The following is a 56,741-nucleotide window of genomic DNA, read 5'->3' on the forward strand; positions in this document are numbered from 1 at the left end:
GCTGCTGGGTCACCGCGCCGCCTCGGCGTGCCTGTCGCGGCTGACGCTGCCGGTGGCGGGGCGAGCGGAGGAGGTGCCGGGAACCATGTCGCGGGCCTGGCGCAGCAGGTCGCCGGCCGGTTCCCAGTAGGCCAGCCCCACCAGGGTGCGGTCCTCGAAGGTCAGGGAGGTCAGAGAGGCCAGGGCGCACTGGCGGCGGCGCGGGTCGTGGGCCAGGGAGCGCCCCTCCAGGAAGAGGCGCAGCGACCAGACGGGCAGCTGGTGGGAGACGAGGAGCGCCTCGTGCCCCTCGGCGACGTCGAGAGCGGAGACGACGGCGCCGCGCATCCGTTCAACGATCTCCTTGTAGGGCTCTCCCCAGGAGGGGCGCAGCGGGTTGACGTAGCTGGGCCAGTAGGTGGGGTGGGCCAGGACCCAGCGGTTGCGGTTGACGGCCACGCCCTCGAAGGAGTTGCCGGCCTCGATGAGTCGGGCGTCCGTCGTCGGCGCCAGACCGAAGGCGGCGGCAGTGGGGGCGCCGGTCTCCCGGGCCCGCTCCAGGGGTGAGGTGATGACCCGGGTGATGTCGTGCCCGGAGGCGGACAGGACGTCGGCGACCTGCTGGGCCATCTGGTGGCCCAGGGTCGACAGGTGGTACCCGGGCAGGCGGCCGTAGAGGATGCCCTCGGGGTTGTGCACCTCGCCGTGCCGCATGAGGTGGATCGTCGTGCGCGCCATGCGGTGATTCTCGCACGCCCGCCGGCAACGGTCAGCCACCGGGGACCGTAAGGTGTTCCCATGACAACTCGCAGCGCATGGGGTCTCGGTCTGGCGACCGTGACTGACGACGGCAACACCCTTGACGTGTGGTATCCCCGCCCGGTTCTCGGTGACGAGCCCGAGGACGGGCACGCCGATCTCCTGGCCTCCCTGAGTGCCATGGAACGCCGCGACGAGGCCCGCGGCGTCCACACCACCATGGTGCGCACCTGGGCCGACCTCGACGACGCCCCCCAGACCGTGGCCGGCGCCTACCTGCGCCTGCACGCACTGTCCCACCGCCTGGCCCGGCCCAACACCGTCAACCTGGACGGAATCTTCTCCCGCCTGCCCAACGTGGTGTGGACCTCCGCGGGCCCCTGCCGCGCTGAGGACTTCGAGACCACCCGCATGCGCCTGCGCGCCGACGTGGGACGCCCCGTCCAGGTGCACTCGGTGGACAAGTTCCCCCGCATGACCGACTACGTGCTGCCCTCGGGCGTGCGGATCGGCAACGGCGCGAACGTGCGCCTGGGCGCCTACCTGTCCGAGGGCACCACGGTCATGCACTCCGGCTTCGTCAACTACAACGCCGGGACGCTGGGCCGTTCCATGGTTGAGGGCCGCATCTCCCAGGGGGTTGTCATCGGTGACGGCTCCGACGTCGGCGGCGGTGCCTCCACGATGGGAATGCTCTCGGGCGGTGGGCGCCAGCGGGTGGCGCTGGGTGAGCGCTGCCTGCTGGGGGCGAACTCGGGGCTCGGAATCCCGCTGGGTGACGACTGCGTCGTCGAGGCCGGCCTGTACCTGACGGCCGGCACGAAGGTCTCCCTCATGCCGCAGGGCGGAGTAGTGCCCGGCAACCTCGGCCTGTTCAAGGAGCCGCGCGTGGTCTCGGCCCGCGAGCTGGCCGGTGCCTCCAACGTCCTGTTCCGCCGCAACTCCCAGTCCGGGGCCGTTGAGGCGCTGGCCCGCGGCGGCAAGAGCATCGAGCTGGGCTCAACACAGCACGCAGGTCAGTAGGGCTCCTCTCCTCCGCCGCGCTTCTCGTACCGGCCGCCTTCCGCCTCAACGGCGGGAGGCGGCCGGTCGCGTTGGACGGCCCGCCGAAGCACAGGGCGCACGCCCTATGCCAGCATCACAGTGTTCGTTATCATAGTTATGGGTTGTTCTGCGCATAGGAGGGTGGGTCAGATGGCTGCGACGTCCACGGTCGCCCGCATCCCTGAGGCTGCTCGGCCCGTTGGTGACGCGCTTCCTCCCCGGCGCAGGCGCCGCACCCCCGTGTGGGCGTCGCAGCGCGTCCTCAAGGCGACGATGGCGGTCACCGGCACGGTCATGGCCCTGTTCGTCGTGGTCCATATGGTCGGCAACCTCAAGGTTCTCGCAGGCCCGGAGGCGTTCAACGGGTACGCCGCATGGCTGCGACAGGTCGCCTACCCGCTCCTGCCGCACGAAGGGCTCCTGTGGGCGATGCGCCTGGCCCTGGGGGTCTGCATCGCGGCGCACGTCGCTGCGGGATTCACGTTGTGGCGACGTGCGAGGAGCGCTCGCGGGGCCTTCCGGCGCCGGGCCCTGCCCGTGCGCACTATCGGCGCTCGGTCCATGCTGCTGACCGGTGTCCTCATCGGGGTCTTCGTCCTCATCCACATTCTCGACCTGACCGTCGGTAGTCTCATCGCCCCTGAGGGCTTCCAGGCGCCGACGACGTCGAACGGTGAGCTGCAGGTCAGCGCCTACCACAACCTCGTGGCGAGCCTGTCGCGCCCCGGCATGGCAGTCTTCTACAGCCTGGTCATGCTGGCGCTCTCCCTCCATCTGGCGCAGGGCCTGTGGAACGTGGTCATCGACCTGGGCGGCACGGGCCCCAGGCTGCGGAAGGTGTGCCGCGCCGTCGCCCTGGCCGTGGCCCTGACCATCGCCGTCGTCAACGGCCTGCTTCCCGTACTCATCTGCACGGGGGTGATCGGATGAGTGCGAACGCGCCGGGGGCCGTCGGCGGCCTGTACGACGTCGGTGAGGATCTTGATGCGCATCTGCCGGACTGTCCGCCCGAGCAGGCCTGGGAGCGCCGACGCGACGAGTACCGCCTGGTCAATCCCGCCAACCGTCGAAAGCTGACTGTCATCGTGGTGGGTGCCGGGCTGGCCGGCGCCGGGGCGGCCGCCACCTTGGGGCGCCTGGGTTACCGGGTGGAGTGCTTCAGCCTGCACGACGCCCCGCGCCGCGCCCACTCGGTGGCCGCGCAGGGCGGGATCAACGCCGCCCGGGCCCGCAAGGTCGACGGCGACTCCCTGGCGCGCTTCGTCAAGGACACCGTCAAGGGCGGGGACTACCGGGGGCGGGAGGCCGACGTCGTGCGCTTGGGGCTGGAGTCCGGCCGGGTCATCGACCATATGGAGGCGATCGGGGCGCCCTTCGCCCGCGAGTACGGCGGCCAGCTCGCCACCCGCTCCTTCGGCGGGGTGCAGGTCTCGCGCACCTACTACACGCGAGGGCAGACCGGTCAGCAGCTGGAGATCGCCTGCGCCCAGGCCCTCCAGGAGCAGGTCGCCGCCGGGAGCGTCCGCATGCACACCCGCACCGAGATGCTCGACCTCATCGTGGCCGACTCCCGCGCGCAGGGCATCGTCACCCGGGACCTGCTCTCCGGTGAGGTGAGCGCCCACACCGCTCACGCCGTCGTGCTGGCCACCGGCGGCTACGGCAGCGTCTACCACTACTCGACCCTGGCCATGGCCTCCAACGCCACCGCCACCTGGCGCGCCCACCGGCGCGGGGCGGCCTTCGCCTCCGCCTGCATGGTGCAGTTCCACCCCACGGCGCTGCCGGTGAGCTCCCACTGGCAGTCCAAGACGACGCTCATGAGCGAGTCCCTGCGCAACGACGGGCGCATCTGGGTGCCCGTGCGCCCCGGGGACGAGCGGCCCCCGAACGAGATCCCCGAGGACGAGCGCGACTACTACCTGGAGCGCAAGTACCCGGCCTTCGGCAACCTCACCCCGCGCGACGTGGCCTCACGCAACGCCCGCGAGCAGATCGAGTCCGGCCGCGGCGTCGGGCCGCTGCGCAACTCGGTCTACCTCGACTTCCGCGACGCGCTGGAGCGGCTGGGCAAGGAGACCATCGCCTCGCGCTACGGCAACCTGTTCGAGATGTACCTCGACGCCACCGGCGAGGACCCCTATGAGGTACCCATGCGCATCGCCCCGGGCGCCCACTTCACGATGGGCGGGCTGTGGGTGGACTTCGACCAGATGTCCACGATCCCGGGGATGTTCGTAGGCGGGGAGGCCTCGAACAACTACCACGGCGCCAACCGCCTGGGGGCGAACTCGCTGCTGAGCGCCAGCGTGGACGGCTGGTTCGTGCTGCCGCTGGCCGTACCGAACTACCTGGCCGGGTTGGTGGGCAGTAGCCCCTTGAGCCCCGACGCGCCGGAGGCGCTTCAGGCCGTGGCCGACACCCGCGAGCGCATTGAGGCGCTCATGGCGGTGCGTGGGACCCACCGCCCCGTGTGGTTCCACCGCCGTCTGGGTGAGGTCCTCTACACCGGCTGCGGGGTCAGCCGCTCCGAGGCGGGGCTGCGGCGTGCCCTGGAGGAGGTGCGCGCCCTGCGCGAGGAGTTCTGGGCCGACGTCACCGTGGTTGGTGACCAGGCGCGGCTCAACCAGGAGCTGGAGAAGGCGCTGCGGGTCGCCGATTTCCTGGAGCTGGCGGAGGTCATGATCCTCGACGCCCTGGACCGGCGCGAGTCCGCCGGCGCCCACTTCCGCGAGGAGTACGCGACGCAGGGCGGCGAGGCCCAGCGCAATGACGAGACCTGGTGCTCCGTCTCGGCCTGGCAGACGGGGCCCGACGGCGGGCACACGCGCCACACGGAGCCACTGAGCTTCTCGCTGGTGCCTATGCAGGTGAGGGACTACCGATGAGGATCGAGCTGGAGATCTGGCGGCAGGACGGGCCGCGGGCGCGGGGCTTCTTCGAGAGCCACGTGGTGGAGGACGCCGAGCCGCAGATGAGTCTGCTCGAGCTGCTCGACCGCCTCAACGACCAGATCATCGAGGCCGGTGGCGAGCCGGTGGTCTTCGAGTCCGACTGCCGGGAGGGGGTGTGCGGGGCCTGCGGCTTCCTCGTCAACGGGGTGCCGCACGGGCCGATGGACACGACCCCGGCCTGCCGTCAACACCTGCGGGCCTTCCCCGGAGTGAGGCGCTTCCGGCTGGAGCCGTGGAGGTCGGCGGCCTTCCCGGTCATCCGGGACCTGGTGGTGGACCGTACGGCGCTCGATGAGCTCATCCGGGCGGGCGGGACCGTGGACGTGGCCGCTGGGACCGCCCCGGACGCCGACGACGTCGCCCAGGGGCATCTGCAGGCGGAGCGGGCTCTGGACTTCGCCGCCTGCATCGGCTGTGGGGCCTGCGTGGCGGCCTGCCCGAACGGGGCGGCGGCGCTCTTCGCGGGGGCAAAGCTGGCTCACCTGTCGCTCATGCCTCAGGGGCGTATCGAACGGGGCCGCCGGGCTCGGGCGATGACGAGGGAGCTCGACGAGCTCTTCGGGCCGTGCTCGGAGTACGGCGAGTGCCTGCCGGCGTGCCCGGCGGGGATCCCGATCGAGGCGATCGCGCTGCTCAACCGGGAGGTGCTGCGCGCCGGCCTGCGCGGGGCGACCCACGACGACTGAGCCGACCTCATCACCGGGGGCCGATGACCGGCCCCGGACCTCGCGGGGCTCATGTAGCGCGTCAATTGGCTTCGGATAGTTTCGTGGCTGGCTGCGGGTTGTAGTAGGGAGCCGTTGCGGATCATGGCGTGCAGGGTCAGGATGCGGCGGTGGGCCAGAGCGACGATGGCCTAGCCCATGCGGCGATGACCTCCAGGACGGCGCCGTACGCCCGACCAGGGCCCCAGGATGTTTTCCGGGGCAGGGTGCGAGCCCTGTGCCGAGTCACTCAGCCTTGGATGCAACCCTCGGCCTGGTTGACCTGGCTGGCCAGATCCAGGTCAAGTCCCGCGAAAATCAGTAATGGAGACTGCGTGCTCATCCAAGGTGCTCACGGAGCAAAGAATGCAGGGCATCATCCTAGCGCCGCCGCCAGTGTACCGATGGCGGTGGGCTGCTCCAACGCCAGCAGCCACCAACAAGACCGGAGCCGGCTTCAATAGAGAAGCACGACCAACACATCTAGCAGTGTGTGGCCAATCGCAAACACAGACAGCGTCACCACGAAACAGCCACACCGCCCCCGACACCTCATCCATCATTCGATACGTATCAACTGGGTGCTCGAATGCGCGGATGACATGAATCAGCCCCTACGACCCTCATGAGCCTCAGCAGCAACAAGATCACCAAACGCCTCAATTTCAACAGCCCTCCCCAGGTAGCGGAGGATCGTCCACGAGAGAGATGCGCGCAGCGACGCTAGAACCTGCTGAGGTAGAAAGACCCGTACATGACTTATCCTGGAACTGGACGACGATATTCTCTCGAGAGGAACCCGACATGTTGACCTGCACGGGAAGTTCATGTCAGCACGCAGTGAGTCCTGGCTGCGAATGTGGTTGCGGCGGCGGGAATCACGGAGCGCTTGCCAGGATCTCATGGGCTACCGCCTTAGCGGTTCCAACCCTACAGCGGACCCCCGAGCAGAAGAAGCAGGCTGAGACAGCCATCAAACAGCAAAAGCGTGCAACCTCGAAGTTGAAACTACAGGTAAAGTCACACCACCATTCCCGACAGAAGCCGCGACGCCTTGACGCTACAGCATTCTTCGAAGCCAATCGTTCGATTGACATCGTCACTTGGCTCATTAACAACCCTAATGAATGCAAGGCGATTGAGTCGATGGCTCAACAGATCGGTAGCACCTGCGAAAGCCTACTCACCGAGAACCCTAAGTTCCGACTTCAGCTTGCCGATCACTTCTGGTGTGACGTCCTCGCAGCCCTGGTACACGTGCTCACCGAAGTGCTCAACGAGATCGACAAGACACCCAGTCGCGCTTCAAAACTCACTGTGGACCTACTGGGGGCACGAACATGGGAGACGGTTCGCGATCAGCGCAGGGACTCTAAAGGAAACGCACCATGCCAACGCAAGACTTCACGAAAAGCGATATCGAGAGCAGGCAAAGACGCTGCGGCAGGACTGCACGACGCGATCTTGGAAAAGACTGTCAAAGACCTCGTCGCATCCCTCATAGCCGGATTTACAGTAGCAGCCCATGGGACACTGGATCCGATCATCTTGCGACTGCGCGTCCTAGCCATCCTCTTTTGCCCCGACCCTTACGCCCACAAGGCCGTGTGGAATTACTGCGTGGTCCCATTGTTGAAGCAAGGGATCGTTATTCAGGCCAAGAACTATCTTCAAAGTTTTTATGACATGTTCAAACAGCAGTGGAACTGGCCCACATGAGAACATCACTCAGACTTGATGGCAGAGAGGGAAGGCTGCTGCAATGGCGACTTTTGCTTGTTGCCCGGAGAGGAGTTGGGTTTCGCACTTGGTTTGGATAGCGGCTTACTCGAGGACTGAGACATGGGCGTCAAGGGCGTCGGCAGCTTCTGCCATGATGGTGATGAGACCGACGTAGTGCAAGACGCCGTGACCAGCGGCGAGCTCGCTTTTTCTTGAGCACATTGTGGTAGTCAGCAATCTGGACGGCACCGACAGGACCTGCGGTGACTAGGCTGCAACTCCAGGCGGCGCCGCAGCGTTCTTGTTCGGCGGGGTCGAGAAGGACGAAGGCGGGGGTAGACGATCTCGCAGACCATGGCAAGGACGTTCTGGTAGAAGTCATGGATCATGCCACTTTGGTGTCAGGTCGGTGATGCGGCGCGTCGACAGTCAGCAGATGATACACAGCGATACCCACACCCTGGGCCACCGCCACCACCAGGGCACCGATGGTGGCAGGCTGGACCACCACCAGCAGGCTCCCGGGAGCAGTCAGTTTGTCGTAATGGGACGCAGGCGCGCCTCGTCGTTGGGAAGAGCCCTGTCAAAGACCTTCCGTCCGTCCCGGCTCAGGGCTGTGGCCCAGTGCTCGCTCTTACCAGCGCCCGGTACCAATGAAGACCTCACTGTCCCCGACGTCCATCCCTGTGCCGTCTCTCGTCCAAGTCAGTACGGGGTCAGCCACTGGACGACCGGCCTCGCACCCAATTCCTTGAATAACTTCATACGTGGTGGGTCGTTACCCTTATGGGCGCTGACTAGCGCCCGGCAGCCACAGGTGCCTCTCACCCACCCCAAATCATCTACAGACAGAGGCAAGGCACCCGGGCCTACAGCAGTTGCCCCAGTCCCCGGCGCCCATCACCAGGAGTTGCTCACAAGGTAACGGGCAATGGAAATCAGGCTGCGGGCTTGTGGGCGACGAGGGCGATGCCGACCATGTCCTTCTCGTAGCGTTTGAAGGTGCCTGCCATCTCCTGGACGCGCCGGCGCAGCGCCTTGTCGGCGGCGACGTTGCGCGCGATCCGCAGGAAGCCTCCTACTCCCTCGTCGCGGATGTTGCGGCCGACCTTGAGCAGGGCCATGGGGGCGGTGTCGACCCAGTCGACGACGAGTCCGGCGTTTTCCATGAGCTGCTTCCAGGCGGCCGCGGTCATGGGGCGGGCGTTGACGTGGATGGAGCGGGCCAGGTCGCGGCGCAGCTGGGTGTAGTACTCCTCGTCGATGTCGTCGGGGGTGACGCCGAGCTCGTGGATGGCGTAGCGCCCGCCGGGGCGCAGGACGCGGGCGGCCTCGGCGACGATGGCGGCCTTGCCCTTGTCCCCCTGCATGGTGAGCATGGCCTCGCCGACGACGACGTCGGCGCTGGCGTCGTCCAGGCCGGTGTCGGCAGCCTCTCCCTGGCGGACGGTGCCGAGGTCCCCGACGACGGCGGCCACGCGCCGGGCGGCGTCAGGGTCGCGGTCGATGGCCGTGTAGGAGGCGGGGTGGTCCTTGATGATCTCGGCGGCGGTGCGCCCCAGGCCCGGGGCGAGCTCGACGACATCGGCGCCCGCCAGACCGGCGTGGCTGAGCATGGCGGCGGACAGGGCGGCGCCGCCGGGCCGCAGGACGCGTTTGCCGGCGCGGGCCAGGACCCAGTGGCCGGGGGCGGAGGCAATGGGGCGGTCGGCGTGGGGCAGCGGCAGGTCGGCCGAGGCGGTGGAGTCGGCGGGCTTCTTGCTCATAAGGCCAGCCTAACCACATCGGAGCGGGGACCGATAGGGTCGTCATCAGGCGACAGCCGCCTGGTGTGGCAGACAGGCTCAGGCACACGCGGTTCAGCCCCAGACTCGCCTTGTCGAGGACAGGAACGGGACCTACCGTTTCAATATGTTGCCCGCTGCCGCCCATCCTCCGCATGATGACGCGGATCGCCCAACCCCCGATGAGGCTGTGGAGCGGCCGGGGCAGGCGACACGACGACGGATGCTCGTGCGGGCTACCGGCCTTGTCATCGGTGGAGGACTCGCTATCGCAGGTGGGTACGCCTGGACGCACGGACCGGGCGGGACACTGTCCTACGAGACCAGAAGACTGAGGGCACTCCGAGACGACCCGATGGGAGCGGAGACCATCCTCGGGGTCTCCGCCGTCTTCACCGAGTCACGGGAGCTGCCCAGGTGGTTTCAGTGGAAATACGGGGGTGTCTCACTGCGCCGATGGTTCTATGACGCGAGCAGAACTTCCGCGGAGCTCACGAGTCTCTTCATCGACTACGCAGAGAGCCACGGCTGGACGAGGGATCCCGGACCATCCACACCCGAGTCATGGATCGGCCGCCACGGCGGGACGGAGCCGACTGATGGCATGATCCTCAATGTCGCCCCCGATATCGGGCCGCACGAGACCGACCCGCTCAGCGGCTCGGTTGTTGTCGGACTCGGTTACGCCTGAACCGGCACCAGAGTTCACCCTCCCCTGTCAGCGAGGGCCACTCAAGCGCCGCGACGCATGAGGGCACAAACCGGTTCTTCGTGTTTGAGGATGTTCTTGCCGGAGTCTGTTGGTCTGTTCGGTGGGGGCGGTGGGTGCGTCGTTGCGCTGGGGGCGAGGGCCGAGGCCCCTCGATAATGGGAGGTGTTACACACCCCGTCATGAAAGACCTCGACGTGAGTGAAACTAGCTTCACCGGTCTCGACCCGGCGGCCTTCCCGGACCTGGATGACCTGGGACTGACCGCGACGTTACGATGACTGGATGGATCAGCTCATCACTCCCGCCATCCGGTGCAACGGCACCGTCGACGAAGCGGCCCGGTTCTACGCCGACGTCTTCCGGGAGGGCTCCGTCGTCGAGCAGGTGCCCGGGCTCGCGGCCACGGTCAGCATCCACGGCTTTCGGCTCTCGCTCATCAACGGCGGCGACCAGTACGCCCCGAACCCGTCGATCAGCTGCATCCTGAACTTCGACCCGCTCCTGTTCGATGGCGAGGAGCAGGCCCGGGCCTACCTCGATGAGCTCTACGAGCGACTCTCCACCGGCGGCGTGCTCATGGAGCTGGGCGAGTACCCCTTCTCTCCGCGCTACGCCTGGGTCCGCGACCGCTTCGGTATGACCTGGCGGCTCATGCTCACCGACCCGGCCGGCGAGCCGCGCCCCTTCATCCTGCCCTCCTTCATGTTCGGCGGGACCAACCACGCCAACGCCGAGGAGGCCACCGAGGCCTGGATCGCCCTGTTCGACGACGCCCACCGCGGGGCCCTGCGTCGCTACGAGGAGGGTGGGCCGATGGAGGCAGGAACCATCATGTTCACCGACTTCACGCTGCGCGGCACCTGGATGGCGGCCATGGACTCGGGGGCCTTCCACGACTTCACCTTCACGCCCGGGGTCTCCATGATCGTCTTCTGTCGGGACCAGGAGGAGATCGACCGCTGCTGGACGGGCCTGTCGGCCGTGCCCGAGGCCGAGCGCTGCGGCTGGTGCGTCGACCGCTGGGGCGTGTCCTGGCAGGTCCTCCCCCACAACATCGCTGAGCTCATGGCCGACGCCGCCATACGCGACAAGATCCTGCACATGGGCAAGATCGACCTGGCCGGCCTATAGGCCGCAGAGCTCATCATGACGGTCTCGACGACGTTCAGGCAGACATTTCGTATTACACTTGTCGTATGGAATCCATTAATGGCGTGCCAGTCACCGACGAGATGATCCAGGAGTGGGCTGACGAAGCGGAACGTGGATACGACGTCGAAGTGCTGAAGAAGCGAGGACGCCGCCCCATCGGGGATGGTGCGGCGCGGGTCGTCCCAGTCCGTATGGACGAGAGTCTGGTGGCCGCGGTCGACCAGCGCGCTGAGAAGGATGGCACCAGCCGCTCCGAGATCATTCGCTCGGCCGTACGAGCCTTCGTCGCGTGAAAGTCCACAACTCAGCGCTCAAGCATGGCATCAGCGCTGCGGACGCCCTCTACGCCGCCAACCACCGGATCTACGAGAGCTGGCCGGACGACGATGTACCAGCCAAGCAGTTCGTCATGGGTTTCGACAGCCAAGGACGGCTTCTGGAACTCGTCATTCTCACCTTCGACAGTGGTCACCAGCTACTCATCCATGCGATGAAGGCGCGTCGCCATCTCCTGGATCTGATCGACTGATGCCCAGCAGACCAGGGGCCCACCTCACCTCTGCAACAGGCATCCTGATTCGATGGAGCGCAAGGCAGCCCCTCGTGATGCGGTCGAGTACTGCCCGGTGGTGGCGTTCGTGTCGACCGGAGATCCCCTGTTCATCCTCGGTGACAGCCGCCCGGTCCACGAGCGACTGGTGGCGCCCCACAAGCGGTTGATCGACGACGTACTTCTGCATCGGGGACGTACTTCTCCCCCAAACCACTGAGGTCCGCCCTTAGTGGTTTGGGGGAGAACGCAGTCCTCGTCGGGAAGGTACGTCCCCGCCCCACACTGCCCGGCCTGAGCAACCGGCGTGGCCCGTGAGCCTCAGACCCTCATGATTCAGACCCTGGTGACGCGGTCGAGGCTGGGGACGCCGGCGCGGGTGGCCGGGTACTGTCCGTCGTCGTGCTTGCGCCGGTGCATGGCCACGTAGTGGCGCTCGGTGGAGCCGTCGTAGACCTGGCGGGGCCGGCCGATGCGCTTGGCGGGGTCGGCGATCATCTCGCGGTACTGGGCGATCCAGCCCGGCAGGCGCCCCAGGGCGAACAGGGGCGTGAACATCTTCGTGGGGAAGCCCATCGCCTGGTAGATGAGGCCGGTGTAGAAGTCGACGTTCGGGTAGAGGCTGCGCGAGACGAAGTACTCGTCGCGCAGCGCCGTCTCCTCGAGCTCCATGGCGATCTCGAGCTTGCGGTCGCCGTCATCGGAGCCCAGGCGGGTCAGGACGTCGTGGGCGGTCTCCTTGACGATGGCGGCGCGCGGGTCGTAGTTCTTGTAGACCCGGTGGCCGAAGCCCATGAGCCGCACGCCGTCCTCCTTGTCCTTGACCTTGCGGACGAACTCGGCCGTGCTCATCCCCGAGCTCTGGATCGTGTCCAGCATCCGCAGGACGGCCTCGTTGGCGCCGCCGTGCAGCGGCCCGGACAGGGCGCCCACACCCGCGGCCACGGAGGCGTACATGTTGGCGTCGGCCGAGCCCACGAGGCGCACCGTGGAGGTCGAGCAGTTCTGCTCGTGGTCGGCGTGCAGGATGAGGAGCATGTCCAGGGCGCGCACCACGGCCGGGTCGATGTCGTAGGACTGGTAGGGCATCCCGAAGGTCAGGCGGATGAAGTCCTCGACGTAGGAGCGCTGCGGGTCGGGGTAGAGCAGCGGCAGGCCGATGGCGCGCCGGGCGATGTAGCTGATCATCGTGGGCATCTTGGCCAGCAGCAGCACGGTGGCGAGCTCGCGCTCGTAGGGGTCGTGCGGGTTGAGGGTGTCCTCGTAGTAGGTGGCCAGGCCCGCGATCCCCGCCTGGAGGATCGCCATCGGGTGGCCCGAGGAGGGGAAGGAGGTGAAGAAGCCGCGGAAGTCCTCGTGCAGGAGCCGGTGGCGCGAGATGCGCCGCTCCATGCGCGCGAAGGACTCGCGGTCGGGCAGCTCGCCGTTGATGAGGAGGTAGGCGACCTCCAGGAAGGTCGAGGACTTGGCCAGCTCCTCGATCGGGTAGCCGCGGTAGCGCAGAATCCCGGCCGCGCCGTCGATGTAGGTGATCTGCGAGGTGCAGGACGCCGTGTTGGTGAAGCCCGGGTCGAGCGTCACCACGCCGGTGGATCCCAGCAGCTTGGACACGCCCAGGCCGTCGGCACCGTCGGTCGCCGGGGTGCGCGGCAGCTCGAGGTTCTTGCCGTCAACGGCCAGCAGGCCAGGACCGCCGACGACGCCGGACCGGCTCTGCTCCGCCTGCTCAGCCGCGGCGGGGGTGGGGGTGGGGGTGCTCGTCATCATGCCTCCTGGGGCTCGGGGCCGCACGCATCGCGACGGCGAGACCTGGGCCCACGGGGTTCCGGCAGGCCCAGCGCCCACTGTACGGGGTGCACTGTCACGGTGTCGTTTCATGGACCCACCGCGGGCGACCGGATCGGCCGATCAGCCCGGATCAGCCCGCCGGGCGCAGCAGCTGGACACCCATCCGCGCCTGATAAATTTATCAAGCCCGGCGGCGGCTGATTCGGTCGGCTGTTCCAGCCTCAGCCGGCGAAGAGGGCGGCGGCCTCGGGCGAGCGCAGGCGCGCGGCGGCGGCGGCCACGCGCTCGTCGGTGTCGGTCAGGCTCATGCGCACCCGCCCGGCCCCGGCCTCGCCGTAGAAGTCACCGGGGGCCACGACGATCCCGAGCTCGGCGAAGGCCCCCACGAGCTCGTAGGCGCTCATCGACTCGGGTCCCCGGAGCCACAGGTACAGGCCGGCCACGGAGGCCGGGTCGTTGACGAGCCCGGCGGCGGCGGTCGCCTCGACGAGCACCTCGCGGCGCTCCCGGTAGACCTCCTTCTGCACGTCCATATGAGCCTCGTCGCCGAGGGCGGCCACGAGGGCCGCTTGCACCGGAGTCGGCATGAGCATCCCGGTGTGCTTGCGCACCTCGGTGACGGCGCCCACCAGCTCCGCGTCACCGGCGAGGAAGGCCGCCCGGTAGCCGGCCAGGTTGGACTGCTTGGACAGGGAGTACAGGGCGAGCAGACCGGTTCGGCCCACTTCCCCTCCGACCCGGGGATCCAGGAGGCTCGGGATCGGCTGAGTGTCCCACGGCGACTCCCACCCGAGCTCGGCGTAGCACTCGTCAGAGATGACGACGGCGCCCCGCGCCCGAGCCCAGGCAACGATCCGAGCCATCTGCTCGACGCTCAGGACGTGACCGTCGGGGTTGCCGGGGCTGTTGAGCCAGACGATGGCCACGGGTGCGTCCTCGGAGATGCCCCAGGTGGCGGGGTCGGCGTCGGTGTCCACGGGGACGGGGGTGGCCCCCACGAGGCGGGCGCCGACGTCGTAGGTGGGGTAGGCGGCTCGCGGGTGCAGGACGAGGTCGCCGGGGCGCACCCCCAGGTGCAGCGGCAGGAGGGCCACGGACTCCTTGGAGCCGATGGTGGGGATGACCTCGTCCTCGCCCAGGCCGGCCACGCCCCGACGTCGCTCCATCCACTCGGTGATGGCGGCACGTACCACGGGGGCGCCGACCGCCGTCGGGTAGCCGGGGGCGTTGGCTGCCGTGGACAGGGCGTTGCGGGCGATCTCGGGGGTGGGGTCGACGGGCGTGCCCACCGCGAGGTCGACAACGCCGTCCGGGTGCTGGGCGGCCCGCGACCGGTAGGGGCTCAGAGAGTCCCAGGGGAAGTCGGGCAGGGCGAGCCGGCGGGGCAGGTGGTGGCTGGGGACGGTCTCAGGTGTCGCACTGGTGGTCACGGACCCTGATTCTTCCTCACACGCCGGGGGCGTCTCCACCCCGGCCCCGCCCGTCGACTCAGTAGCCGTTGGCCTCTCTCCACTCCACGTTCTGCGGGGGCAGGGCGGCGATCATGGGGTCGTCGTAGTCCAGGGCACCGGTCCTCTGGGCACCCCCGGGCGAGCCCAGTCCCTTGAGCTCGAAGAAGTCGATGTTGGCGCGGGTGTAGTCCTCCCACTCCTCGGGAACATCGTCCTCGTAGAAGATCGCCTCGGTGGGGCAGACGGGCTCGCAGGCTCCGCAGTCGACGCACTCGTCGGCGTTGATGTAGAGGCTGCGTTCACCCTCGTAGATGCAGTCGACGGGACACTCGTCGACGCAGGCGCGGTCCTTGACGTCGACGCAGGGCTGGGCAATGACGTACGTCATAGCAGCAGTGTCCTTTCTCCTCTGGGGGGATCCTCCCGCGCGGGTGGGCGGGGTCGGAGCAAGTATGGTCCCCCAGTGCCCGTCGACCCAAGAGGTGAGAGAGTGGCCGTCAGCACGCCGAAAACTCAGGGTTGTCACACCGCGATTACGTCACTACCGCGGCGCGAATGTCATAGGCAACAATCGATGCATCCCGATCTGCATGCCCGCCGTCACAGGAGCCGCAGACTCACGCAGCACTAGTTGCAGATCATATCGACATCGCCGTCATACTTGGTGGTCAGGACGTCGTCGGGCAGGGCCTTGCCGTCGTGCTTGCGGGTGCGGGTGACAGTGATGTCGAATCCCGGCTGCCCCCCGGAGGTGGGTTCACAGTTGGGACCGGACCCGTGCTCGGTCCTCACAGGACGAAAGTTGGAGCGCTCTGAGGAGGTGATCGACACGTCGTAGTACTTCGTGGACCACATCCGCACGTGGATCTGCTCACCGTCCAGCCATGCCTGGACCAGTACCGCGTGGGGCGTGGAGTTCGTGAACTTCATGTCGAGATTGCCGGTCCACAGGGTCGCCTCACGCCCAGCCGGGTAACGCTCGAAGTAGTACTGGTGGGGATGATGCTCGGTGTCATCCATCCCGGCCTCAAAACCGGCGTTGAAGGTGGTGGTGGCCACCTGGCTGAGTCCACCTCCCATCGCGTCAACATGCTCTCCGTTCTGAATGACCCCGGCGGCGGCGAACCCGTGCTCGTAGTCGACCTCGCCGAGGGCCTTCTCCAGGGAGAAGACCTCGCCGGGCTTGACGACCGTGCCGTTGACGAGCTCGGCTCCGCGAGTGAGGTTCTGCGTGCGCGGCGCGTCCCCGGCGTTGTACGGGGTGGCGAACTCGCCGATCGCCTCGCTGATGCCCCACTCGTTCTGCGGTGTCGTCACCGTCGGCTCGGCCACGACCATCGGCAGGGTCACGGTCCGACCGGCGGCATCGGTGGCGGAGGTGCCGGCCTTGAGCAGGCTTGCGGACAGGGCCGCGGTGTCGATGACCTTGCCCTGGGCGGCGGGGACATACTGGGGACGCGCCCCGGGGGCGCCGGTGGCGGAGCCATCGATCTTCCAGGTCGCGTTCTGGACCGGGGTCTCGACCTGGCCGACCCTGGCGACGACGGCGTCGCGCAGCGCGGTCGGGTCGAAGGTGGCGCTCAAGGTGCCGCCCTCGGAGGAGATCTTCAGCATCGCGGCGGTGTCCTGCGGCGAGAAGGCCGCGGCCGCACCGGGATTCTTGCTCTGTGCGCCGGCGCTCGCCGCATTCACGGTCAGCCCGCTGGAGAGCAGCGGCGTGAGGGTGCCGTCGACGAACTTCGTGGCTTCCTCATCGGTGATGGCGGGGATCGCAGTGCCCTCGGCCATGGCGAGGGTCTTCTTCCCCAGGGGCCAGGTGCCGGCGAGCTGCTTGAGAGAGGCATCGACGTCGAGGCCGATGCCGTTGCTCGCAGGGGTGGTGACCGGCTTGGTGCCCTCCAGGGTCACGGTCGCCGAGACCGCACCGTTGGCCATCGTGTCGACCCGGTCCTCCAGGGCGCCGCGCAGGGCGGTGGAATCGACCCGGATGACGGCGTCGGTGCGCTGACCGCCGAGGCGCTGGGTCAGGGTGACGGGATTGAGGGTGAACCCGGTGAGCTTCTTGACCGAGGCGTTGGTGTCGACCGAGACGCCTGATTTGGCGGGCACGAGCTCGGCGCTCCCCTGCCCGACGGTGAGGGTGACGGGCTGGGCGAGCTGGTCACCGACGCCCTTGCTGATGCGGTCGCGGGCCTCCTTGGAACTCAGGCCGGAGACGTCGACACCGGAGACGGTGGTGCCCGAGGCGATGTGCTGGGTGGTCCACCAGGCGATGCCGCCCCAGGCCAGCAGCAGGGCGGCGGCCCCGGCGGCGCAGGCGGCGGGAATGAGGCGCCGACGGCGCGAGGCGCTCGATCCGGCGGCCGCACCGTTGGTCTTCTGCGTGACGTGGGCCTTCACGGGCTCCTGCACCCTCTCAGCCGTGGCCAGAGGCCCGGGGACGGCGGCGGGAACAGCGTTCTCCCCCACCGGATCAGTAGCGCCCCCGATGGGCTCCCGCCCCGGCGAGACCGGGGCCGCGACGGTTCCGGTGGCCGGGGATGCCTCGGTGGTCGCAGCGGCCTCAGCGGTTCCGGCGGCGTCGACGACGGCGGGCGTGGCCTGCACGGGCGTCGAGGGCGACGCCCCGGATGCCGGGCTCTTCGGTGCGATCGATGGCGGCATGCCGCCGGAGTCGGGGCTCCATGCGCTGCCCTGCCGGGGCTCGGCCGCTGCATCGGCACTGATCGACTCGTAGGGTGAGAGGGCCTCGGCAGGGGTGGTGGCCTCGTCGAAGACGCTCGTCGACACCGGCGTCGTCACCGGTTCAGCGACTGCGGTATCGGCGGCGGCCGGCTCGGAATCGGTCGCCTCATCGGACTCGTCAGCAGGGGAGGCGGCCTCGCACACGCCCTGATCCGCGACCTCGCCAGTGTCCTCGGTGACGGGAGTCCTCTCCTCGGGCTGCTCGGCGACGACGGGAGCCTCCTCGACGGACCCGGCCGACTCGACGGGTTCAGCGGACTGGGCCGACTCAGCCGCCTCGACGGGCTTGACGACCTCGGCAATATCGGCAGGCTGCTCCTCCTGGGCCTCGCCGCCGGGCTCCTCAGCCGACTCATCCTGAGACTCGTCATCGAGGTTGAGAGTCGGCGTGTCATCAACGCGCCCGCCCTCGGCGGAGTCAGCCCCAGCACCCCTCCCCTCGGGCTGCTCAACGACGGCCGGGGTCTTCTCGGGCTCCTCGGCCTCCCTCTCGACGGAGTTGGCCGGCTTGACAGGCTCAGCCGGCTCGACGACGTCGGCTGCGACCTCGGAGGCGGCGGACTTCTCCCCGCGGTTGACGGACTGGCTCATGGGCGGCGGTTCCTCTCAGGCCTCGGCACGGCGACGACGGGCGTTCTCGCGGAAACGCTCCTGGGAGTTGAGGATGACCTTGCGGATGCGCACGGCCTCCGGGGTGACCTCGACGCACTCGTCGTCGGCCGCGAACTCGAGGGCCTCCTCCAGGGTGAGGCGGCGCGGAGGCACGAGGGCCTCGAAGGTGTCCGCGGTGGAGGAGCGCATGTTGGTCTGCTGCTTCTCGCGGACCACGTTGACGTCCATGTCCTCGCCGCGGGGGTTCTCCCCCACGACCTGGCCCTCATAGGTCTCCTGGGTGGGCTCGACGAAGAAGCTGCCGCGGTCCTGCAGGCGGATGAGCGCGTAGGCGGTCACGGCCCCGGCGCGGTCGGAGACGAGGGAGCCGGTGGTGCGCGAGACGATCTGCCCGGCCCAGGGGGCGTATCCCTCGGCGATGGAGGAGGCGATGCCGGTTCCGCGGGTCTCGGTGAGGAACTGGGTGCGGAAGCCGATGAGGCCGCGGGCCGGCACGAGGAACTCCATGCGGATCCAGCCGGTTCCATGGTTGGTCATGGTCTCCATCTGGCCCTTGCGGGCGGCCATGAGCTGGGTGACGGCGCCCAGGTACTCCTCGGGGACGTCGATGGTCATGCGCTCGATGGGCTCGTGGCGCTTGCCGTCGATGGTGCGGGTGACCACCTGGGGCTTGCCGACGGTCAGCTCGAATCCCTCGCGGCGCATCTGCTCCACGAGGATCGCCAGTGCCAGCTCGCCGCGTCCCTGCACCTCCCAGGCGTCGGGCCGGGTGGTGGGCAGGACCCGCAGGGACACGTTGCCGATGAGCTCACGGTCCAGGCGGTCCTTGACCTGGCGGGCGGTGACCTTGGCGCCCTTGGTGCGCCCGGCCATCGGGGAGGTGTTGATGCCGATGGTCATGGCGATGGCCGGGTCGTCCACGGTGATGAGCGGCAGGGGGCGCGGGTCCTCGGGGTCGACGAGGGACTCGCCGATGGTGATGTCCTCGATCCCGGCGACGGCGACGATGTCACCGGCGTGCGCCTCCTCGGCGGGCTTGCGGTCCAGGCCCTCGGTGACGAGGAGCTCGGAGACGCGGGCGGAGGTGAGCGAGCCGTCGTGGCGGGCCCAGGCCACCGTCTGCCCCTTGCGCAGGGTGCCGTTGTGGATGCGCAGCAGTGCCAGACGCCCCAGGAAGGGTGAGGCGTCCAGGTTGGTGACGTGGGCCTGCAGGGGCGCGCCGTCCTCGTAGGAGGGGCCGGGGATCCGTTCGATGATGGTGCGGAAGAGCGGCTCGAGGTTCTCACTGGCCGGCAGCTCGCCGTCGGCCGGGGCCTCGGTGTCGGCGCGGCGGGCCTTGGCGGAGGCGTAGATGACGGGAACGTCCAGGACGGCGTCGAGGTCGATGTCGGGGTGCTCGTCGGCCAGGTCGCTGGCCAGGGACAGCAGCAGGTCGGTGGACTCGGCGACGACCTCGTCGAGCCGGGAGTCGGGGCGGTCCACCTTGTTGACCACGAGGATGACCGGCAGGTTCGCGGCCAGGGCCTTGCGCAGCACGAAGCGGGTCTGGGGCAGGGGCCCCTCGGAGGCGTCGACGAGGAGGACGACGCCGTCGACCATGGACAGCCCGCGCTCGACCTCACCGCCGAAGTCGGCGTGACCGGGGGTGTCGATGACGTTGATGATGATGCCCTCGGGGCAGCCGGCGTCCGCGGCCGAGGGGCCCGAGTAGTGGACCGCCGTGTTCTTGGCGAGGATCGTGATGCCCTTCTCGCGCTCCAGCTCACCGGAGTCCATGACGCGCTCGCCGGTGGTCTCCTCGGTGGCCCGGGCCCCGAAGGCGCCCGCCTCCCAGAGCATGGCATCGACAAGAGTGGTCTTGCCGTGGTCGACGTGGGCGACGATGGCGACGTTACGCAGGTCCTGGCGCACGCTCATAGGGGGCACTTCTTCCGGTGGGGGACGCCGCGGGCCAGGCACCTCTCACGGCACCGGCCACAGGGCATGAAACAGGGAAAGACTAGAGGACGCCGGTCGCGACCTGCCATGGCAGGGCCGACACCCGGCCTGTGCCGCCTCTCACCTCGACCATTCAGGAGCCGACGGCATCAACCGCCGGGCGGGACTGCGAGCCACGAGCCGCCGGTCACTCCACAGCCGGCTCGACTTGCTCCACCTCCGGGGAGACGGCGCACGCCCACAGACACCCGAGCAGCACCAATACGCATGCCCCGGCGGTCGTCAGCACACCCGCACCCTGGCCCAGCCACACCGCGAGGGCGGGAACAGCCACGTAGCCGAGCGGCGCAACACCATCCCCGGCGAGGTAGTCCAAGGCGAAGACAGAGGGCAGCGCGTCACGCTCAACTCGAGACTGAAGAAACGTCTCCCACGCCACCGCCGTCGACGCAATCACAGTACTCGACACACATACCAACGCCGCGACAAGCCAAAGAGGCGCACCGAGCACCACGCCGACCGGAACCGGTACGAAGCTGAGGAGCGCAACCAGGCACAACACCGGGCGCGACAAGCGGGATGGCACACGAAGCAAGGACCCAACGATTCCACCGACCGCAAACAAGGACTCACTGACTCCGATGAACCATAACGCCCGATAATCATCGCGCAGCATCACCGGGTATATCGTCATGTAACTCCCCCACACCGTAAAGTGCCACACACCGGAGCCGACCAGCACAACGAGAACACCTCGGGAACGTGCGGCGACCCGCAGGCCCCGCTTCAGCGCGGTGACGCGATCCGCACGACCCGTTCTGCGCCCTTTCGGCAGGCGGATCTGCGACAGCAGGCACGCGAGCATCAGCAGGGAGACCAGCCACCAAGCGTCGGCAACACCTCGCCATGACTGCACCACCGCAATGAGTCCAGGGCCGGCGACCGCGCACAGACCAGCGACAACAGCCCTGGCGGAATTCATCCGATCCAACAGATCCGACCGCACGAGGTCTGCGACATAGGACCCCATCGTTGGGTACATGATCGATGCGACGAACTCCAAGGCGAATGACACAGTGACGTACACGCCGAGCCCAACCGAGCCGGCATGACTCAGCATCGCGATACCGCCGCAGATGACGACCCATGCGGCTGCCGCACCGCCGAACATGGTCTTGGGGCTGACGTGAACCAGCATCTGCGGAGCCAGCAACGCACCCAAGATACCCGGCAGCGCGCCCACGCCGAGGACCAGCCCGACGCCGGAGGCGCTGTAGCCCTCCGACGCCACAGCTATCGCCAGCAATGCGGGAACCGCCGAATTCGCCAGGACATACAGGCCTCGCGACACAAGAAACTCAACGACGTACTCCTCCGCCATCAGCTTCATTCGGCTACCCTTCCCGCCACGCAGCCAGTACGTGTTCGTCCGTCTCGCCGCCGTTCACCAAGTACACCAAGGCGCTGATGGGGCGGGTCATAGGAGCACGGTCACGGCCGCGAGCGCGGCGGCGAGCAGCACTGCGACGATGACGACCGGACGGTTGAGGCTGCTGGTCACGCCGGTGGTCGTGCCCGGCGCCACCTCATTGGCGGCCCGACCAGGACGGCTGCGCACCTGCTCGGCGTAGGCCTCGATGAGGGCTCCGGCGTCGCCGGTGTCGAGGTTGGTGCGGTGAGTCCCCTCCCCTGAGAGGTACTCCGGGCGCACCGCTGGGGCCGGTTCGGAGTCGCGCAGGCCGTCGCGCCGCTCCTGCTGCTCGCGCAGCGCCTGGCGGCGCCGGAAGGACTCGGCCATGCCGCCGCGGCGGGGAGCGGCCGAGGCGCGCACCTCGACGTCGTCGGGCGTGATGACCGCCAGTCCCCAGCGGGTGCGGCACAGCTCGACCTCGTCCCAGCCCAGCACGTGGGTGCGCCAGGCGTTGCGGATGGTGAGGGCCTGCGGGGCCAGGGTGATCTGCGGGGCCCACCACAGCAGCCAGGTGAGGAAGGTGAGTGTTCCCGCCCAGGCCAGGGTGCGCAGCCCGTGGGCGGCGCCGTCGGCGAGGCCGATCGTCAGGGACATCCCCCCTGCGGCCAGGCCGATGAGGACGGTGCCGAGGCGGGCCGGCAGGGACCGGATGACGACGGTCGGCATGACAGGGGGCACAGTTGTGGACACGTCTTCTTGCACGGGCGCATCATGCCGCACCAGCTCTCGTCCGTCGTCATCCGGTCCGGTTGCGGGCACCGGCTCAGCTCTTGACGTAGCCGATGCGCTCGGGCCGGAAGGAGGCCAGTCCCTGGGCGCCGAAGTTGCGCAACGTCTTGGGCACGGCGGTCAGCTGCATGCGCTGGTAGATCGGGATGTTGAAGACGTTCTCCCACAGGACCTTGTCGAGCTCGTTGGCGAGCTTGTTGCGCTCGGCGCCGTCGGGGGTCGAGCCGATCTTGGCGACGTACTGGTCGACCTCGGGGACGGACAGGCCGGTGTAGTTCGACTGGCTGGTCGAGGCGTAGTACTGACCCGCGTTGGCCAGGGGGTACTGGGTCTTCTCGGTGGTGAAGGCCGTCAGCGCGTAGTTCTTCTTGTTGATGTACTCCGGGAAGTACTTGTCGATCTCGACCGTGGAGACACTGAGCTTGATGCCGACCTCGTTCAGCTGCTTCTGGAGGAGGTTGGCCTCGTTGGTGGCCACGGGGGCGTTGGAGGGGATGGTCATCACCAGCTCGAGCTTCTTGCCGTCCTTGGCGCGCACGCCGTCGGATCCGGCCACCCAGCCGGCGCCGTCGAGCAGCTTCTTGGCGGCCTCGACGTCGTGGCCCCAGCTGGTGGAGTTGTCCTGGTAGCCCTCCTGGACGGGCAGGAAGAAGCGGTTGCCCAGGAGAGTCTTCTTGGCGTCCACCGGCAGGCCCGCCAGGTCGGAGGCCGCAATGGCCTCGCGGTTGCAGGCCCGGACAATGGCCTGGCGCACTGCCTTGTCCGCCAAGGGGCCGGAGGAGGCGTTGAACATGATGTGACGCCACTGCAGGCCGGTGTTCTGGCGGACCTCGGCGTCGTCGCGGCCACTGGCCTGCTGGTAGACGTCGGCGGAGAAGATGTAGTCCAGGACGTCGATCTCCTTGTTGGCGAAGGCCTGCCCCAAGGCAGAGTCGTCCAGGACGTGCAGGGTGACGGTCTCGAGCTTGGGGGTGGCGCCCCACCACTTGTCGTTGCGCTCCAGGGTGATGACCTGCTTGGACTCGTCGTAGCTCTTGATCTTGAAGGGGCCGGCGAAGTAGTCGTTGTTGAACTTGGTGGCGCCGGCCATCGACTCGTTGAAGGTCTTGGCATCTGCCATGAGCTCCCTGGGGGTGACGCCGGCCAGGGCATTGGACCAGTCGGGGTAGACCGAGTTGAAGGTGACCTTGGCGGTCTGCTTGTCCACGACCTCGACCTTCTCGACCTTGTCGAGTCCCTCAACAGTGGCCCAGGAGTAGCTGGGGTCCTTGACGTGGTCGAAGAACACCTTGATGTCCTCGGAGTCCCACTTGCGCCCATTGCCCCAGGTGGCCTTCTCGTTGACGGCCACGGTGACCACAGTCTTGCCGCCGACCTCCGCGGCCTCGAGCTTGGTGAGGAAGTCGGGGTTCGGCGTCGCCTTGCCGTCCGCGGCCCAGTCGACGACGAAGGGGGAGACGAACTTCATGACCAGCCACACGTCGACGACGTTGCCGTCCACGGTCGCGGCGTTCCAGTTCGCCGGCGCCGAGCCGATGCCGAAGCGCAGCGTACCCCCGTCCTGGAGCTCCTCGGGGGCGGCGGTGGGCACGCCGGCGGTGGAGCCCGAGGAGCCGGAGCCGTTCTTGGCGCAGGCTGCCAGGGCGGTCAGGACGGCCGCGGAGGTCGTCGTGGCGAGGAACATGCGGCGGTTGAGCTTCATGGGAATCTCCGTTCACTATGGGCGCCGTCGTCGGCGCGCGGTGGTGGGCAGGATCGGTGGACAGTGCGATGGGTGGACTCGGGGGCGGGGGACGTCAGAAGACCGCGGTGCGCTCGGGGTAGTAGCAGGCGACCTCGTGGTCCTCGCCCTGGGAGCGGAACTCCGGCATGGCTCCCAGGCAGGCCGAACGCTCGTCGTCGGTGAGTCCTGTGGCGAACTTCGGGCAGCGGGTGCGGAAGCGGCAACCCGAGGGCGGGTTGGCGGGGCTGGGCAGGTCGCCCTCCAGGACGATGCGGCTGCGACCTCGCTCCTTGGCCGGGTCCGGGATGGGGATCGCCGAGAGCAGGGCCTGGGTGTAGGGGTGGGCCGGGGCCTCGAAGATGGTGTCGACGTCGCCGATCTCCACGATCCGCCCCAGGTACATGACGGCGACACGGTCAGCGATGTGGCGCACCACTGACAGGTCGTGGGCCACGAAGAGGTAACTGAGCCCCATGGTGGCGCGCAGCTCGTCGAGCAGGTTGATGACGCCGGCCTGGATGGACACGTCCAGGGCGGAGACCGGCTCGTCGAGGACCAGGAGGCTGGGCTCGAGGGCCAGGGCGCGGGCGATGCCGATGCGCTGACGCTGCCCGCCGGAGAAGTTGCGCGGGTAGCGGTTGGCGTGACTGGGCTCGAGCCCGACGAGCTCCATGAGCTCCTCGATGCGCGGCCCGATGTCCGTCTTCTTCCAACCGTTGGCCCGCAGCGGCTCGGCGATGATGTCGAAGATCGGCAGGCGCGGGTCCAGGGAGGCCATGGGGTCCTGGAAGACGATCTGCAGGTCGCGGCGCACCTGGCGGCGTTCGGCCCGCCCCAGGTCGGCCGTGTCCTTGCCCAGGACCACGATCCTGCCCTCCTGGGGCGCCTGGAGGGAGAGGACCTCCATGAGGGTGGTGGTCTTGCCGCAGCCGGACTCGCCGACCAGGGCCAGGGTCTCGCCCCGGCGGACGTCGAAGGAGACGCCGTCGACGGCGTGGACGGTGCCCACGCGTCTCTTGAAGACGGCTCCCTTCATGAGGGGGAACTCCTTGACGAGGTCGGTGACGCGCAGGACCTCGGGGCGCTCGGCATGCGGCAGGCTCATGGTCTCGGCGGTCTTGAGAGCCGGGACGGGGTAGATGTGGGAGTAGTCGAGCTGGTCCCGTTCGATCTCGTCGCGGCGGCGGCAGGCCGAGTACTGGGCGCCGGAGCGGGTCTCCTCGCCGTCGGTCCCGTCGCGCTCCACGAGGGTGAGCGCCGGCTCCTCCTGGGCGCACTCGGCCTGGGCCATGGGGCAGCGGGGGATGAAGGGGCATCCTCGGGGCAGCTCCAGCAGCGAGGGCGGGTTGCCCTCGAGGGTGGCCAGGGCCGAGTCCTTGCGCGCGTCCAGACGGGGCAGGGAGCCGAGCAGGCCGATCGTGTAGGGCATGCGCGAGCGGTAGAAGATGTCGTCGACGTCGCCGGTCTCCACGATGCGCCCCGCGTACATGACGGCCACCCGGTCCGCCATGCCGGCCACGACCCCCAGGTCGTGGGTGATCATGATGACGCCGGCACCGGTCTCCTTCTGGGCGGTGCGCAGCACGTCGAGGATCTGGGCCTGGATGGTGACGTCGAGAGCCGTGGTGGGCTCGTCGGCGATGATGAGATCGGGGTCGTTGGCGATCGCGATCGCGATGACGGCCCGCTGGCGCATGCCGCCGGAGAACTCGTGGGGGTAGGCCTTGGCACGCACCTGCGGGTTGGGGATGCCCACCAGGTCGAGCAGCTCGACGGCGCGCTTGTGGGCGTCCGCCTCGCTCATCTCGGGATGGTGGATCCGCAGGGCCTCGACGATCTGGGCGCCCACCGTGTACACGGGGGTCAGGGCGCTGAGCGGGTCCTGGAAGACCATGGCGATCTGGGAGCCGCGAATGCGGGACATGTAGCCGTCGGGCCGCCCCAGCAGCTCGGTGCCGTGGAGGCGCACCGCCCCGGTGACCTCGGCGGACTCGTCGAGCAGTCCCATGACCGCCGTGGAGGTGACGGACTTGCCCGAGCCGGACTCGCCGACCAGGGCCAGCACCTCACCGCGGGCGACTGACAGGTTGACTCCGCGCACGGCGTTGACGCGCCCGTCCTCGGAGGGGAAGGAGACGTGCAGGTCGGCGACCTCCAGCAGCGGGGCGGTGCTGGAGGGGTCCGGGAGCGCGTCGTCGGTGCTTCTGGCGTCGACGGCGGGAACGGCCGCGGTGCTCTTCGTGGCCTCGGTGGACGTGCTGGAGCTACTCGTGGGAGTCATGCCTTGCCTCCGGACTTGGACGAGGGGTCGATGGCATCGCGCAGACCGTCACCCATGACGTTGACGCACAGGAGCATGAGGACGAGCACGGCTGCCGGGGCCAGGAAGATCCAGGGGTAGGTGGTCGCCGAGCGCTGCCCCTCTGCGATGAGGGTGCCCAGGGAGGTGTTGGGCGGCTGTACCCCGAAGCCGAAGTAGGACAGCGTCGTCTCGCTGATGACGGCGTAGGCCACGTTGATGGTGGCGTCGACGATGAGCAGGGAGGCGATGTTGGGCAGGATGTGGCGCGCGATGATGACGGGACTGGGCACGTTCATGAACCGGGCGGCGTTGACGTACTCCAGGTTCTTCACGCTCAGGGTCAGGGAACGCACCACGCGGGCCGTGAGCATCCAGCCGAAGCCGGCCAGGAGGATGATGAACAGTGCGATGGAGCCCTTGGCGGCTCCGGCACGCTGGGAGAGGATCGCGATGATGAGGAAGGAGGGGACCACCAGGAGCAGGTCGGTGGCCCACAGGGCGATCTTCTCCCACCAGCCGCCGAAGTAGGCGGCCGAGGAGCCGATGACGGCGGCGACGCCCGTCTGGAGCAGGGCGACGAAGACGCCGATCATCATGGACTTGCGGGTGCCCTCCACCACCATCGCGTAGACGTCACGGCCGCCCTGGGTGGTGCCGAACCAGTGATCGGCGCTGGGGGCCTGGAGGAAGGCGGAGGAGTCGACGTCGGTGAAGGTCCAGGAAGTCACGGCGTCGCCGAAGAGCGCGAAGAGCACCATGACCAGGAAGCCGACCGCGCCGACGACGGCTCCCTTGTTGCGCCAGAAGCGCCGGGTGATGATCTGCCTGCGGGTCAGACGCCGGGAGTCCCTGGGGGTCTCCTTGGTGATGTCACCCAGGTCCTCGGGGCTCAGCGGGGCCTCCCCGCCCTGCTCGACGGCGGCGTAGCCGCCCACCGTCATCTGCTTGCCGATGGAGGCCATCCCATTGGGTTCAGCGTTGCGCGCCATGGATCAGCTCACCCTCACTCTCGGGTCGACGATCGCCACGAAGACATCGGACAGGAGCGCACCGGTGAGGGTGCACAGCCCGGAGAAGGCGACGACGGCCGTCACCCCGTTGATGTCCATGCCGGAGATCGCACTGATGGAGTACTCGCCCATGCCGTGCCAGCCGTAGACCCGCTCGGTGATGGCGGCGCCGGTGAACAGGGTGGCCAGGGCGAATGCGAAGTAGGTGGCCATGGGGATGAGCGCGGTGCGCAGCGCGTGGCGGGTCAGCGCCTTGCGCTTGACGAGGCCCTTGGCGCGGGCGGTGCGCACGTAGTCGGCGCCCAGGGTGTCGAGCATAAGGTTGCGCTGGAAGCGGGAGTAGGAGGCGATGCCGCCCAGCGACATCGACAAGGTGGGAAGCAGCAGGTGCTGGAGACGGCCGAGGGCCCCCTCCCCCTCACCGGTGAACTCGAAGATCTGGTAACCGGAGGTGCGGTTGATCTGGACGGCCAGGACCTGCAGGAGGATCGCGATGACCATGGCGGGGGTGGAGATGATGATCATGGAGATCAGGGAGATCGCGCGGTCGGAGAAGCGGTACTGGCGCGTGGCGGTCCAGGCCCCCAGGGCCACTCCCCCGACCATGCCGATGGCGGCGCCCAGGAACACCAGCCGCACTGAGACGAAGATCTTGGTGCCGATGAGGGTGTTGATGAGCTCACCCTTGGGGGTGCGGCCCCAGTCCCAGTGGAGGACGACGTTGCGCAGCCAGGTGACGTAGCGGTCCCACACGGGCAGGTCGTGGCTGATGTTGTACTTGACGAGGTTGGCGTGAATGGCGTCCCAGTTGAGAGATGGGTCCTGGCGGTTCCACAGGGCCGAGGGATCCAGGGAGGCCGAGGCCAACAGATAGGCCAACGACGTGGCGATGAATAGCAGGACCGCGTAGTTCGCGATCCGGCGCGCCAGGTACGGGAGCATGCGTTCTCCTCCTTCGGACAACCCACCGGTGCAAGGATCACTGGCCCGCAGCAGGCGCACCTGGCGGCGTTGGAGGTGACACCGTGTACGAACAAATGAATGGGGTCACAATACCTGTCGCATGAAACTCGATGGATACATTTCCAGTATTCAGGAAATACCCAAATGGTTAATAGTGGAGGAGAAATAAAACGCGGCGGTGGCCTTGAGTCCACCGCCGCGTCACCAGGGGTCCGCCCCCGATTGAGGTCTCATTCAGACCTCATCATTTCTCATCTCCGTAGAGGTCGATGCCGGCCCCGGGAACGGCCCGGATCAGCTCACGGGTGTAGTCCTGGCGCGGATCGGCGAAGAGCTCGTCGGCCGCCCCGGCCTCCACGATCCGCCCGTGCTCCATGACGACGACGTCGTCGGCGATCTGGCGCACGACGGCCAGGTCGTGGGTGATGAACAGGTAGGTCAGCTCCAGCTCGGCCTGCAGGTCGGACAGCAGGCGCAGGATCTGGGCCTGGACCAGCACGTCCAGGGCGGAGACCGCCTCGTCGAGCACGACGATCTCCGGCTTGAGGGCCAGGGCCCGGGCGATGGCGACGCGCTGGCGCTGCCCCCCGGAGAGCTCGTGGGGGTAGCGGCGCATGACCGAGCGCGGCAGGGAGACCATGTCGAGCAGCTCGGCGACGCGCGCCTCGCGCTCCTTGGCGGTGCCGATCCCGTGGACCCTCAGCGGTTCCTCGACGACGCGGAAGATCGAGTACATCGGGTCCAGGGACCCGTAGGGGTTCTGGAAGACCGGCTGCATGATGCGCCGCACGGCGAAGAGTTCCTTGGGGCCCAGGGTGGACAGGTCCACCCCGTCGTGGAACACCTTGCCGGAGGTGGGGTCGATGAGGTTGAGGATGATGTTGGCGACCGTGGACTTGCCGGAGCCGGACTCTCCCACGAGCGCCGTCGTCGTGCCCTTGCGGATACCGAAGCTGACGTCGTCGACGGCGGTGAGGGTCTTGTCCTTCCCCTTGGCGCCGCGCACCTCGAAGACCTTGGTGAGGTGCTCCACGCGCAGGATCTCCTCGGTGGAGCTCGATCCCAGGCTGGCGCCCAGGAGCTCGTCGTCGGTGACCTGGATGCCGCGGGCGTGGGCGGACTCGATGCGCCGGGAGGCCAGGGAGGGGGCGGCCTTGACCAGACGCTGGGTGTAGGGGTGGCGGGGGTCCTGGAGCACCTCGAGGCTGGGTCCGGACTCGACGACCCGGCCGCGGTGCATGACGACGATGTGCTCGGCCCTCTCGGCGGCCAGCCCCAGGTCGTGGGTGATGAAGAGCATCGCGGTGCCCAGCTCGCGCACGAGGGTCTGGAGGTGGTCGAGGATGCGTCGCTGGACGGTGACGTCCAGGGCGCTGGTGGGCTCATCGGCGATGAGCAGGTCGGGGCGGGCGGCCAGACCGATGGCGATGAGGGCGCGCTGGCGCATCCCGCCGGAGAACTCGTGGGGGTACTGCCTGGCCCGCCGGGAGGCCTCGGGCAGACCGGCCTGCTCCAGCAGAAGGGCCACCTGCTCGTTGACGTCGATGTGCCCGCCGGCCGAAGGTGCCGGCTTCCGGGCCTCGCCGGTGTGTTCGGTGTGCTCGGCCATGAGGTTGGCGAGGCGGTCGTCGGCGACGCCGGCCAGTCCATTGGCCCGCAGCGCCTCCTTGACCTGGAAGCCGATGGACCACACCGGGTTGAGGTTGGACATGGGGTCCTGGGGCACCAGTCCGATGGAGGAGCCGCGCAGGGCGGTGAGCTCCTGGGTGCCCAGGTGGGTGATGTCGCGGCCCTGGAAGCGGATCGTGCCGCCGGTGACCCGACCGGTTCCGGGCAGCAGCCCGATGACGGCATGGGCCAGGGTGGACTTGCCCGAACCGGACTCCCCGACGATGGCCACGGACTGGCCGGGGTAGAGGGTCAGGTTCGCCTTGCGCACGGCCGGCACGAGCCCGGTCGAGGAGCGGAAGGCGACCTCCAGGTCGGTGATCTCCAGGAGGGGGTCGCTCTCGGCGCTCCAAGTGGCCGCGGGGGCGAAGTTCTTGTCGGAGGCGCCTGAGGCGGTGGCGGTGGATGCGTTGGAGGATGTCACTTGCGGGCCTTCGGGTCCAGGGCGTCGCGGACGACGTCGCCGAGCATGATGAAGCCGAGCACGGTCAGGGCCAGTGCGCCGGCGGGGAAGAGCAGGACGCTCGGGTGGCTGTTGAGAGCGTCCTTGGCGGCCGCGATGTCCGCGCCCCAGGAGACGACCGAGGACGGCAGTCCGATGCCCAGGAAGCTCAAGGTGGCCTCCGAGACGATGAAGACGCCGAGCTCGACGGTGGCGGTCACGATGATGGGGGCGGCGGCGTTGGGCATGACGTGGCGCAGCAGCATGGCCATGCGTCCCGAGCCCAGCGCCCGCGAGGCGGTCACGTAGTCCTCGTTCTTGACGCTCATGACCGAGCCTCGCGTGATGCGGGCGATCTGGGGCCAGCCGAACAGGGCCAGGACCAGGATGACGGTGAGGATCGAACGGTCGTTGCGGAACATCTGCATGACGACGATGGCGGCCAGGACGAAGGGCACGGCGAAGAAGATGTCGGTGACGCGCGAGAGCAGCGCGTCGAAGAAGCCGCCGAAGAACCCGGCCAGAGCCCCGACGGCCGAGCCGACGAGGACCACGACGAGGGTGGTGAAGATGCCCACGCTCACCGAGGCACGGGCCCCGTGAACGGTACGGGCGAAGATGTCGCAGCCCTGGATGTCGAATCCGAAGGGGTGGCCCCAGGAGGGCCCCTGGTAGGAGTTGACCAGCGTGCAGTAGCCGGGGTCGCGCGGGGCGAAGAGCCCGGGAACGAGGGAGAAGGCCACGGCCACGGCGATGAGCACCGAGGCCACCCAGAAGATGGGCCGACGGCGCAGCTGCCTCCAGGCGTCGACCCAGACGGAGGCCGGAGCGGACTCATCGGCGACGGCGTCGACGGCCCCCAGGCCGATCTCGTCGTCGGCGATGACGAAGCGCTCCTGGCCCGGGCGGGTGGTGGGGGACGTGTTGTTCTCAGGCATAGCGGATCCTCGGGTCCAGGGCGGCGTAGAGCAGGTCCACCAGGAGGTTGGAGACGATGAAGACGAGCACGAGCACAGTCGTGAAGGACACGACCATGGGTCCGTCGCCGCGGATGATGGCGGAGTAGAGGGTGCCTCCCACGCCCTTGATGTTGAAGATGCCCTCGGTGACGATGGCGCCGCCCATGAGGGCCCCCAGGTCCGCGCCCAAGAAGGTGACGACCGGGACCAGGGAGTTGCGCAGGACGTGGACGATCATGACACGGGCCCCGCTCAGGCCCTTGGCCCGGGCGGTGCGCACGTGGTCGGCGGTGAGGTTCTCGGCCACCTCGGTGCGGGTCAGGCGCAGCACGTAGGCGAAGGAGACGGCGCCCAGTACGACCGCGGGCATGAGGAGCTCGGTGAAGCCGGGGCTCTCACCGGCGGTGACCGGAAGCCACCCCAGGCGGACTCCGACGATGAACTGCAGGACGAAGCCGATGACGAAGGTGGGCACGGCGATGACCACCAGGGAGAGCACCAGGACGGTGGCGTCGAACCAGCCGCCCTTCCTCACCCCGGCGACGAGGCCGAAGCCGATGCCCGCGACGGCCTCGAAGGCCAGGGCCATGAGGGAGAGCTTGATGGTGATCGGGTAGGCCCGCACCAGCACGTCGAGGACGGACTCGGTCCCCCGCAGCGACTGGCCCAGGTCCAGGGTGAACAGCCCCTTGAGGTAGAGCAGGTACTGGACGATGAAGGGCTTGTCGAGGTGGTAGCTGGCCTTGATCTGGTCGATCACCTCGGGGCTGAGCGAGCGCTGGCCCCCGAGAGCGGCGATCGGGTCGCCCGGCAGGGCGAAGACCATGGCGTAGATGAGCAGCGTGGCACCGAAGAACACCGGGACCATCTGCAGCAGCCTGCGTGCGACGTAGCGAAGCATGTCTCCTTCTTCCTCCCGCTCAGAACTTGGAGATGGCCTCGGCCTTGGCCCACAGGCGTCTGGCCTCGTCCGGGTCGTAGGTGAGGACCTCGTTGCCCGGGACATCCGGCGTCCAGCCCACAACGGTGGGAGCGGTGAAGTCCTTGGCGGGCGTGCGGGTGCCGTAGTAGAGCTTGTCGCAGATGAGCTTGCGGTCGATGGCCCGGCAGATGGCGGCGCGGCGGGCGCGCCCTTCCTCGTCCATCTTCCAGTGCTCGTGGGTGACGTCGATGGCGAGTCCCTGGAAGTATGCGGCCGGCTTGTTGATGGCACGCTCGCCCAGCTGCTTCTGGAAGATGGGCAGGAAGGAGTCGGGGACTCCGTCAGTGATGTCGATGGCATCGGCGAGCAAGTCGTTGTAGACCGAGTCCAAGCTCGTGTACAGCTTGAAGGTGATGCCCTTGTTCGCCACGGTTCGCCCGCCGGCGTAGGTGGGATTGGGCTCCAGGACGATCCGGCTGTCGTGGTCCCAGGAGACGAGCCGGTAGGGGCCGTTGCCCACGGGCTTGGCGCCGTATGCCTTGGGGTCCTTGAAGGCGGATTCCGGCATCGGATAGTAGGCGTAGTGCCCCAGGCTGATCTTGAAGTCCGACGCCGGGGCGTTCAGCTCGACCGTGAAGGTGAGGTCGTCCACCTTGGTCAGCCCCGTCAGCTCGGAGTCCTCGTCGTAGGAGAATCCCTTGATCCTCTCGAAGAAGGAGGAGCCGAGCTGGGCGTTGGACAGCAGGGCTCCGAACTTCCAGGCCTTGATGAAGGAGTCGGATGTCACCGGGCTGCCGTCGGAGAAGGTCCAGCCCGGTTTGAGGGTGATCGTGTAATGCTGGTTGTCCTTGGTCTCGATGGAGGAGGCCACCTCGTTGATGACGTTGCCGTCCTTGTCGTAGCGGATCAGGCCGGCGTAGATCAGGTCGAGGATCCGCCCACCGTTGGACTCATTGGTGTTGGTGGGCAGCAAGGAGTTCTGCGGCTCGGAGAGATTGGCCAGGACGACGCCGTCGTTGGCGCTGGAGCGGGCCTCCTCGTATACCGGGATACCGGTCCAGTTGAAGTCGACGTTGGAGGCGTTGCGGGAGTAGCCGCCGATCCCGTTCTGGTACCACAGCGGGATGCCGGGCAGGTCGGCGAAGAGCTGGGACTGGGCCTGGCGGAAGTAACTGTAGGCGGTCTGGGGATCGGTGGCGCCCGCCGCCTGGGCCAGGAGGTCGTCGAAGGCCTTCGAGGAGTACTGGGAGTCGTTCGCGCTGGCACCGGTCTGGAAGGTGGCGTTGAGGAAGTTCTCCAGTGAGGGGTAGTCGGCCGACCAGCCGCTGCGGAAGGCGCCCAGGAGGGTGTGCTTGGTGATGGCCGAGCGCATCTCGGAGAACTGGGCCACCGGTAGGGGCTCCATGGTGATGCCCAGGACGTTGGACACCGAGTGGCACACGGCCTCGGCCCAGGTCTTGTGAGGACCGTCGGAGTTGTAGGCCAGGGTCAGCTTGCCGCTGCCGCTGCCCAGTCCGCCTCCTGTCGAGCTCGATCCGCGCGAGCATCCTGAGACCAGGAGCAGGCCGAAGGCGGCCGCGCCGAGCCCGAAGCCACGGCGCGACACTGTCAGGGCGTTGTTCATGCGACCTCCATGGGGCATGGAACCGACTGGGATTCGTCACTGGATCAGGGGGTTTCCGGCGCACTGAGGGGCTCAGGCGCCGCCCATAGGCGGGGATACTACGTCCACTGAGGAAACAGGACCAACACGTGGAACAGGTGTTAAACCGTGAGAAACTGGCGTGTTCAGGCGGTCCAGGCCTGGGCGAGCAACTCGTAGGAGCGGCGCCGCAGGGCCGGGTCGTGGGCGTAGGTGACCACGAGGATCTCGTCGAGGTCCCACCGGGCGGCCTGCTCACGCAGGCGGGCGGCGACGTCGTCGGCCGTCCCGACGAAGGACAGGGACATGGCCGCCTCGACGGCGCCCTCCCTGCCGGGCGCGTAGGCGCGCCAGGCCTGCGGGTCCTCGCTGGGTGGGTCGAGCGGGCCGGGCCGATTGCCGACGATACGGGCGGCGGCGGCCATGGCGGTGCTGAACAGCAGGCGGGCCTCCTCCTGGCTGGGAGCCACCATGACGTTGACGGCGGCCGCGACCCGCGGAGCACCCGGCGCGCCTTGGCGTCCTTGGGCGTCCTCCGTCCGGGACTCGAGGACGGAGCGGTAGGTGGCGATGGCCGCCTCGGCCTGAACCGGGGCGAAGTGCGAGGCGACGGCGAAGGGCAGTCCGAGCCGGCCGGCCACACGCGCCCCGTTGACGGAGGAGCCGAGCACCCAGACGTTCGGGTGGGTGCCCTCCCCCGGGATGGCCCGCACCCGGGGGCCGTCGGGATCGGGTGTCTGGACGGCGTCGTCGGGAACGCCGGGGGCGCCCAGGAGGAGGGATCCGGGGACCCGTTCCGGTACGGGCTCGTCACCGAGGTAGGTGAGGATCTCGAGGATCTCCTCGGCGAAGCGGCCCGGATCGGAGGCCCCTCGGCGCAGCGCGGCGGCGGTGCGCCGGTCGGTGCCAGGGGCCCGCCCCAGTCCCAGGTCGACCCGGCCCGGGTAGAGGGTGGCCAGGGTCCCGATCTGCTCGGCGACGACGAGCGGGGCGTGGTTGGGCAGCATGATCCCGCCGGAGGCGACGCCCAGACGCTCGGTAGCGGCCAGGACCTGCCCCATGAGGACGATGGTCGCTGAGGAGAGGTAGGTGGCGGAGCCGTGGTGCTCGGCCAACCAGTAGCGCTCGTAGCCGGCGGCGTCGGCGGCTCGAGCGAGGGCGATCATCTCGGTGAGGGCGTCGGTGCGGCTGCATCCGGCGCTGACGGGGACCATGTCCATGACGGACAGGACGGGTACGGCCCGCCTTTCGGGCTGACTCATACGGGCACTCTAACCCTCACCGACCACCTGGAAGCGGGCCTTGAGGCCCGTGTGCCCCGCCGAGCACAGAGCGCGGCGGGGCACACGGAGGGTCGGACTCGTGCCGTTCGGGGATGGTCAGCGAATCCGGCTGCGCACGGGCAGCAGGCCGGTGGCGACCACTGACTTGAGGATGTCCCCCACGATGAAGGGCACCAGGCCCAGGGTCAGGGTAGTGCCCCAGCTGGCGCCGGTGGCGACCTTCAGCCAGATCAGGCCCGGGACGTAGACCGAGGCCGAGGCCAGCAGCATGAGGGCGACGCCAGTGGCGACCCGAGCGGTCGTGGAGCCGGAGTGGCGCGACCACACGGTGGCGGCGCGTCCGGCGATGGCGGCGATGAGGGTGTAGCCGATGACGTAGCCGAAGGTGACGCCCACGCCACCGTTCCAGCCGGCCAGGACCGGGGCGCCGACGGCGGCCAGGACGCCGAGGAGCATCGCGGACAGGGCGCCGCGGCGCGAACCGAGGACGGCGCCGACGCCCAGAGCGGCGAAGGTGCCCATGGAGATCGGCACAGGGGTGAAGGGCAGGGGGATCGCGATCTGACCGATGAGGATCAGGGCGACGGTGCCGGCCAGGATCAGCCCGACCTCACGAACGCGGACAAGAGCGGGGTTGGCGGCGCTGGTAACGGATTCTGAGCGGGCCGCGGAGCCGGCGGCCGGGGTGGAGGGTTTGGTGATCATGGCTCCACCATACGGGGACCGCCGACATGACGAACGACCGGTTCCCACCGAAGAGCCAGACCACGACTTGTAGGTTTCCTACAAGAATTACGCGGGTATCCGCCTTAGAATCCGCGATCACCCGGTGGTTCTCACAGTTCAGGCAGGTGTCCGTCAATCCAGGTGAGGATGTCGCCGGTGACCTGGTCCCGGTTGGTCTCGTTGAGCAGCTCGTGGCGCCCGCCCGGGTAGAGGATGACGGAGACCTCCCGTACGCCGGCGCGGCGATAGAGAGTGGCGGCCCGCTGGACGCCCCGTCCCATGGCACCGACCGGATCCCGGCCCCCGGAGGCCAGGAGCATGGGCAGCCCCGCGGGCACTGCCGCGGCGTGGGCGGCCGTGTTGACGACCTCCTGCCCTGAAATGATGTCGCGGTAGAAGCTCGAGGGGTAGGCGAACCCGCACCAGGGGTCGGCGACGTAGCGGTCGACCTCGTGAACGTCCCGGCTGATCCAGTCGGCCTCGGTGCGGTTGGGGGCGAAGTGCCGCTGGTAGGGACCGAAGGCGAGTGCGTTGAGCAGCCGGGAGGGGCGGCGTGGGCCGCGCAGTCGGGACTCCCCGGCGCAGATCGCTGCGGCGGGGCCGGCCAACGCACCGATTCCTGCACCGGTCCCCAACAGGATGAGGCCGGCCAGCTCGCCGCCGCGGCGGGCGGCCAGGTCGCGGGCCAGGAAGGAGCCCCAGGAGTGGCCCACCAGGAAGACCGGAACATCGGGCCAGGCCCGCCGGGCCGCGTCCAGGACGGTGCCCATGTCGGCCACGACCCTGTCCCACCCGTCCCGCTCGGCGATGAAGCCGAAGCCATCCGGTGCGGCGGTGGCCCCGTGGCCTCGGTGGTCCTCGGCCAGGACCGCGTAGCCCTCCTCCACCGCGGAGGCGGCGAAGCGGGCGTAGCGCGAGGCGTGCTCGGCCATGCCGTGGGCGATGACGATGATGCCCCGGGGGCGGGCGGCGCCGGGGACCTGCGGGTGCGGCGCAGCCATAGGGCGCACCGGGGCGCCGTCCTCGGGAGCGTCGGCCACCAGGAGGGAGCCGTCAATGAGCCACTCGGGGAGCCAGATGTGCACGACCAGACGCGTTCCGTCGTCGGCCGTGAGCCGAGTAAGGCTGGTCTGCATCGAGTCCTCCTCAGGCAGCGTCGTCAATCGACGTCAACGGGGCGTCGGTCGTGCTCGGGTCGGCATCGGTCATCATTGATCGTGTCGACGGCTGACGATCGGCAGTGGAACCGGGTTCGCGGGCTGGGCCCACAGTGTCCCGTCACCCCAGGTAGAAGCCTAGTTGTCCGACGCTGAGCCGGCAGCGTTACCGCCGAGGTGAATCTCCGATGCCCCCAGGACGGGCACACTGCAGAATTGCCACAGACGGCCACTGATGACTGACTGCACCGGAGCATCGCCTACATTCCTGATGGTTTCATGAGTCCCTGTCACCCATATCCCGACAGTTCTCCCCACAAACCCTGCCACCTACTCCGGTCGGGCACCTGGTCTACGGTGGTCGTCATGGCCGTCCACTCCTTCACCCTTGTTCCCGCCGCCTACGTCTACCTCCTGCGCCCCCATCCGGGTGTCTCCGACCGGGACGCCGGCCCGGTGAGCACCGCGCCCCAGGTGCTCCTCCAGCTGCGGCAGGGCACCGGCTACATGGACGGACACTGGGCCTGCGGCGCCTCGGGTCACGTCGAGGCCGCCGAGAGTGTCCTCGAGACGGCTGTGCGTGAGACCGACGAAGAGCTGGGGATCCGCGTCGAGGCGAAGGACCTGACGGCGCTGACGGCGATGCACCGCACCAATGACCTCGGCGGCGCGGCTCTGGAGCAGCGCATCGACCTGTTCTTCACGCTGCGGACCTGGGCGGGCACGCCGAGTGTGCGTGAGCCGGCCAAGAACGCGGGCCTGCGCTGGTTCTCCCTGACCGACCTGCCCGAGGCGGTTCCGCCGCACGAGCGCCACGTCCTGGATCTGCTGGCCGCCTCCCTCGACGGCGGCCGGCCGGTGCCGCCGGTCATCACCTTCGGCTTCGACGAGGGCCAGGACATCGCCCGCTACGGCGTAGCCCTGCCGCACTGAGCTCAGCTCGCCAGGAAGGCCTCGATAGCGGGAAGCTCGCGGCGGGCCTGGGCCAGGCCGGCCTCGAAGGCGGTGACGATGCGGTCGTAGCGCAGCTCACCGTTGGCGATGGGCATGCGCTCGGGCCGGAAGAGGTAGACGCTCCCCTGGCTGCGCAGGTGCTCCAGCTCCTCGACCGTGCGGTTGTAGTTCTCGGGGCGGTCGATGACGGCCTGGACCAGGGCCGGGTAGCGGGCGTAGAGCCGCTGGAGGATCTCGATCTCGTGGCGTCGCATGGGCGGTTTGCGGTAGCCCTCGGGGCGGGTCATGACCACGAGCAGCTTGTCGTAGCCGTCGGCGCGGGCGGCGTCGATGGCGAAGCCGCCGGTGGGTCCGACGGCGCCGTCCACGTAGGGTGCGCCGTCGACCTCGACCATGGGCATGAGCACCGGCATCGACGACGACGCGCGGGCCCGTACCAGCAGGTCCGCCATGGTGGGCATGTCCTCCAAGCCCCAGTAGACCTCCTGGCCGGTGTCGCAGCGGAAGGCGCCCAGGCGCACCGTGGCCGGTGAGGCGGCGAAGGTCTCCCAGTCGAAGGGGATGGACTCGTCGGGCGCGGAGGTGTGCAGGTAGATGTGCTCGGAGTTGAAGTAGCCCTTGCCGGTCACGAAGCTGCCCCAGCCGCCGGCCTTGGGGTCGGTGGTCAGTCCCAGGTAGGCCTCGCGGGTGCGCCAGGTGTCCCGGGAGACGAAGTTGCAGGTGTTGGTGCAGCCCGCGGAGATGCCACCGACCCAGGGGAAGGAGAGCCCGGCCTCCAGCATGACGCGCACGAGGCCGGCCGTGTAGGTCCCGCGCATGCCGCCGCTCTCGAAGACGAGGGCGACGTCGTCGGGGCCGTGGGTGATGGGAGCGGGCCGGTGGTTGGGGTCGGTGACGGGGACGGGCCGTAGAACAGGGCCGGAGACGGGGACGGGCCGTAGAACAGGGCCGGAGACGGGGACGGGCCGTAGAACAGGGCCGGAGACGGGGACGGGCCGTTGAACAGAGTCGGTGACGGGGACGGGACGCGGGCTCACGCCCGGGAGCCTATGGGTTCCATGGCGCCATCGCACGGGTGATTCCCGCCCCATGTCGGCCGAGCGGTCGGGAGAGTAGCGTGGGGCCATGAGCACCTCGAGCGCGCTGCGCATTCTTGAGCCAATGACCATGCGCGGGCTGACTGCCCGCAACCGCTTGTGGCTGCCGCCGATGTGCATGTACTCGGTTGAGGCGCAGGATGGTGTCGTCACCGACTGGCACGTGACCCACTACGCCAGCCGCGCGGTGGGCGGCTTCGGCACGATCGTCGTGGAGGCCACGGCGGTCACCCCGGAGGGACGTCTGTCCCCCAACGACCTGGGGCTGTGGTCCGACGAGCAGGTCGCCGGCCAGCGCCGCCTGGTGGAGGCGATCCACGCCGGTGGGGCCCTGGCCGGCATCCAGATCGGGCACGGCGGCCGCAAGTCGGGGACCCCACCGTGGCGCCCCAAGGTGGAGGGCGCGCGCACCGGCACCCTGGAGGGCTGGGAGCTGCTGGCCCCCAGCGCGGTCCCCTTCCCGGAGCACGCGGTTCCCACCGAGCTGGACGAGGCCGGGATCAGCCGACTGGTGGAGGCCTTCGCAGCGGCCGCGCGGCGCGCCGTCGAGGCCGGGTACGACGTCGTCGAGATCCATGGCGCCCACGGCTACCTCATCCACGAGTTCCGCTCCGCCCTGTCCAACCGGCGTACCGACTTCTACGGCGGGAGCGTTGAGAACCGGCAGCGTTTCCCGCTTGAGGTGGTGCGGGCGGTGCGCGAGGCCATCGGGCCGGACACGGTGCTCGACATCCGGCTGTCGGCCTCGGACTGGGCCGACGGCGGCGTGACCAGTGAGGAGACCGCCGCCTTCAGCCGCGAGCTGGTGGAGGCCGGCGTCGACGTTCTGCACATCTCCAGCGGCGGTAACGTCCCGGCCGCGGTCCCGGTGGGGCCCGGCTACCAGCTGCCGCTGGCCGAGCAGGTCAGGCGGGCCGTGGCCGGCAGCGATATCCCGGTGGTGGGCGTGGGACTTATCGAGGAGGCGGCACAGGCCGAGCAGGCGCTCATCGCCGGGCAGGCTGACGCGATCGCCGTGGGCCGGGCCGCCCTGCGCGATCCCTATCTGCCACTGCGGTGGGCCGCCGACCTGGGGGCGCGTTCCTGGGACGAGGCCCCCTGGCCCATCCAGTACTGGCGCGGCACCTGGCGCTGAGCGGTGACCCGGCTGCCCTGAGCCACCGGCCCTATCCGACGGCGTCGAGGTAGAGCCAGCGGCCGGCGCGGCGGGTGAAGCGGGAGCGCTCGCGCAGGGCGTCGTCCACCACTCCCCCGCGCCCGTCGCCGGTGCGGTAGGTGGCGGTGAACTCCACAATGCCGGTCTCGTCGTCCGCCCCGCCGTCGACGGTCTCGTGGATGGTCAGTCCCGTCCACCGGGTCCCGGGGTGGCAGTAGGGCCCCTCGGGACGGGTGCTCGGGTGCCAGGTGCGGAAGAGGTAGTCCTCGTCGCCGACGACGAAGGCCGTGTAGCGCGAGCGCATGAGGGCCTGGGCCGTGGGCGCTGGGGCGCCGTCGTGGAACGGCTCGCAGCACTGGGCGTAGGTTCCCCCGCTGCCGCAGGGGCAGGGGGCGGCGCCGTGTACGCCCGCGGCGCGGATCGGCGAGTCCGGCTGGGTCCTGCGGCCCGCTTGCTCCCCTGCCATGCTCAGGCTCCCTGCCAGTAGGCGTGCAGGGCCTGGGCGAGCCAGGGGCCGTCCTTGACGCCGCACATCTCGCGGGCCGAGTGCATGCTCAGCAGGGGCACGCCCACGTCGACCGTGGTGACGCCGAGGCGGGTGGCGGTGATGGGGCCGATGGTGGACCCGCAGGGCACGGCGTTGTTGGAGACGAAGTCCTGGCTGGGCACGCCCGCGGCGGCGCAGGCCCGCGCCCAGATCGCGGCCCCCACGGCGTCGGTGGCGTAGCGCTGCTGGGCGTTGATCTTGAGCAGGGGGCCGTGGTTGATGAGCGGCTGGACGGCCGGGTCGTGCAGGTGGGCGTAGGCGGGGTGAACGGAGTGCCCGGCGTCGGCGCTCACGCAGGTCGAGCGCGACAGGAGGGCATCGACGGCGTCGCCCTTGATCCTTAGGGCCGCGGCCAGGCGCCGCAGCAGCGTCTCAAGGAAGGGGCCGCCCGCCCCGGAGCGGGTGTCCGAGCCGACCTCCTCGTGGTCGAAGGCGACCATGATGACGGGTTCGGCCGGCTCGGCCCCGGTGGCCACGAGCGCCTCGAGGGCGACCAGTCCGGCGTGGACGGAGGAGAGGTTGTCCAGGCGGGAGGAGGCCAGGAACTCCCCGTCCCGGCCGAAGCGGGCCGGTGCCTGGGTGGGGTAGGTCAGGACGTCGTGGCCGGCGAGCTCGACCGCGTCGATGCCGGCGACCTCGCACAGGTGGGTCTCAACGGCGTCGGGGGCGGCGTCGGGGCCGGCCAGTGACCACAGGGGCAGCAGGTGGGTCTGGCGGTCCAGGTGAAGGGTGTCGTTGACGCTGCGGTCCAGGTGCGGGGCGATCTGGCAGACACGGGCGATGGGGCCGGTGCGCACGAGGTGGACGGCGCCGTCGCGAGTGGTCAGGCGCCCGGCCAGGCCCAGCTCGCGGTCGAGGAAGGAGGCGAGCAGGGGGCCGCCGTAGACCTCGGCGTTGATGAGCTGCCATCCGGAGCGGACGAGGGCGGCCCCGGGCTTGAGCTTGAGGGCCGGGGAGTCGGTGTGGGCGCCGACGATGCGCAGGCCCGTCCCCGGGGCGAGTGTCTCGGGCAGCACCCAGGCGGCGATGGCGCCGTCGCGGATGACGTAGCCGCGGCGCGGCAGGCCGTCCTCCCAGGAGACGGTCTCGTCGGCGCGGGTGAAGCCGGCCGCCTCCAGGCGGCGGGCTACCTCGGCGGCGGCGTGGTAGGAGCTGGGCGAGGCGGTGACGAAGTCGATGAGCGAGTCGGTGTAGGCGTCGTTGTCGTGCAGGATCGCGCCGGCATCGGTGGCGAGGACGCCGGAACAGAGGTGGGGCGGGGCACTGGCGGGTGTGCTGGCGGCATCAGTCATGGCCCCAGTCTTCCACCCGGTGCGCCGCATGCCCCGACCGACCTCCCGGCCGAAATCCACCGTGGGGTAGGGCAGAATCGGGGCGTGAGCATCTCTCAGCCGGTCATCCCGCCCGCCTCGTCCTCTCCCGTCCGCGCCGTCCTGCTCGATGCCGACGGCGTTCTTCAGCTCATCGGCACCCCGTGGGGCGAGGCGCTGACACAAGGCGGCGGACCCGCCTTCGCCCAGGCCATGATCGATGGTGAGACCGACGCCCTGACAGGCCGGGAGACCCTGACCGAGCTGCTGGAGCGGGTGGTGAAGAACCTGGAGCTGGAGCTGCGCACATCGGACCTGTTGGAGATGTGGCACCGGGCCACACCCGATCCTCTGGCCTGGCAGCTGGTGGGGGATCTGCGCGAGGCGGGCTACACAACAGTCCTGGCCACCAATCAGCAGTGGGAGCGTCGGGCCTGGATGCGCGAGCAGCTGGGCTATGACGGCCTGTGCGACATCGACGGCTACTCCTGCACGCTGGGGGTGGCCAAGCCGGATGCCGCCTACTTCCAGCGGCTGCTGGAGCTCGCAGGGGTGGAGGCGGATCAGGCTCTGTTCGTCGATGACAGCGCCACCAACATCACCGCGGCCCGTAAGGTGGGCTTGCGCACTATCCACCACCCGGCCGACGCCGGCGGCGAGCTCCTGCGCCGCGAGGTCGCCCAGGCCCTGATGCCGGCTAGCTCTGCGTCACAAGGATGAGCCGGCGGGCCACCGTTCCTCCTTTCGGAACTTGCCCAACCGACGAGGGCGGGGAAGACTCGCCCTGACAGGAGCGTTCACAGGGAAGGACACCTCATGGCAGGAACCGCGACGGACGACCGGGCCCCCGGGACCACCACCGCTGAAGCCGCTGCGTCCACCGTCGAGTCCTCCGCCTCCACGGCCCGCCGGGCCCCGGAGGTCTTCCTGCGCCTCATCACGGCGATTCACTCCGTCCTGCCGGGCTTCGTGCGCAGCCGGCTGCCGGTGACCTTCATCGGCTACGCGATCATCAACGGCTCCGCCTTCTTCCTGGACATCACCTGCCTGTGGGTGTTCTACAACCACTTCCACTGGTTCTACCCGGTGGCGGTCACGGTCGGCTACGCCATCGCGGCCGTCTACTCCTTCCTGCTCAACCGGTGGCTGAATTTCCAGGCCCATGGGCACGTCGTCGAGCAGGGGGCGGGCTACATGGCTGGAGTCATCAGCCAGTACGTCATCTTCATCCTGGGCCTGTCCTCGCTGCTGCACTGGTTCGGGGTCAATGCGGAGCTGGCGCGCGTCATCTCGGCCTGCTGCGAGGGCATCTACCTCTACGTGTTCATCCGGCTGTGGGTGTTCCGCGGGGTGCCGGAGCCCGAGCAGGCGCGCAAGTCCGCGGCCTCCTCCGTCGAGGCCTGAGCACCCCGGTCGGAGGCGAGACCGGCGAGGAGGTCGGCGCTCACCAGGAGGCGCGGGTCGTCTCGGTGGGTCCGTCGAGCTCGGTGAAGCCGGCGTCTGTGACGCTGACGGGCCGGGTGGTGGCCTCCCACTGCTCCCGGCTGGGCACGACGACGCGCACCCGGTAGCCGTCATCGGCCCAGGCCCGCCTCAGGGCGGGTGGTATGAGGCTGCTCTCCCAGGCCAGCTGGGCGGCGTGAGCGCACTGGGCGGCCAGCTTGCCCGAGGTCATCTCGTGCAGGGGCGTGGCCTCGATCGTCACCAGAGCCCCGGTGGAGGCCGACGCCGCCGTGAGCGTGATCTCCTCGACCGCAGCGGGGTCCTTGGCGACGCGCGCGGTGATCTCGGCGGGCGGCGGGGGCAGCTCGTCACCTGCCGGGAAGTGGGTGCCCTCCACCTGGGTCTTGGCCAGCGCCCCGGGCAGGGGGCGCACCGGACCGGGGACGAAGGCGCGCGCGGCCGCCTGCCCCCAGCCGGTGGGGCCGTCCTGGGTGACGGTAACGCCGTCGATGCCCTGGACCTCCTCCCAGCGCTTGCCCCGGGCTCGGCGCACGAGCTTGCGGATGCGCCCGTCGCGCCAGTGCTCGACGGCCGGGCTCCACGGTCCGCCGGAGGCGGAGGCGGGCGAGGCAAGGAGGGAGACGACGGCCCGGGCGGCGGCCTCGGCGACGTCGATCCGCCGGGGCGGGTGGACCTTGTCGTAGCGCACGGCGATCTGCATGCCCCAGGGCACGATGTGGTCCAGATTCCCGGATAGAGAGGGCTGAAGCGATGACGGTGATGCGGAGTGCGGCACGGGCAGGAGCCTACGGGGTCGTGATTGACGGCGTCAGGTCCCACCTGCACCTCGACTCCTGGAGGACCGTCAGAGCCATGGGAACGGTGGACGGGAATGACCAACGAGCACATTTCCCACCAGATGGAGGATAGGTGACGCATGAAGATCCTCCTGCGGCAGGAGAGGATTCTCAATGCGAGTCGTTTAGGTTGCCGCTATGCAACCACCTGTTCCGTCCACCATTCCCGGTTCTCCGGGCTCAACGCCGTCAACCGCGCCGGCCTCTCGCCCGCGGATGTTCAACGGCGCAACCGTTCACGGCATCAAGGGAATCCGCGAACTGCGTCACCCTGCCGAGATCCCGCTGCTGATCGCGACGAGCGTGGCGACGGGATTGGCCTATCTGCTGTGGATCGGACTGCTGATCTGGCTGATCGCCGTACCAGAACCGACCGGTCCAGGGGCTCAGGTCCGCGATTTCTTCCTCAACAAGGAGGGCAGCGGCATGCAGTTCCTGCTGCTGGTACCCGCCGTCCCGATCATCCTCTGGGTGGCACGCGCGATGATGTACGCCAAACTCCGCGCAACCGCGGTCCAGATGAGTCCCACCCAGTTCCCGGAGGGCTACCGAATGGTTGTCGAGGCGGCCCGGCAGTTCGGCCTGCGCCGGGTTCCCGATGCCTACGTGGTGATGGGCAACGGTCGGATCAACGCCTTCGCGGCCGGCCACGGCTTCCGGCGTTTCGTGGCCGTCCACTCCGACATGTTCGAGATCGGTGGCCGGATCCGCGATCCCGAGGGGCTGCGCTTCGTCATCGGACACGAGGTCGGGCACCTCGCCGCAGGCCACATCTCCCTCCTGCGTCTGCTGTTCGTCACACTTGGCCGCAACGTTCCATTTCTGGGCAGTGCTCTGAGCCGGTCCCAGGAGTACACGGCGGACAACCACGGCTATGCCTATGCACCTCAGGGCGTGCCCGGACTCGTCGGGGTCCTCTCCGGCGGCAAGTACCTGGGGGCCGAGGTCAACACCCACGCCGTGGCAGATCGCGCCACACGGGAGAAGGGCCTGTGGTTGCACATGTCCGTCTGGCGGTCCTCACACCCAGTCATCACCTGGCGCGCCCACGCCCTGCGCGACCGCAGCCGGCCGGGACGACTCATGATCCGCCCGCCGGCGTCGACCGCCTGGTTCCCGCCCTCGGTTCCCAGCGGCTACGAACGCTCCAGTTCCTGGCCGACGCCGGAGCAGATGCTCGCGGTGCTGGACTCCACTACCACGAGCGTGCCCAGCGAGGAGCAGTTCGGCCGCTACCCGGGCGTGACCTACGAGATTCCCAGTAATGAGCTGCGCTGGGCCTCCCCCGTTCCCGTTCCGGCGAGAACGGAGCCTCTCGGGCAGGCCGCCTTCGGAGCACACCACAGCATGGCCGGTTCCGCCGGACCTCAGCAGCCCGAGCCCTACGGGTACACCCCACCAGCAAGTCCCATGCAGGAACAACGCATGGATGCCCCGGGTGCGGCATCCACTGAGGCAACGATCCAGGAGACTCCGCACTCCGAGACCGACCAGTACTGAGCTCGGTCGGGGGACGGCGAGCCCGCGTCAGCACTCGGTCAGCGCAGTGGCGCCGGTTGGTGAACGGAAGCGTTCACCAACCGGCGCCGTTCTGCACCCGTGCAGTGTTCGTGCTGCGCCCCGCGTACTTCTCCGCACCGGGAGCGCCGGAGGACTCAGCTCGGAGCGACAGCGCTGGCCGCCGTCGTGAAGGATTCCAGGGCGTCCCGAAGGTCCGCGGAGTTGTCGGCGACATGAATGGCCTGGCAGCGTGTGGTGAGCTCGTCGAGCTCGGCCAGGCGACGTCCCACGGACTCGACGACGCCGGAGGCGGCGCTGGAGAGCTCTGCGGCGGTGGCGGGCAGTGCCGGGTCGCTCGACGCGGGAGAACCGGTCCACAGCATGAGGAGCTGGTTCGGGATCGTCATCATGCGGCTGGCCTCGCCGATGTAGGCGACCGCCTGGGCCGCGAGCGCGCTGTGGGCCTGAGCCTGACGCTCCATCTCGGCAATGCCGTCACGAAGCGACTCGATGAGGTCGGGGATGGCCTCCGCCGAGTACTGCAGGTCTCCGGCGCCGTCGATGAGCTCGACGGTGAACAGCGAGGTGATGGTGGCGTGCAGGCGGGCCAGCGCAATGCGGAAGCGGGTCCGGGCGCCATTGGAGTCGAGCTGGGCCAGGGTGTCGACCAGTCGCGCCACGAGGGGGCTGACCAGGATCTGCATCTGGGTCCACAGGTCCAGCAGGTCGGCCAGGGGCTTGACCCGGGGGTCGGAGCGGTCCAAGGCGGCGATGCGCTCGGCGCTCAGACGAGGGTCCTCCAGGGTTCGGGTCAGCCCCTTCCCCGCGGCCTTGAGGGAGGCGGAGAGCTCGGCGAGCTGCTGCTGACCGGACATCCACGAGTCGAGCCCCGCGGCGATGGTGGTCACCGCCTCGAGCATGACGCGCAGGTCCCCGGTGGCGCCGGGGCGCTCCGGAATCCCCTCGGAGAGCTCCTCACGGCGCGCCACCTCCGCCGGCAGGGCCGCGTTCTGGAACTCCTCGTAGGAGGACAGACCCGCCCCGGCCAGCAGCTCAGCGATACGGCCGAGTCCCTCCTCCGCCGCCGCCCGGCGGTTGGCCCCGGCATTGACAGCCTGGTCCTCGATGGCACGAGCGTCGCGGTAGATGTCGCAGGCGGTTTCGAACAGGTCGGAGCACACCGGCCGGGTGCGCACCGAGAGGTAGCCGCCGTCGGACAGCGGGGTGACGGTGGCGAAGACGTCGTACTCACTACCGTCGGCGGCGAGGTTGCGCACGTAGGCGGCGAAGGGACTGCCGGTCTTGAGGGTGTCCCACATGGCTTTGAAGGCTCCACCGGGCATCTCCGGGTGGCGGATGATGTTGTGCGGGGCGCCGGAGAGCTCGTCACGCCGGTAGCGCGAGAGCTCAATGAAGACGTTGTTCGAGTGGCGGATGACGCCACGCGCGTCTGTGGTGGAGAAGAAGAGCTGGTCAACCCCCACCTCGTGAATGGCTCCGGTGACCTGCGGCATAGGCAACTGCTCCTTGAAGAGATCGAGGGACGGCGACATCCGGCACGCGGAGCCGGGTGACCACCGCCTTCCACCCGTTGATTGACGGTTGGACGGCTGAACATTACACCCCACTTCCGGAACAACACCTGGAAGGAATCAAAGAAAAGGGACTGCCCGCGTGTTTAAAACACATCGGAGATTAATCACATTTACCCCCTCGGAAAAGCACATATCCCGCCTCGGAAAATCAAAAGAAATCCACTGAACGAATTCCCAGAATACTCTCAGGTACATTGAAGTGCTCCCCCAGGAGCAGTGGGTTACATAGTGATCGCCGCCGGACGGAACCGGTCGCGAGGGTTGGGGAGCCCGATGACCGATCGGTTTTCGAGGTCGCCCGGGTTGATAGGGAGCCCGATCGCGAACCGCTCCGGCGAAGGAGGGTGAGTCTCCTCTGGAATATGGGATCCAGAGGCGATACCACCCTCAACGACAGGGGCCTGTGGGTCTCGGAGAAGTCCGAGACCCACAGGCCGCGTCGTTTTTCGACATCATTGCGTCGGTTTCTTCTCCACACTCCCGTCTATCGAATAAGGCGGGGAAGCAGACGGACACCGATCGCCATGACTACGAGCTCCACCAGGGTCTGAGTCACCACCGCAATCGGTGCCATCCCCATGGAATCGGGCAGCGCCAGAGCCAACGGCAGAACCACCAGCGAGTTACGGGTGGTCCCGGAGAAGGCGAGAGCCAGGCGCTCCTGACGTCCCTGGTGAGCCATGCGCCCAGCAATGTCTCCCACAGCCGGCATAACAAGAGCGAAAGTCACAAAGAGGGGAACAACCCGGGCGACGACGTCGGGCCGGGAGGCGACATGGGGAACCTGGGACGCGACGACGAGCACCAGGGTCGCCATCATGAGCGGAACCATGAGCGCCGTCGTCGCTGAAGCGAGCCGGGCGGCTGACCGGAACCGGGGCGAAGCACGCCGTGTGAGGATCGATAGCCCCATGGGCAGTGCGATCATGAGGACGAAGGCCTGCGCGAAGGGCTGCCAGCTGATACCACCACCCTGAGCCCCAGGTGAGCCGGCGGCGAAGGCCAGCCACAGTGGCAGGACAAGGGCCTGGATGAGCATGAGAGCCGGAGATGCCGCCAGGATGCACGACCATGCGCCGCCGGCCAGACGGGTGAAGACCATGACGTAGTCGACGCAGGGCGCCAGAAGCACCAGGAGGGTGCCGACCAGGAGCCCCGGCTCATCGGCCACCAGCCGGGACAGGGGCAGGACCACCGCCGGCACCACCAGGAAGTTGACCACCAGAAGCGCCGTCATGAACCGGGCGTCGGCGAAGGCGGCCCGCAGGCGATGGAAGGGGACACCGAGAAAGGTCGCGTACAGCAGCGTGACCAGTACCGGGGCGATAGCCACCTCAAGAAGGCTGCGGGCTGCAGGAGCGGCCAGCCCCAGGACGGCGCCGGCCACGAGCGCACCCAGGTACAGGACCACCTGGTGGTGCTCCATCCACGCGACCACCGGGGCCTGCTCGCCTGCGTCCTCCATAACGGAACCGTATCGCGACCAGACGGGACGGTAACCGTTGCCGGGTGGCTACGCCTCCAGGGAGTAGCCCGTCACCGGCCCGGCAGTGTTGGGCTGCCAGCCCAGCGCCGGGGCAACGTGCTCAGCGAAGGCCTGAAGGATGTGGAGATTGAAGTCGACGCCGAGCTGACTGGGGATGGTGAGCATGACGGTGTCGGCGGTATGGAGCGCCTCGTCCTGGGTCAGCTGCTCGATGAGGACGTCGGGCTCGGCGGCGTAGGTGCGCCCGAAGGTCGACTGCAGGCCGTCAATGATGCCGATCTGGTCGCGGGAGTCCTCGCCACGCAGGGCGAAGAATCTGCGGTCGACGTCGGAGACGATCGGGAAGATGGAGCGCGAGACGCTCACACGCGGGGTCCAGTCGTGGCCGGCCTCCTTCCACGCCTCGCGGTAGCGGCGGATCTGCTCGGCCTGGAGGTGGGAGAAGCCTTCACCGGTGGCCTCGGTCAGGAGGGTCGAGCTCATGAGGTTGAGTCCCTGACGGGCGGTCCACTCGGCGGTCTCCCGTGAGCCGGCACCCCACCAGAGGCGGCGGTCCACTCCGGGGGCGTGCGGCTCGATGCGCAGACGGGCACCGGCGCCGGCACCCGGGGTCATGCCGCTGCTGGTATCGAGGTCGGCCTGAGGGACGCCCCGGACGGCATCGAGGAACTGAGCGGTGTGGGCGTGAGCGACGTCGGCTCCGCGCGGGTCGGCGCCGCCGGTGTAACCGAAGGTCTCCCAGCCACGTACAGCCTGCTCCGGCGAGCCGCGGGAGATGCCGATGGCGATGCGCTGGTCGGTGAGCAGGTCGAGGGCGGCGACCTCCTCGGCCAGGTAGAGCGGGTTCTCGTAGCGCATGTCTGAGTTATGGCGTTGGACGGAACACCTATTGCTTGCGGGCACGCGCAGCCCGCAGTCCGTTGGCGATGACGACGACTTCGGCGACCTCGTGCACGAGGACGACCGCTGCCAGGCCGAGCACGCCGGTGATCGCCAGCGGCAGCAGCACAGTGATGATCGCCAAGGACAGCACGATGTTCTGGTTGATGATCCTGCCGCCGCGGCGGGCGTGGCGCAGAGCCTGCGGGATGAGGCCGAGGTCGTGGCCGGTGAAGGCGACGTCGGCGGACTCGATCGCGGCGTCGGAGCCGGTCGCGCCCATCGCGATGCCCACGGTCGCCCCGGCCAGGGCGGGCGCGTCGTTGATGCCGTCGCCGATCATCGCGGTCGGCGACGTCTCCGAGAACCCGGCGACGATGCGAGCCTTGTCCTCGGGACGCAGCTCGGCGTGCACGTCGCCGATCCCGGCCAGCTTCGCCAGCGCAGCAGCGGTGCGGGAGTTGTCGCCGGTGAGCATGCTCACCTCGACGCCCTGGTCGCGCAGGGTCCGCACGACCTCGGGGACCTCGGGGCGCAGCTCGTCGCGGACGCCGATCGCCCCGGCCAGGAAGCCGTCGACGGTGACGAGCACGCAGGTCTGCCCCTCGGCCTCCAGGTCCTCGACCCGGGCCTTGAGCGGACCGGCGTCGATCCAGCGCGGACTGCCCACCGCCACCCTGCGGCCGTCGACCAGGCCACCGATGCCGTGCCCGGCCTCCTCGGCCACGTCCTGCGCGGCGGGGGTTCCCCGGCCCGCGGCGGCGATGGCGGCGGCGAGTGGGTGCGTCGAGTGCTGCTCCACGGCGGCAGCCCAAGCAAGCACCTGCGCATCATCGAACCCATGGGCGGCGACGATGGCGGTTACCTCGGGCCGGTTGCGGGTCAGAGTGCCGGTCTTGTCCACGGCCAGGTGCCGGATGCCGCCGAGGCGCTCGAAGGCGGCCCCGCTCTTGATGACGACGCCGAACTTGGTCGCCGCGCCGATCGCGGAGACCACGGTGACGGGCACCGCGATCGCCAGCGCGCAGGGGCTGGCCGCGACGAGGACGACCAGGGCGCGGGTGATCCAGGTCTCCGGGTCGCCGAGCAGGGACCCGAGCACGCCGACGAGGACGGCGAGGACCATCACGCCGGGCACCAGCGGGCGGGCGATCCGGTCAGCGATCCGGGCTCGGTCGCCCTTCTCGGCCTGGGCCTGCTCTACCAGCTCCACGATCGTGGTCAGCGAGTTGTCGGTGCCCGCGGCGGTCGCCTCGACCTCCAGCACGCCGGCGCTGTTGATCGCGCCCGCCGACACCGCTTCTCCGGGCGCGACCTCGACCGGGATCGATTCACCGGTGATCGCCGAGGTGTCCAGGCTCGACCGGCCCGAGCGGACCAGCCCATCGGTCGCGACCCGCTCGCCAGGGCGGACCAGCAGCACGTCGCCGACGGCGATCTCCCTGGCCGGGACCGAGGCGGAGGTCCCGTCGCGCAGCACGGTCGCGGTCTCCGGCACGAGCTTCAGCAGCGCGCGCAGCCCGCCGCGGGCGCGGTCCATCGCCTTGTCCTCCAGGGCCTCGGCGATCGAGTAGAGGAACGCCAGCGCGGCCGCCTCCTCGACGTAGCCGAGGATCACCGCGCCCACGGCGCTGATCGTCATCAGCAGCGCGATCCCGAGCTTGCGCTTCACAACGAGATTCCGGATCGCACCGGGCACGAACGTGTACGCGCCCAGCAGCAGGCCCGCCCAGAACGCGACCAGCGCCGCGATGTGCAGCCCCGACCACTCCAGCGCCAGGCCGGTGCCGAACGCGACGCCGGAGAGGATCGGCACGACCAGGCCGGGATCACGCCACCACGGGCGCTCTGCCTCCTCTGCCTCGTCCGCGGGGCTGGTCGTCGGCTCGTCGCAGCCGCAGGCGGCGCTCACGAGGCGTCCCCCGAACTGCTCGCGGCGCAGCAGCCCGGCACCGAGCAGGCCGGGTCGATGCACGGCGCGCTCTCGTCCACGGCGAGGGTCACATCGACCAGTGCCGTCAGCGCCGCGGCCAGGTGCGGGTCGGCGATCTCGTAGCGAGTCTGGCGGCCCTCGGGCTCGGCGACCACGATCCCGCAGTCGCGCAGGCAGGTCAGGTGGTTGGACACGTTCGAGCGGGTCAGCCCCAGCTCGCGCGAGAGCACCGCGGGGTGGCTCGGGCTGTCGAGCAGGGACATCAGGATGCGGGAGCGCGTCGGGTCGGCCATGGCCCGGCCGAGCCGGTTCATGACGTCAAGACGCGAAGCAATGGTCAGCATGCACTGAACTATACAGCAGCCGCTGACCTAATGTCCAGTTGTCGCGGCTGCCGCACGCGCTGCGCGCGCTTGCCCTCGTGAGGCGTGATCACCTCTTGCGCCAGCGGGGCCACTTCGGCATCCCGCGGCCCTTCCAGGTCTCCACGAGACCCGCAACCCAGCGGACGGACGCGAAGAGCCCGTAGCCGGCCCCGGCGAGGCCAGCGCCGACCACGAGCCACCGGCCGATGCCGAGCCACACGCTCCCGTCCACGTCCAGCGCCCACTGAACACCCGTGATGAGCCCGGCGATGCCCATCCAGAGACCGGCGACGACCACGGCCACCGGCAGGAGAACGAGGCACATCGCGACGGCGGCGGACCAGAGCTGTCGCGCCTCCAGCTTCGCCGTCGCGGCGATGATCCGCTCCGCCCGCGCGTTCGAGGCGTCGAGGCTCGCGGTCATCGTGGCCGAAGCCTCCCCGGCGACCTGCTCGACAGCCTTCTCGACCCGTTCCTCGGTGCGCTTCTCGATCCGCTGGACCGCGCCGCCGACCTGGCTCACGAGCTTCTGGTTCGCTGTGACCTGCGCCTTCAGACCCTCAATCGCCGAGGCCGTAGCCGCGCGATTCTTCTGCGCCTCCGCGACCAAGCTCCGCGACGCGGCGTTCAAGCTCTCGCCGTTGAGACTCTGCGCGAACTCGCCGAGCGTGCTCGCGATCTCGTTCTGCCTGCTCTCGATACTCGCGATCCTCGCGGACACGTCACTGGAGGGCGAGGAGGTCGACGCCGGGGCCGTGATCCGCTCCAGCCGCCTCGTCGTCTCCTCGTCCATGACCTTCACGAACCCCGCGAGCTTCTTCTGCTGTTCGGTCAGCGTGGCGATCCTCGTGTTCTGCGCCTCGACGGCGGCGAGGATCGAGGTCAACAGCTCCATCGTCTCCGGACTGCCGAGCTGCTGCTGCGACTGCTCGGGCTCGTTCTGCTGCTTCAGCCTGTCGAGCGCTGCGCTCATGTTCCTTCTCCTTCGGTAGTCGAAGAACGCCTGCGCGCCCTCCGGGGTGAAGTCCGCCGAGAGGGCGCTCGCGCGCTTGCGGCGCTCGGCGCGGCCGGACTCGCCGCGGCGATCCTCGATGTAGAGCGTCCAGGTCTCTTGCCCGGCGCGCTTGCCCTTCTTGCTGACGGGGCTGTGCAACCGCATCCGCGGCACCCGCTCCCCGTCATCGCCGAGCCGCTGGTTCTGCTCCTCGATCACCGAGACCAGACCGGCCTTGTCCACCGCCCGGGGATCGGCCAGCGCCGCGCTCATCCGGTCGCCCATCTCGCGGTCGAGCGATCCCTCGGCGAAGTCCTCGCGGCGCAGCTCCCAGTCCTTCGGTGCGTGCTCCAGCCGCTTCACGACCGAGAGCCCGTGTTCTCGCATCAGCTGGTCGTTCGCCGACTGGACGCCCCGCTGATTCCCGGCCTTGCGGTCGTGGAACGTGCGATAGTCCGAGAGCGCCTTCCCCGTCCGGTTGTTGTGGTTGATGACCAAGATGTGGTTGTGCGGCTTCTTGCCCCGCCCATCCACATGACTGACTACGAGGCAGTCGGAATCCGGGTGCATCTTCTTCGCGAGCTGATAACCGAGATCGTTCACCCGCTGCACGTCCTCCGGACTCTTCGGGTCGAACTCCTCGTCGCTGAACGACTGGCGGTAATGCACCGCCTCGACCTCGCGCGTCGTGTTCTGCGTGAGCGACCGAGCGCGCGCCGAGAACGCGCCGGGGCCTCCCGGCACATCGCACGTGATCGCGATGCCCCGCTCGTCCTCCTTGCCACGGATATAGCGCTCCGTGTCGGCGGCGCTGGCGCTCGCGCTGTAGTGCGTGGTGCTCATGAGGCCGCCCGATCCCCGAGCAGGGCGCGGACCTCGCGCAGCAACTCGATCAGCTCGGGCACCTCCGCCGACAGCGCCACTGACTCACCAGCCCGCGCCCGGCGGTCGAGGTCGTTGACGTTGATCGCCAGCGGGCGAATCTGCGCGGCTAGCTCGCGAGCATCCGCCGACGCCTGCACCCGCGCCTCGACCCCGAGCAGGTGCGCGGCCACGGCGGCGTCCAACTCCTCGCTCCGAGAGGCGTGGAGGGCATCCCGGACGACGGTCCGCACCCACGTGCTCGGAGCCAGCCCGAGCCGCTTCGCACGAGTGCGAAGCGCCGCGAGCGTCTCCTCTCCGAAGTCGGTATCGAGCTTCGCGCGGCCCCCACGACGACGCTTCGCGCCGCCGTGACTCTGACGCACAGCCTCCGCATCAGCCCGACCGGTGTTCACCTGGGAGTCGGTCTGCTGCTCCACCTGTACGCCAGAGTGGCAAGCAGTAGCCGTGTCGGACATTTCGCTGGCGCTCATGTCCTCCCCGGCTGCTTGCGAGGGGCCTCCGGCCCCCTCGACCCCCTGGAAGAGCGCATCGCGTTCGGTGCTCATGCGGCACCTCCGATCAGCGCCAGCGGCACGTCAGGGCTCCGCACCGCGAGCCCGCCCAGCAGCTCAGCAACCGCGCCCTCAGCGTCATGTTCCCCCGAGGTCTCCGGACCGTAGGTCAGTTCCCGCGACCCGACGTTCTGGTGATACGCGTTGCCGTACATGCCGGGCGTGTGTGCGGCGGTCGGGATGCTGCACTGGTGCCACTCGTAGGGCTCGATCTTCCCAATGTGCTGCACGAGGTAACGATTGATGTCGTCGGCGCGATAGACCTTCACGACCGAGGCCAAGCGGCGGATGAACTGGTCCAACGCCTCGTCCACGTTGCCCTTCTGGCGGGCGTAGTAGAAGAACTCGACAGGCTCGATCGTCGCCGTGATGACGATAAGGCGCGGGGCCACCTCGCCCTTGTTCTTGTACCGAGCCTTCGCAGGCGAGGCGTTGTACGGATCAAGCAGCAGCAGCCAGTCGTTCGCATCCATCGCCGAGGCCCGCAGATCGTCCAGCAGCAGCACCTCCTCGCCTCGCCAGTCATCAAGCGGGTTCCCCGTCGCGGCCCGGTAGACCTGCCACCGCTCGCCGTGCGCGTTCGCCGCGTTGATCGCCTCGGTGATGAAGTCCGTGGCGAACCGGGTCTTGCCGATCCCGGCATCCCCATGGACGAACACCACGTGCGTCGAGAACTCACCGGCGCGGAGCTTCGCCGCCGCCCGGTATGCGCGGCGCTGGCCGTAGGCCGACAGCGCGTCGTCGATCTCCCGCTGATGCCGCGAGTAGATGTCGAACAGCTCGTCCGTGAGCATGATCTGATCCCGCGTGAACTCGCCCTGGAGCACGCGCTCGCGCATGTCCTCGAAGTTCTCGGCGACGACCTTCTTCTTCACGTGCGCGCGCCCCTTGAGCCAGGTCTCCCGACGCTGGGCGTCGATCCCGAGGTAGTCAGGCCCACGCACCGTAGCGACCTCCGAAGGCGCGTATTGGTGCTTGTCCGCGTACTTCACGTGCGTCAGATACGACAGCATGTTGTCGTAGGCGTACCGCCCGCGGCCCGGCTTCTCGACGTACTGGGGCTCGACGCCGATGCCGAACGCGAGCCGATCCAGCGGTGCGCTCTTCGCACGGCTGGCGAACTTGATGACCGCGTGCAGGTGATCGGGCTTCGGCTCGATCACCAGAGCCTTCTCCGTGTCGCTCCAGACCTCGCGCTCGTCCTTGTCATGCACGATGCCGTAGGCCTCGACGACCTCGCAGCCGGTGGCCTCGAGCCGCTGCACCACGTAGGCGAGGATCGCCTCGGCTCCCTGCTGGAGCAGCGCGGCCCCGTTCGGGTCCTCGGCAGCCCAGGTCCAGTACGACGGATCGAGGTACTGCGTGAGCCCGATGCTCGTCGGGTTGTTCTCCTGCTTAGCCACAGCGACCACCCCCGCCGCGGACAGCGCGGAGGGCCTCAGAGAGATTGCGGCGCCTAAATGACCCCCTATTGACCCCCAAATGAGACCCAAAATGATCCCACGAGGCCACGCGACGGAGCGCGGGCGGAACCGACCGCTGACCAGGCACGTTGTTGCAGGACGCGGCAATCGACAAGCCCTTGCCGCGCCCGTAGGAACGAATGAGGCTCCCGAAACTCTTAGAGTGCGAAGCACGGCTGCGGACCGTCATCACGACGACGGGCAGCCCGCCTTCGGCGGGTGCCAGGCCAGGCCCTCCGGGCGGGGTCAGGTCGGCGGGAGCGGTGCTGAGGTTGCGTGCGTCGGCGCGCATCAGCGACCACCGCCCCGGCCGTAGCGCTTGATGACAGCCTGGTGCGTGACGCCGAGGGCGTCGCCGATCTTCGCCCAGGTCACCCCATCGGCGCGGGCGTCGGCGACGGCGATCTCGACGGACTCCTCCAGCACGGAGCGGAGCACGCCGAGGTCGTAGAGACGTGCCTCGGACTCGGCGAGGGAGGGGTCGCCCTGTCGCCAGCGGAAGCCGTTCACGTGGTCGAAGGCGGCGGAGTTGGCGCTCATCAGTGACCACCGCCCATCACGGCGGCGACCGCGGCGCGCTGTCGCGGGGTCAGGGGCGTGCGAGCCAGGCGTTCACCGGCCAGACGACCAGCAGCACGAGCGGCGGCGATGACGGGATCGAGGCCGTCTGCCTGCGGAGAAGGAGTGGAGCCCTGATCGAGGCCAGGGCGGTCGAGCGCGGATGCGCGGGGAACGTCGATAACGACAGACATCGGAAGTCCTCAGACATGAGTATCTTCCGGTTCCCCGCCACGGTAATTGGGCTGTTTGACCGGCTACTCATCCGGGAGCAGAA

The 56,741-nt window shown here is 68.9% G+C and carries 49 protein-coding genes and 1 pseudogene; 15 read left to right on the top strand and 35 right to left on the bottom strand.

All coding sequences use genetic code 11. The features are described 5' to 3' along the window. Positions 1-9 precede the first annotated feature (9 nt). A complete protein-coding gene (locus RIV12_RS05865) occupies positions 10-717 on the bottom strand; it encodes a histidine phosphatase family protein (RefSeq protein ID WP_075418244.1) in 708 nt (235 codons plus the stop codon). A gap of 60 nt (positions 718-777) precedes the next feature. Between RIV12_RS05865 and dapD the strand changes: the two genes are divergently transcribed. The 5 genes from dapD (at position 778) to RIV12_RS05890 (ending at position 7,159) form a co-directional block, all read left to right on the top strand. After that, complete coding sequence (gene dapD, locus RIV12_RS05870) at positions 778-1,761, top strand: 2,3,4,5-tetrahydropyridine-2,6-dicarboxylate N-succinyltransferase (RefSeq protein WP_309322798.1); 984 nt, start codon at positions 778-780, stop codon at positions 1,759-1,761. A gap of 171 nt (positions 1,762-1,932) precedes the next feature. Continuing rightward, positions 1,933-2,712 (top strand): succinate dehydrogenase cytochrome b subunit, encoded by a 780-nt coding sequence (locus tag RIV12_RS05875; RefSeq protein ID WP_309322799.1) that lies wholly within the window; start codon positions 1,933-1,935, stop codon positions 2,710-2,712. Further along, positions 2,709-4,670, top strand: a complete 1,962-nt coding sequence (locus RIV12_RS05880; RefSeq protein ID WP_309322800.1) for a fumarate reductase/succinate dehydrogenase flavoprotein subunit — start codon at positions 2,709-2,711, stop codon at positions 4,668-4,670. Before RIV12_RS05875 ends, RIV12_RS05880 begins: the two co-directional genes overlap by 4 nt. Then, entirely contained in the window at positions 4,667-5,422 is a 756-nt protein-coding gene (locus RIV12_RS05885) for a succinate dehydrogenase/fumarate reductase iron-sulfur subunit (protein ID WP_309322801.1), read from the top strand. Before RIV12_RS05880 ends, RIV12_RS05885 begins: the two co-directional genes overlap by 4 nt. Positions 5,423-6,586: 1,164 nt before the next feature. Beyond that, a complete protein-coding gene (locus tag RIV12_RS05890) occupies positions 6,587-7,159 on the top strand; it encodes a hypothetical protein (RefSeq protein ID WP_309322802.1) in 573 nt (190 codons plus the stop codon). A 399-nt stretch (positions 7,160-7,558) separates the two neighbouring features. Here RIV12_RS05890 and RIV12_RS05895 read toward each other — a convergent pair. Continuing rightward, positions 7,559-7,828 (bottom strand): annotated as a pseudogene (locus RIV12_RS05895) (IS110 family transposase); the annotation flags it as partial. A 272-nt stretch (positions 7,829-8,100) separates the two neighbouring features. Beyond that, entirely contained in the window at positions 8,101-8,928 is an 828-nt protein-coding gene (locus RIV12_RS05900) for a class I SAM-dependent methyltransferase (RefSeq protein WP_309322803.1), read from the bottom strand. Between the two features lie 373 nt (positions 8,929-9,301). Between RIV12_RS05900 and RIV12_RS05905 the strand changes: the two genes are divergently transcribed. From RIV12_RS05905 to RIV12_RS05925, 5 genes are all read left to right on the top strand, one after another. Further along, positions 9,302-9,637, top strand: coding sequence for a hypothetical protein (locus tag RIV12_RS05905; protein WP_009393223.1), 336 nt, complete (start codon positions 9,302-9,304; stop codon positions 9,635-9,637). A gap of 303 nt (positions 9,638-9,940) precedes the next feature. Beyond that, a complete protein-coding gene (locus RIV12_RS05910) occupies positions 9,941-10,789 on the top strand; it encodes a VOC family protein (protein ID WP_309322804.1) in 849 nt (282 codons plus the stop codon). A gap of 65 nt (positions 10,790-10,854) precedes the next feature. Then, the gene (locus RIV12_RS05915; RefSeq protein WP_075418237.1) at positions 10,855-11,103 is read left to right on the top strand and encodes a ribbon-helix-helix domain-containing protein; all 249 of its coding nucleotides are present in this window, start codon (positions 10,855-10,857) and stop codon (positions 11,101-11,103) included. Next, positions 11,100-11,339, top strand: a complete 240-nt coding sequence (locus tag RIV12_RS05920; protein WP_003787266.1) for a hypothetical protein — start codon at positions 11,100-11,102, stop codon at positions 11,337-11,339. Before RIV12_RS05915 ends, RIV12_RS05920 begins: the two co-directional genes overlap by 4 nt. Positions 11,340-11,391: 52 nt before the next feature. After that, complete coding sequence (locus tag RIV12_RS05925) at positions 11,392-11,580, top strand: hypothetical protein (protein ID WP_075418235.1); 189 nt, start codon at positions 11,392-11,394, stop codon at positions 11,578-11,580. A 116-nt stretch (positions 11,581-11,696) separates the two neighbouring features. Here the strand turns inward: RIV12_RS05925 and RIV12_RS05930 are convergent, their stop codons facing one another. The 18 genes from RIV12_RS05930 to RIV12_RS06015 form a co-directional block, all read right to left on the bottom strand. Then, positions 11,697-13,127, bottom strand: coding sequence for a citrate synthase (locus RIV12_RS05930; RefSeq protein ID WP_309322805.1), 1,431 nt, complete (start codon positions 13,125-13,127; stop codon positions 11,697-11,699). A gap of 242 nt (positions 13,128-13,369) precedes the next feature. Then, positions 13,370-14,578, bottom strand: coding sequence for a succinyldiaminopimelate transaminase (gene dapC / locus RIV12_RS05935; RefSeq protein WP_309322806.1), 1,209 nt, complete (start codon positions 14,576-14,578; stop codon positions 13,370-13,372). Positions 14,579-14,636: 58 nt separating this feature from the next. Then, positions 14,637-14,987: a ferredoxin gene (gene fdxA, locus RIV12_RS05940; RefSeq protein ID WP_075418232.1), complete on the bottom strand. Its 351-nt coding sequence runs from the start codon at positions 14,985-14,987 to the stop codon at positions 14,637-14,639. 239 nt (positions 14,988-15,226) lie between these two features. Then, the gene (locus RIV12_RS05945) at positions 15,227-17,935 is read right to left on the bottom strand and encodes a VanW family protein (protein WP_309322807.1); all 2,709 of its coding nucleotides are present in this window, start codon (positions 17,933-17,935) and stop codon (positions 15,227-15,229) included. A 15-nt stretch (positions 17,936-17,950) separates the two neighbouring features. Beyond that, complete coding sequence (gene typA / locus RIV12_RS05950; protein ID WP_075418230.1) at positions 17,951-19,873, bottom strand: translational GTPase TypA; 1,923 nt, start codon at positions 19,871-19,873, stop codon at positions 17,951-17,953. 208 nt (positions 19,874-20,081) lie between these two features. After that, positions 20,082-21,284, bottom strand: coding sequence for an MFS transporter (locus tag RIV12_RS05955; RefSeq protein ID WP_309322808.1), 1,203 nt, complete (start codon positions 21,282-21,284; stop codon positions 20,082-20,084). Between the two features lie 87 nt (positions 21,285-21,371). Continuing rightward, complete coding sequence (locus tag RIV12_RS05960; RefSeq protein ID WP_309322809.1) at positions 21,372-22,055, bottom strand: hypothetical protein; 684 nt, start codon at positions 22,053-22,055, stop codon at positions 21,372-21,374. A 73-nt stretch (positions 22,056-22,128) separates the two neighbouring features. Beyond that, positions 22,129-23,796: an ABC transporter family substrate-binding protein gene (locus tag RIV12_RS05965; protein ID WP_309322810.1), complete on the bottom strand. Its 1,668-nt coding sequence runs from the start codon at positions 23,794-23,796 to the stop codon at positions 22,129-22,131. A gap of 94 nt (positions 23,797-23,890) precedes the next feature. Next, positions 23,891-26,098 carry an ABC transporter ATP-binding protein gene (locus RIV12_RS05970; protein ID WP_309322811.1) on the bottom strand — a complete coding sequence of 736 codons (2,208 nt, stop codon included), beginning with the start codon at positions 26,096-26,098 and terminating at the stop codon, positions 23,891-23,893. Further along, a complete protein-coding gene (locus RIV12_RS05975) occupies positions 26,095-27,081 on the bottom strand; it encodes an ABC transporter permease (RefSeq protein WP_309322860.1) in 987 nt (328 codons plus the stop codon). The genes RIV12_RS05970 and RIV12_RS05975 overlap by 4 nt, the downstream gene beginning before the upstream one ends. 30 nt (positions 27,082-27,111) lie before the next feature. Continuing rightward, the gene (locus RIV12_RS05980) at positions 27,112-28,071 is read right to left on the bottom strand and encodes an ABC transporter permease (protein ID WP_309322812.1); all 960 of its coding nucleotides are present in this window, start codon (positions 28,069-28,071) and stop codon (positions 27,112-27,114) included. Positions 28,072-28,336: 265 nt separating this feature from the next. Beyond that, a complete protein-coding gene (locus RIV12_RS05985) occupies positions 28,337-30,184 on the bottom strand; it encodes a dipeptide ABC transporter ATP-binding protein (protein ID WP_309322813.1) in 1,848 nt (615 codons plus the stop codon). Continuing rightward, positions 30,181-31,140, bottom strand: coding sequence for an ABC transporter permease (locus RIV12_RS05990; protein WP_075418223.1), 960 nt, complete (start codon positions 31,138-31,140; stop codon positions 30,181-30,183). Before RIV12_RS05990 ends, RIV12_RS05985 begins: the two co-directional genes overlap by 4 nt. Beyond that, the gene (locus tag RIV12_RS05995) at positions 31,133-32,062 is read right to left on the bottom strand and encodes an ABC transporter permease (RefSeq protein ID WP_309322814.1); all 930 of its coding nucleotides are present in this window, start codon (positions 32,060-32,062) and stop codon (positions 31,133-31,135) included. Before RIV12_RS05995 ends, RIV12_RS05990 begins: the two co-directional genes overlap by 8 nt. A 19-nt stretch (positions 32,063-32,081) precedes the next feature. Further along, positions 32,082-33,707 carry an ABC transporter substrate-binding protein gene (locus RIV12_RS06000; protein WP_309322815.1) on the bottom strand — a complete coding sequence of 542 codons (1,626 nt, stop codon included), beginning with the start codon at positions 33,705-33,707 and terminating at the stop codon, positions 32,082-32,084. Positions 33,708-33,871: 164 nt separating this feature from the next. After that, the gene (locus tag RIV12_RS06005; RefSeq protein WP_309322816.1) at positions 33,872-34,987 is read right to left on the bottom strand and encodes an LLM class flavin-dependent oxidoreductase; all 1,116 of its coding nucleotides are present in this window, start codon (positions 34,985-34,987) and stop codon (positions 33,872-33,874) included. Positions 34,988-35,104: 117 nt separating this feature from the next. Beyond that, positions 35,105-35,713, bottom strand: a complete 609-nt coding sequence (locus RIV12_RS06010) for a biotin transporter BioY (RefSeq protein ID WP_009393990.1) — start codon at positions 35,711-35,713, stop codon at positions 35,105-35,107. Positions 35,714-35,844: 131 nt separating this feature from the next. Further along, positions 35,845-36,870 (bottom strand): alpha/beta hydrolase, encoded by a 1,026-nt coding sequence (locus tag RIV12_RS06015; RefSeq protein WP_309322817.1) that lies wholly within the window; start codon positions 36,868-36,870, stop codon positions 35,845-35,847. A 387-nt stretch (positions 36,871-37,257) separates the two neighbouring features. Between RIV12_RS06015 and RIV12_RS06020 the strand changes: the two genes are divergently transcribed. After that, the gene (locus RIV12_RS06020; protein WP_309322818.1) at positions 37,258-37,824 is read left to right on the top strand and encodes an NUDIX domain-containing protein; all 567 of its coding nucleotides are present in this window, start codon (positions 37,258-37,260) and stop codon (positions 37,822-37,824) included. Between the two features lie 2 nt (positions 37,825-37,826). On the opposite strand, the gene RIV12_RS06025 is transcribed toward RIV12_RS06020, so the two are convergent. Continuing rightward, a complete protein-coding gene (locus tag RIV12_RS06025; protein WP_309322819.1) occupies positions 37,827-38,996 on the bottom strand; it encodes a patatin-like phospholipase family protein in 1,170 nt (389 codons plus the stop codon). Between RIV12_RS06025 and RIV12_RS06030 the strand changes: the two genes are divergently transcribed. Then, positions 38,971-40,077, top strand: a complete 1,107-nt coding sequence (locus tag RIV12_RS06030) for an NADH:flavin oxidoreductase/NADH oxidase (RefSeq protein WP_309322820.1) — start codon at positions 38,971-38,973, stop codon at positions 40,075-40,077. The genes RIV12_RS06025 and RIV12_RS06030 overlap by 26 nt on opposite strands. 31 nt (positions 40,078-40,108) lie before the next feature. Here RIV12_RS06030 and RIV12_RS06035 read toward each other — a convergent pair whose 3' ends face one another. Then, on the bottom strand, positions 40,109-40,564 hold the full coding sequence (locus RIV12_RS06035) for a YchJ family protein (RefSeq protein WP_309322821.1): 456 nt from the start codon (positions 40,562-40,564) through the stop codon (positions 40,109-40,111). A gap of 2 nt (positions 40,565-40,566) precedes the next feature. After that, a complete protein-coding gene (locus tag RIV12_RS06040) occupies positions 40,567-41,937 on the bottom strand; it encodes a M18 family aminopeptidase (RefSeq protein WP_309322822.1) in 1,371 nt (456 codons plus the stop codon). A gap of 84 nt (positions 41,938-42,021) precedes the next feature. On the opposite strand from RIV12_RS06040, the gene RIV12_RS06045 reads away from it, so the two are divergent. Both RIV12_RS06045 and RIV12_RS06050 read left to right on the top strand, forming a co-directional pair. Next, the gene (locus RIV12_RS06045) at positions 42,022-42,675 is read left to right on the top strand and encodes an HAD-IA family hydrolase (protein ID WP_309322823.1); all 654 of its coding nucleotides are present in this window, start codon (positions 42,022-42,024) and stop codon (positions 42,673-42,675) included. 96 nt (positions 42,676-42,771) lie between these two features. Then, positions 42,772-43,359 carry a GtrA family protein gene (locus RIV12_RS06050; protein WP_309322824.1) on the top strand — a complete coding sequence of 196 codons (588 nt, stop codon included), beginning with the start codon at positions 42,772-42,774 and terminating at the stop codon, positions 43,357-43,359. 40 nt (positions 43,360-43,399) lie between these two features. On the opposite strand, the gene RIV12_RS06055 is transcribed toward RIV12_RS06050, so the two are convergent. Further along, a complete protein-coding gene (locus RIV12_RS06055; protein ID WP_428978918.1) occupies positions 43,400-44,119 on the bottom strand; it encodes a peptidyl-tRNA hydrolase in 720 nt (239 codons plus the stop codon). Between the two features lie 352 nt (positions 44,120-44,471). Between RIV12_RS06055 and RIV12_RS06060 the strand changes: the two genes are divergently transcribed. After that, positions 44,472-45,755, top strand: a complete 1,284-nt coding sequence (locus RIV12_RS06060) for a M48 family metallopeptidase (protein ID WP_309322861.1) — start codon at positions 44,472-44,474, stop codon at positions 45,753-45,755. A 155-nt stretch (positions 45,756-45,910) separates the two neighbouring features. On the opposite strand, the gene RIV12_RS06065 is transcribed toward RIV12_RS06060, so the two are convergent. The 10 genes from RIV12_RS06065 to RIV12_RS06115 all read right to left on the bottom strand — a co-directional run bounded on the left by RIV12_RS06065 (position 45,911) and on the right by RIV12_RS06115 (position 56,658). Further along, a complete protein-coding gene (locus tag RIV12_RS06065) occupies positions 45,911-47,269 on the bottom strand; it encodes a PAS domain-containing protein (RefSeq protein WP_309322826.1) in 1,359 nt (452 codons plus the stop codon). A gap of 565 nt (positions 47,270-47,834) precedes the next feature. Continuing rightward, positions 47,835-48,815 (bottom strand): arsenic resistance protein, encoded by a 981-nt coding sequence (locus tag RIV12_RS06070; protein WP_309322827.1) that lies wholly within the window; start codon positions 48,813-48,815, stop codon positions 47,835-47,837. 48 nt (positions 48,816-48,863) lie between these two features. Continuing rightward, the gene (locus RIV12_RS06075) at positions 48,864-49,694 is read right to left on the bottom strand and encodes an LLM class flavin-dependent oxidoreductase (RefSeq protein WP_309322828.1); all 831 of its coding nucleotides are present in this window, start codon (positions 49,692-49,694) and stop codon (positions 48,864-48,866) included. Positions 49,695-49,722: 28 nt separating this feature from the next. Continuing rightward, positions 49,723-51,627, bottom strand: a complete 1,905-nt coding sequence (locus RIV12_RS06080; RefSeq protein WP_003780583.1) for a heavy metal translocating P-type ATPase — start codon at positions 51,625-51,627, stop codon at positions 49,723-49,725. Beyond that, positions 51,624-51,992 carry a Cd(II)/Pb(II)-sensing metalloregulatory transcriptional regulator CmtR gene (gene cmtR, locus RIV12_RS06085; RefSeq protein ID WP_003780589.1) on the bottom strand — a complete coding sequence of 123 codons (369 nt, stop codon included), beginning with the start codon at positions 51,990-51,992 and terminating at the stop codon, positions 51,624-51,626. Before cmtR ends, RIV12_RS06080 begins: the two co-directional genes overlap by 4 nt. Before the next feature lie 88 nt (positions 51,993-52,080). After that, a complete protein-coding gene (locus tag RIV12_RS13155; protein ID WP_428978917.1) occupies positions 52,081-53,850 on the bottom strand; it encodes a relaxase/mobilization nuclease domain-containing protein in 1,770 nt (589 codons plus the stop codon). Further along, positions 53,847-54,437: a hypothetical protein gene (locus RIV12_RS06100; RefSeq protein ID WP_009212769.1), complete on the bottom strand. Its 591-nt coding sequence runs from the start codon at positions 54,435-54,437 to the stop codon at positions 53,847-53,849. Before RIV12_RS06100 ends, RIV12_RS13155 begins: the two co-directional genes overlap by 4 nt. Next, positions 54,434-55,846: a Rep family protein gene (locus tag RIV12_RS06105; protein WP_254654137.1), complete on the bottom strand. Its 1,413-nt coding sequence runs from the start codon at positions 55,844-55,846 to the stop codon at positions 54,434-54,436. Before RIV12_RS06105 ends, RIV12_RS06100 begins: the two co-directional genes overlap by 4 nt. A gap of 351 nt (positions 55,847-56,197) precedes the next feature. Next, positions 56,198-56,446 (bottom strand): hypothetical protein, encoded by a 249-nt coding sequence (locus tag RIV12_RS06110; protein WP_003780556.1) that lies wholly within the window; start codon positions 56,444-56,446, stop codon positions 56,198-56,200. Beyond that, entirely contained in the window at positions 56,446-56,658 is a 213-nt protein-coding gene (locus RIV12_RS06115; RefSeq protein WP_003780572.1) for a hypothetical protein, read from the bottom strand. The genes RIV12_RS06110 and RIV12_RS06115 overlap by 1 nt, the downstream gene beginning before the upstream one ends. Between the last annotated feature and the right edge of the window lie 83 nt (positions 56,659-56,741).

The sequence above is a fragment of the Actinomyces stomatis genome, from assembly GCF_031292835.1.
GTDB classification, from domain to species: Bacteria; Actinomycetota; Actinomycetes; order Actinomycetales; family Actinomycetaceae; genus Actinomyces; species Actinomyces stomatis.

Bases quoted from the DNA above. Each gene is read 5' to 3' on its own strand.
- RIV12_RS05865 (WP_075418244.1), bottom strand. From the start codon at position 717: ATGGCGCGCACGACGATCCACCTCATGCGGCACGGCGAGGTGCACAAC.
- dapD (WP_309322798.1), top strand. From the start codon at position 778: ATGACAACTCGCAGCGCATGGGGTCTCGGTCTGGCGACCGTGACTGAC.
- RIV12_RS05875 (WP_309322799.1), top strand. From the start codon at position 1,933: ATGGCTGCGACGTCCACGGTCGCCCGCATCCCTGAGGCTGCTCGGCCC.
- RIV12_RS05880 (WP_309322800.1), top strand. From the start codon at position 2,709: ATGAGTGCGAACGCGCCGGGGGCCGTCGGCGGCCTGTACGACGTCGGT.
- RIV12_RS05885 (WP_309322801.1), top strand. From the start codon at position 4,667: ATGAGGATCGAGCTGGAGATCTGGCGGCAGGACGGGCCGCGGGCGCGG.
- RIV12_RS05890 (WP_309322802.1), top strand. From the start codon at position 6,587: ATGGCTCAACAGATCGGTAGCACCTGCGAAAGCCTACTCACCGAGAAC.
- RIV12_RS05900 (WP_309322803.1), bottom strand. From the start codon at position 8,928: ATGAGCAAGAAGCCCGCCGACTCCACCGCCTCGGCCGACCTGCCGCTG.
- RIV12_RS05905 (WP_009393223.1), top strand. From the start codon at position 9,302: ATGGGAGCGGAGACCATCCTCGGGGTCTCCGCCGTCTTCACCGAGTCA.
- RIV12_RS05910 (WP_309322804.1), top strand. From the start codon at position 9,941: ATGGATCAGCTCATCACTCCCGCCATCCGGTGCAACGGCACCGTCGAC.
- RIV12_RS05915 (WP_075418237.1), top strand. From the start codon at position 10,855: ATGGAATCCATTAATGGCGTGCCAGTCACCGACGAGATGATCCAGGAG.
- RIV12_RS05925 (WP_075418235.1), top strand. From the start codon at position 11,392: ATGGAGCGCAAGGCAGCCCCTCGTGATGCGGTCGAGTACTGCCCGGTG.
- RIV12_RS05930 (WP_309322805.1), bottom strand. From the start codon at position 13,127: ATGATGACGAGCACCCCCACCCCCACCCCCGCCGCGGCTGAGCAGGCG.
- fdxA (WP_075418232.1), bottom strand. From the start codon at position 14,987: ATGACGTACGTCATTGCCCAGCCCTGCGTCGACGTCAAGGACCGCGCC.
- RIV12_RS05945 (WP_309322807.1), bottom strand. From the start codon at position 17,935: ATGAGCCAGTCCGTCAACCGCGGGGAGAAGTCCGCCGCCTCCGAGGTC.
- typA (WP_075418230.1), bottom strand. From the start codon at position 19,873: ATGAGCGTGCGCCAGGACCTGCGTAACGTCGCCATCGTCGCCCACGTC.
- RIV12_RS05955 (WP_309322808.1), bottom strand. From the start codon at position 21,284: ATGAAGCTGATGGCGGAGGAGTACGTCGTTGAGTTTCTTGTGTCGCGA.
- RIV12_RS05965 (WP_309322810.1), bottom strand. From the start codon at position 23,796: ATGAAGCTCAACCGCCGCATGTTCCTCGCCACGACGACCTCCGCGGCC.
- RIV12_RS05970 (WP_309322811.1), bottom strand. From the start codon at position 26,098: ATGACTCCCACGAGTAGCTCCAGCACGTCCACCGAGGCCACGAAGAGC.
- RIV12_RS05975 (WP_309322860.1), bottom strand. From the start codon at position 27,081: ATGGCCTCCATCGGCAAGCAGATGACGGTGGGCGGCTACGCCGCCGTC.
- RIV12_RS05980 (WP_309322812.1), bottom strand. From the start codon at position 28,071: ATGCTCCCGTACCTGGCGCGCCGGATCGCGAACTACGCGGTCCTGCTA.
- RIV12_RS05990 (WP_075418223.1), bottom strand. From the start codon at position 31,140: ATGCCTGAGAACAACACGTCCCCCACCACCCGCCCGGGCCAGGAGCGC.
- RIV12_RS05995 (WP_309322814.1), bottom strand. From the start codon at position 32,062: ATGCTTCGCTACGTCGCACGCAGGCTGCTGCAGATGGTCCCGGTGTTC.
- RIV12_RS06000 (WP_309322815.1), bottom strand. From the start codon at position 33,707: ATGAACAACGCCCTGACAGTGTCGCGCCGTGGCTTCGGGCTCGGCGCG.
- RIV12_RS06005 (WP_309322816.1), bottom strand. From the start codon at position 34,987: ATGAGTCAGCCCGAAAGGCGGGCCGTACCCGTCCTGTCCGTCATGGAC.
- RIV12_RS06010 (WP_009393990.1), bottom strand. From the start codon at position 35,713: ATGATCACCAAACCCTCCACCCCGGCCGCCGGCTCCGCGGCCCGCTCA.
- RIV12_RS06015 (WP_309322817.1), bottom strand. From the start codon at position 36,870: ATGCAGACCAGCCTTACTCGGCTCACGGCCGACGACGGAACGCGTCTG.
- RIV12_RS06020 (WP_309322818.1), top strand. From the start codon at position 37,258: ATGGCCGTCCACTCCTTCACCCTTGTTCCCGCCGCCTACGTCTACCTC.
- RIV12_RS06030 (WP_309322820.1), top strand. From the start codon at position 38,971: ATGAGCACCTCGAGCGCGCTGCGCATTCTTGAGCCAATGACCATGCGC.
- RIV12_RS06025 (WP_309322819.1), bottom strand. From the start codon at position 38,996: ATGCGCAGCGCGCTCGAGGTGCTCATGGCCCCACGCTACTCTCCCGAC.
- RIV12_RS06035 (WP_309322821.1), bottom strand. From the start codon at position 40,564: ATGGCAGGGGAGCAAGCGGGCCGCAGGACCCAGCCGGACTCGCCGATC.
- RIV12_RS06040 (WP_309322822.1), bottom strand. From the start codon at position 41,937: ATGACTGATGCCGCCAGCACACCCGCCAGTGCCCCGCCCCACCTCTGT.
- RIV12_RS06050 (WP_309322824.1), top strand. From the start codon at position 42,772: ATGGCAGGAACCGCGACGGACGACCGGGCCCCCGGGACCACCACCGCT.
- RIV12_RS06055 (WP_428978918.1), bottom strand. From the start codon at position 44,119: ATGCAGATCGCCGTGCGCTACGACAAGGTCCACCCGCCCCGGCGGATC.
- RIV12_RS06060 (WP_309322861.1), top strand. From the start codon at position 44,472: ATGTTCAACGGCGCAACCGTTCACGGCATCAAGGGAATCCGCGAACTG.
- RIV12_RS06065 (WP_309322826.1), bottom strand. From the start codon at position 47,269: ATGCCGCAGGTCACCGGAGCCATTCACGAGGTGGGGGTTGACCAGCTC.
- RIV12_RS06070 (WP_309322827.1), bottom strand. From the start codon at position 48,815: ATGGAGGACGCAGGCGAGCAGGCCCCGGTGGTCGCGTGGATGGAGCAC.
- RIV12_RS06075 (WP_309322828.1), bottom strand. From the start codon at position 49,694: ATGCGCTACGAGAACCCGCTCTACCTGGCCGAGGAGGTCGCCGCCCTC.
- cmtR (WP_003780589.1), bottom strand. From the start codon at position 51,992: ATGCTGACCATTGCTTCGCGTCTTGACGTCATGAACCGGCTCGGCCGG.
- RIV12_RS13155 (WP_428978917.1), bottom strand. From the start codon at position 53,850: ATGAGCACCACGCACTACAGCGCGAGCGCCAGCGCCGCCGACACGGAG.
- RIV12_RS06100 (WP_009212769.1), bottom strand. From the start codon at position 54,437: ATGAGCACCGAACGCGATGCGCTCTTCCAGGGGGTCGAGGGGGCCGGA.
- RIV12_RS06110 (WP_003780556.1), bottom strand. From the start codon at position 56,446: ATGAGCGCCAACTCCGCCGCCTTCGACCACGTGAACGGCTTCCGCTGG.
- RIV12_RS06115 (WP_003780572.1), bottom strand. From the start codon at position 56,658: ATGTCTGTCGTTATCGACGTTCCCCGCGCATCCGCGCTCGACCGCCCT.